Genomic DNA, 57,671 nt, shown 5'->3' with positions numbered 1-57,671 from the left:
GCCGCCGATGAGATCTACTTCATCCCGGAAGGCACGCCGCTCAGCACGCAGCTGGTAAAATTTCAGCGTAATAAAAAGAAAGTCGGGCTGGTGGTCAACGAATACGGGGATATTCAGGGGCTGGTGACGGTCGAAGATATTCTGGAAGAGATTGTCGGCGACTTCACTACCTCTATGTCGCCGACGCTGGCGGAAGAGGTCACGCCGCAGAATGACGGTTCAGTGATTATCGACGGCAGCGCCAACGTGCGGGAAATCAACAAAGCCTTTAACTGGCACCTGCCGGAAGACGATGCGCGGACGGTAAACGGCGTGATTCTGGAAGCGCTGGAAGAGATCCCCATCGCCGGAACGCGCGTGCGCATTGGCCAGTACGATATCGATATTCTCGACGTCCAGGACAATATGATTAAGCAGGTTAAAGTCTTGCCGGTGAAACCGTTGCGGGAGAGTATCTCAGAGTAATGCTGTAGGCCGGGTACGGCGAATGCCGCCACCCGGCACTACGGATGGCAAATTACGCTTTCGCCTTCGCCACAGTTACCATCGCCGCGCGAATAGTACGACCGTTCAGCGTATAGCCTTTCTGCATAATGCCCAGCACGTTACCCGGGGTAACATCCTCAGACTCCACCATCGCAATCGCCTGATGCACGTTCGGATCCAGCGGTACGTTGGTGTCAGCAATCACCTCTACGCCGAACTTACGCACGACATCCAGCATGGATTTCAGCGTCAGCTCAATGCCTTCGACCATTGACGCCATATCTGGATTCGCTTTATCCGCCACTTCCAGCGCACGATCCAGGCTATCGATAACCGGCAACAGCTCATTGACGAATTTTTCCAGCGCGAACTTATGCGCCTTTTCTACGTCCAGCTCGGTACGACGGCGCAGGTTTTCCATTTCCGCTTTGATACGTAACACGCTGTCACGTTCGCGATTCTGGGCTTCAGCAAGCTGCGCTTCCAGATTCGCAATTTTTTCATCGCGCGGATCCACCTGCTCAGCAGAAGCGTCTGATTCAACCGCCTCAACTTCTTCGTGCTGATCCATGATAATTTCTTCCGGGGCTTGCCCCTCAGGCGTTTTCTGTTCTTTACTACTCATGAATTTCTCCGCGTTTTTTTTCGCATTCATCTCGCTAACTTCGCTTATTATGGGGATCAGATTCAGGGTTTCAAGGGAAGCACTCACATTGTCATCAATCTTCGCTACAAGGACCTCGAGAAAATGAACAATCATTTCAAGTGTATTGGCATTGTGGGACATCCACGTCACCCCACTGCACTGACGACACATGAAATGCTCTACCGCTGGCTATGCACAAAAGGTTACGAGGTCATCGTGGAGCAGCAGATCGCCCACGAATTACAGCTGAAAAATGTAAAAACCGGCACGCTGGCGGAAATTGGTCAACTGGCGGATCTCGCCGTCGTTGTCGGCGGGGATGGCAATATGCTCGGCGCGGCGCGCACGCTGGCGCGCTATGACATCAAAGTGATCGGCATTAACCGTGGCAATCTCGGCTTCCTGACCGACCTTGACCCGGACAACGCCCTGCAACAACTCGCGGACGTACTGGAAGGCCATTATATCGCCGAGAAACGCTTTTTACTGGAAGCTCAGGTCTGCCAGCAAAACTGCCAGAAACGCATCAGTACCGCCATCAATGAAGTCGTGCTGCACCCGGGAAAAGTGGCGCACATGATTGAATTTGAAGTGTATATCGACGAAACCTTCGCCTTTTCTCAGCGTTCCGATGGTCTGATCATCTCCACGCCGACCGGTTCCACCGCCTATTCACTCTCGGCGGGCGGCCCCATTCTGACGCCGTCGCTGGACGCCATCACGCTGGTGCCGATGTTCCCGCACACCCTATCCGCACGCCCGTTGGTCATTAACGGCAGCAGCACGATTCGTTTGCGTTTCTCACACCGCCGTAGCGACCTCGAAATCAGTTGCGACAGCCAGATTGCCCTGCCCATACAGGAAGGCGAAGATGTATTGATCCGCCGTTGTGACTACCATCTGAACCTGATACACCCTAAAGATTACAGTTATTTCAACACATTAAGCACAAAACTAGGCTGGTCAAAAAAATTATTCTAATTTAACGCCGCCCTCTTTACTGTATAAAAAACCAGTTTATACTGTATGTAATAACAGTTATGGTTTTTCATACAGGAAAACAGCTATGTTGGCACAACTGACCATCAGCAATTTTGCTATCGTTCGTGAACTTGAGATCGATTTCCAGAGCGGAATGACCGTCATTACCGGTGAAACCGGCGCGGGTAAGTCTATTGCGATTGATGCGCTCGGCTTGTGTCTGGGTGGCCGTGCAGACGCCGACATGGTGCGGGTGGGAGCAACCCGCGCAGACCTGTGCGCCCGCTTCTCACTGAAAGATACGCCAGCAGCGCTGCGCTGGCTGGAAGAAAACCAACTGGAAGAAGGGCGTGAGTGCTTACTTCGCCGCGTCATTAGCAGCGACGGTCGCTCCCGCGGCTTCATCAACGGCACCGCCGTGCCTCTCTCCCAGTTACGGGAACTGGGCCAGTTGCTCATTCAAATTCACGGCCAGCATGCGCATCAGCTACTGACCAAGTCTGAACATCAAAAATCCCTGCTCGACGGCTACGCCAACGAAGCACTTCTGATTCAGGAAATGTCCTCACGCTATCAACTGTGGCATCAAAGCTGCCGCGATCTGGCGCATCATCAACAGCAAAGCCAGGAACGCGCCGCACGTATGGAGCTGCTGCAATATCAGTTGAAAGAACTGAACGAATTTAACCCGCAGCCCGGTGAGTTTGAGCAAATTGATGAAGAATATAAACGACTGGCAAACAGCGGCCAGTTGCTGACGACCAGCCAGAATGCGCTGACGTTGCTTGCTGATGGCGAAGACGTCAATCTGCAAAGCCAGCTGTACACGGCAAAACAGTTAGTCACCGAACTGACGGGCATGGACAGCAAACTGTCTGGCATTCTGGATATGCTGGAGGAGGCCACAATCCAGATAACTGAGGCCAGCGACGAACTGCGTCACTATTGCGACCGTCTGGATTTAGACCCCAATCGCCTGTTCGAACTTGAGCAGCGCATTTCTAAGCAGATTTCACTGGCGCGTAAACATCACGTCAGCCCGGAAGCGCTGCCGCAGTTTTATCAGTCACTGCTCGAAGAACAGCAGCAGCTTGACGATCAGGCCGACTCACTGGAAACCCTGACGCTGGCGGTGAACAAACATCGCCAGCAGGCGCTGGAGACGGCAAAAGCGCTGCATACTCAGCGTCAGCATGACGCGCAGGAACTGGGGCAGTTGATCACCGAAAGCATGCATGCGCTGTCGATGCCGCATGGCCAGTTCACTATTGATGTGAAATTTGATGAGCATCATCTGAGCAGCGACGGTGCCGACCGCGTAGAGTTTAAAGTCACCACAAACCCGGGTCAGCCATTGCAGCCAATCGCAAAGGTCGCTTCCGGGGGCGAACTGTCCCGTATCGCGCTGGCAATCCAGGTCATTACCGCCCGTAAAATGGAAACCCCGGCGCTCATTTTCGATGAAGTCGATGTCGGTATCAGCGGCCCTACTGCGGCCGTTGTCGGTAAACTGCTGCGCCAGTTAGGTGAGTCGACTCAGGTAATGTGCGTCACCCACCTTCCGCAAGTTGCCGGTTGTGGTCATCAGCACTTCTTTGTCAGCAAAGAAACGGACGGCGCCATGACCGAAACACATATGCAACCGCTGGATAAACGCTCGCGATTACAGGAGCTGGCTCGTTTACTTGGCGGCAGCGAAGTGACGCGTAATACCCTCGCAAATGCGAAAGAACTGTTGGCTGCGTAAACTTTTTTGACCCTTTAAGGTCTGAGTACAAAACAAAATCGCCGTAAGACCCGACACCAAAAGGTTTTAAAGTGGTGAAAGGTCTATTATCATCGGCATATTACATATGAGCCGCGTACTGCTCGGGCCCGAAAAGGAATCAAATCACTATGCGCTGTAAAACGCTGACTGCTGCCGCAGCAGTACTACTGATGTTGACCGCAGGCTGTTCCACTCTGGAGCGAGTGGTTTACCGCCCTGACATCAACCAGGGGAACTATCTGACCGCTAACGATGTCGCCAAAGTGCGCGTCGGTATGACGCAACAGCAGGTTGCTTATGCTTTGGGTACACCGATGATGTCCGATCCTTTTGGCACTAACACATGGTTCTATGTGTTCCGTCAGCAACCGGGTCATGAAGGCGTAACGCAACAAACCTTAACGCTGACCTTTAACAGCAACGGCGTGTTGACCAACATCGACAATAAGCCAGCGTTGACCGACAACAAGTAAGATTGTTTTCTGGTGTTAAAAAAGGTGCCATTGGCACCTTTTTTAATTATTGACGAACCTGAACCCGCTTTGCCGAAAGAATGCAGGCCTGATAAGCGTTCAGGCATCCATGATTATTTATTTGCCGATTTCTCCGCTCGCTGTCTGCGCAACTCTTTCGGATCGGCAATCAGCGGTCGATAGATCTCTACCCGATCGCCGTCATGAACCACGTCGGCAAGTTTTGTCGGGCGGCTATAGATACCGACTTTGTTTTTAGCGAGATCGATATCGGTGCGCAGTTCCAGCAAACCGGAAGCACGAATCGCTTCTTCAACCGTCGCGCCTTCCTGCAACGTCACACGCTGTAAATACTGTTTCTCGGGCAGCGCATACGCCACTTCGACGACAATTTTAGCCGACACTGTAAACCTCTTTGGCCCGAACGGTAAACGCCTGCACCATATTAGAAGCCAGCTCTTTAAAGACGCGGCCAAACGCCAGTTCAATTAACTTGTTGGTGAACTCAAAATCGAGGTGGAACTCGATGCGGCACGCTTCCTGGCTGAGCGGCGTAAATTTCCACCCGCCAATCAACTTTTTGAAAGGGCCATCGACCAGATGCATCAGGATGCTCTGGTTATTCGTCAACTGGTTACGTGTCGTGAATGTTTTGCTGATCCCTGCCTTAGACACATCCACGGCCGCCGTCATCTGACCCGGCGTCGATTCCAGCACACGGCTGCCGACGCATCCCGGCAAAAACTGAGGGTAGGACTGAACATCATTCACTAACTTATACATCTGTTCCGCGCTATAAGGGACTAAAGCGGTCCGGCTAATCTGAGGCATAGCAATTTCCATCAACATAAATCGAACAAATAATACCATTTATCCCCAGGTAAAAAAAACGCTATACCTCAACAGGGCCTACGCAGGTTCATGCTAAGATAACGCCTTATCCCCCGCAGGATGAAATGGGGTGTTTTTCGATTTCAGATTACCTATACTGAGCGGCATTATGACGAAGAAAAAAGCACACAAACCTGGCTCAGCCACTATTGCGTTGAATAAGCGCGCCCGACACGAATACTTTATTGAAGAAGAGTTCGAAGCTGGACTCGCCCTGCAAGGTTGGGAAGTTAAATCCCTGCGCGCGGGCAAAGCAAATATTAGCGATAGCTATGTCCTTCTCAGGGATGGCGAAGCGTACCTGTTTGGCGCAAACTTTACGCCAATGGCCGTCGCCTCAACGCACGTCGTGTGCGACCCCACTCGCACCCGTAAACTGCTACTGAACCAACGCGAACTCGACTCCCTGTACGGACGCGTCAATCGTGAAGGTTATACCGTCGTCGCACTTTCACTGTACTGGAAGAACGCCTGGTGCAAAGTGAAAATCGGCGTCGCAAAAGGTAAGAAACAGCATGATAAACGCTCAGACCTGAAAGAACGTGAGTGGCAACTGGATAAAGCCCGTATCATGAAGAATGCAGGCCGCTAAACGTTCCCTGATAACACCGCTTTCGTTGCTGGCTATTTAAGCAAATCGTTCCATCACGCGAAATGAGCGGTAAATCCTTGAAGATAAGGAAAATCGGGGGCTGGTCACGCGTGTCACAACTCTGTTATACTTAACGTAACACATTGGGGCTGATTCTGGATTCGACGGGATTTGCGAAACCCAAGGTGCATGCCGAGGGGCGGTTGGCCTCGTAAAAAGCCGCAAAAAATAGTCGCAAACGACGAAAACTACGCTTTAGCAGCTTAATAACCTGCTCTGAGCCCTCTCTCCCTAGCTTCCGCTCTTAAGACGGGGATCAAAGAGAGGTCAAACCCAAAAGAGATCGCGTGGATGCCCTGCCTGGGGTTGAAGCGTTAAAACTAATCAGGCTAGTTTGGTAGTGGCGTGTCCGTCCGCAGGTGCCAGGCGAATGTAAAGACTGACTAAGCATGTAGTACCGAGGATGTAGGAATTTCGGACGCGGGTTCAACTCCCGCCAGCTCCACCAAAATTCTCCATCGGTGATTACCAGAGTCATCCGATGAAGTCCTAAGAGCCCGCACGGCGCAAGCCCTGCGGGCTTTTTTGTGCCCTCAATTTGTCCCGCGAAGTCTGATGCCAACTAATTAAATCCGAACCTTTTAGGCACCTTGTTAGGCACCTCATAAAGCTTTATTGTTTTTGAGGTGCCTAAAACTATGGAAACCCGGCAATGGCAAGACAAACCAAACCTCTATCCGTTAAGGAAATCGAATCCGCCAAACCTAAGGAAGCGGATTATGTTCTTTACGATGGCGATGGCCTTGAGCTACTCATCAAATCCACCGGAAGCAAAATATGGCAGTTTCGCTATATTCGCCCTGTTACCAAGAAACGTGCGAAAAAGAGCATAGGCCCCTACCCGTCAGTTACCCTTGCCGATGCCAGAAACTACCGGGCGGAGTCACGCTCTCTCCTGGCGAAACAAATCGATCCACAGGAACATCAGCAAGAACAACTTCGCAGTTCGCTGGAGGCCAAAACCAATACTTTCCAGCTCGTAGCTGAACGTTGGTGGAATGCGAAGAAAGCTAGTGTGACAGAAGACTATGCGGAAGATATCTGGCGCTCTCTTGAAAGAGATGTCTTTCCTGCGATTGGCGACGTTAGCGTTACAGATATTAAAGCTCACACACTGGTTCAGGCCGTCCAACCGGTTCAGGCCAGAGGAGCGCTGGAAACCGTCCGTCGCCTGTGCCAGCGCATAAATGAGGTCATGATCTATGCCCAAAATACGGGGCTGATTGATGCGGTACCTAGTGTCAATATTGGCAAGGCATTCGAGAAGCCGCAGAAAAAAAACATGCCCAGCATTCGTCCCGACCAGTTGCCTCAGCTAATGCAGACGATGCGAACGGCTAGCATTAGTCTTTCAACACGATGCCTGTTCATGTGGCAACTTCTTACCATCACCCGCCCTGCCGAAGCGGCTGAAGCTCGCTGGGAAGAGGTAGACATAGAAGCGCGAGAGTGGAAAATTCCTGCAGCACGCATGAAAATGAACCGCGACCATACTGTTCCATTGTCAGATGAAGCAATTGCGATACTGGAGATGATGAAGCCGTTAAGTGGAAATCGAGAATTTATCTTTCCCAGCCGCATCAAGCCAAACCAGCCGATGAACAGTCAGACCGTAAACGCATCGCTAAAACGTGCAGGTTTTGGTGGGGTGCTCGTTTCACACGGTCTGCGATCTATCGCCAGTACAGCCCTTAATGAACAAGGCTTTCCGCCTGATGTGATTGAGGCTGCATTAGCCCACGTGGATAAGAATGAGGTTCGCCGTGCTTATAACCGCAGCGATTACCTTGAACAGCGTCGCCCGATGATGCAATGGTGGGCTGACTTCGTTATGGCTGCTGAGCACGGAAGTATAATTGGAGATGGCATTCGAGGTATAAGGCTTGTCGGCTAAAAATGGTGTAAGCGCTCAGCACGGGCGCTTACACCTTTGTCGGTTATCTGGATTTTCATTTAATCATCTTAGTTTTGTTATTTTTTGATACTTTAGCATTAAAGGCATGTTTCACATCATCAATCTGTAATGACCATCTTTTTAAGATTATCTCGCGCAGTGATTCTTCACTGCTTACATGTGATCCTTGAAAGTTATTTTTTTCGATGAAATTCCACAATGGTTTTATGACATCATCAATCACAGCGCTCTTGTTTTTCCAACCATCCTCAGGAGAATTTTTATAAATCAACCTCACAAGCTCCCCCTGTATAATTTTATATACATCGGCCTTCTTAGTACCTCCTTTTTTTCCTGCGTTAAACCTGATCTTAGAAAGATTCTTTATTTTATCATCTTCGATTTTAAACCAAACCATTCCGAGACATTTATCTAATAGCTCAGAAGCCATAAGTAGTGCATCAAACGCAACTTGTTCATCATCTTGTATAATGGATACTCCCCACTGATACGACATTGAGGCGTGCACCAAATGTGAAATGAATACATCTTCTATCGAACTATCTAAGACAAATGGTCTCATTGTCTCCCTAAAAATCCGATTTTCTAAATCTCTCCAACATTCTTTTATAGGATTATATATTGCGTTGTACTCGTCCTTTCTTTGCAGAACTCCGTTGACCTGATGGTATCTGGATACTCCTTGTGGTGGCTCAACATACGACGATACTTCTGTACCCATCCTTGCAGGATCAAAATACACCAATTTCATTCTTGCAAGCTCCTCCTGCATCGCTGGGCATTTTTCATCCAATGCGTGAGCGTGTTCCTTCCATTCGCAACCTGCCATAGCCTTCGAGAGCTCTTCAAATTTACGTCTGTTTTTTTCATGCAACCTAGCAATGCATGTCATTTTTATCATCATTATCAATAAGTTAAAAGCTGTAAAAAATGTTTTTTTGGTAGCTGCATTTTTTACACTTCAGATTCCGGCTAATCTCTCAAAACCAAAGCGAACCAATGAGAGACAAACAAGTATGATCACTTCAACTGCAGTCAGAATACTCCGCTTACCAGCTGTTATCCATAAAACAGGTATCTCGCGAGCCACAATCTATGACTGGTTGAATCCGAGGTCGCCACGTTACGATCCAACCTTTCCTAAGAAAAGAAAACTTGGGAAACAATCTGTTGGTTGGCTTGAATCAGAAATCGATGAATGGTTATCACATCGTAGTCTTATTAATTAATCTAAAAGAGGAGATGGATAGGGTCTATGTCTAAAAAAAACAGTTCATCGCAAAATAAAGAACTCGGTCTTAAATTCCAGACGCTTCCGACTTTTGCACAACAGTTAATAAGTTACATACATTATAAAACAGGAGCTGCTGCCGAGCTTATTTTAATAGTATTACTTGGGGTAATGGCATTTTCCTGCCAGGATAAATTTGATGTTCAGCTTAAAAATGGGAGAACATTTACATCACTTTATCTCTTGTTATTAGCACGGTCAGGTAGCAGGAAGTCAACGGTATTCAAAGCACTGATGGAAACAATCCATCAAATGGAAAAGGAACTGAAGAATAGTTTTCTGGAAAAGGAAAAACTTTATGAACTGAAAAAAGTATCTTGGGATACGGAATTAAAAGAACTTAAAAAGCAGTTTAGCAAAGCTGTTCGCCAGAAGGTTGATGTAGCTGAAACACGCGAAGCACTGGAGGAATGTCAGAAAAGTGGACCGGTAGCGCCAGTTAGAAAGTATCTTACTAAAAATGATTCAACAAGCGAGGGACTTAAAAAGACATTAGCGCTGGGATCTCCGTCATTGATGCTCGGTTCTGATGAAGCCGGAGGAGTGTTTGACAGTAGCCTTTTTCGTGATATATCAGTTCTCAACTCTCTTTGGGGAGAAGGGAGAATTTCAGACAGCAGAGCATCTCGTGACAGCTACGATGTTGATGATGTCCGGCTGACCATATTGCTGTTACTGCAACCTGCAATATTTAATGATTTTCTAGGCAAGCAAGGGAAAAAATTAAAAAACTCAGGGTTCTTAGCCCGTTTATTACTAATTGATCTGGAGCAAATACCTGAACTATGTGATATCCCTGATATATGTTCATGGTCTGATGAGCCAGGGCTTGATGGCTTTTTCTCTATTCTTGTTAAACATTTGCAAGACGGCATACAGCGTAGAGAAAACAATGAAGAACGTATCTGTATTACTTTATCTGAAGAGGCGAAAGCGCTATGGGAAACACAAAATAAGCGAATCAGGGAACTTATGCAACTAGGAGGTGACTTACATCACTATGATGATTTTGGTTCCAGAATTATGGAGCAAGCTACTCGAATCGCAGCAGTAATGCAAATATTTATCACACCCGACTCACCAATAATTACTAGGGATACTTTTCTGTCAGCAGCTAAAATAAGTGAATGGTGTATTACCCATTTAATTTTAAAAGTTGATTCTACCAGAAGACCTAGCGAGAAAGAAAAGTTGTTATTTTGGCTTGAGGAACATGTTATCAGTAATAAATCTTACGATTTTAGGAGGCACACCATTCGTAGAGATGGTCCAAACTCTCTTAGAAGCATAGAGCGCTTGATGTCCGTTTTAAAGGAACTTGAAAAGGATGGAAAGGTACAGTTATTTAAAGAGGATGGCGTTGACTATGTGAAATATATTGGTTCAGAAGTGCATCCTTTTGATATAGCTAAAGCATCAAAAATACCTTTAATTTCATCTGGATCTATTGCTTTTAATAAACTACTAAAGAATGAATAGCTTCAGAGTAGCTAAGTGTTTTTGGATAATGTTTTTTTGTTCTAAAACTCAATAACCCTGCGGCCTCAACTTAAATGACTAGGGAGGGCAATTCATGATTTTAAGGTGGTATATGTAATATACCTTAGTTAAGGTTCTATACCTAATCAGTGCTTATCCGTAGTAACTTCCCTATAGGAGTTACATCCAACATCACATGGGTAGCGTGAGGGCTACCCATTATCCAAAGATTATTATTTACATACTTAAGGATTATTATGGAATCACAATATTCACTTACCAATGAAGAAATCGAGGAATTGGTAAGTACAGCAGCCCAAAAGTATAAATCTCCTATTGACCTCAATATTCTCAACCGACTACTTAACATGGTCTACGGCACACTGGTGCAGAATAACCGAATACTCGGTATTCGTACTGACTCGAGATTCGCCCAGTCCCATGTACTAGGAGAGCCTGATCTACCAATATGCTTCCAGCGGGATGATGAGAAGGCAATCACTCGCTTCTACGAGTCACTGAAAAGCCAGTTACGAGCGGATCATAACCGGTCAAGAAGACCGGGAGATCCGACATTACCATCTTATGGATGGTGCAGGGAACGTGATACAAGCGAACATCCCCATTATCACCTGATGTTATTGTTCAACGGAGATGTCTACAGGTATCTTGGCAATTACAAAGACCGCAATGGTGATAACATGGCTACCCGTATACAGAAAGCCTGGTGCAGTGCTGTAGGGCTTGCTCACGAAGATTACGCAACATTAACTGAGTTTCCACCAAATGCTGTTTACAGGTTTAGCAGATTTGATGCACTGGATCGTAACCCTGTCTACTGGAATTTCCTAATTCGACTGGCGTATCTGGCGAAAACCAGAACAAAGGATGCCCGCAGCGGTTACCGGAACTTTGGTACAAGCCAATACTCGGGCTAATTATTCGTAAGGCATAGTGCTCAACCCAATAACCGTTGCGCCGGGAAAGGTGTGATCTTACCCGCATAAAAAGCACTCTCCCTAGTGAAGAAATTTTAAATCGTAAATCCAAACCCTGCTACAACCCGCTACATGTAGCAGCTGTAGCAGGCTTCCAGAAAACAAGACGCGCATTTTCAGCTTAAGCGATACGGCTTACAACAACCGGCTTGAACGTTCAAATATCACCTATCAGCGTAAACAGGCAATGTACATGCGGATGGCAGCCTTCCCGGCGGTGAAGACGTTCGAGGAGTACTACTTCACCTTCACCACCGGTGCCCCTCAAAAGCAAATCCAGTCGTTGCGATCCCTGAGCTTCATCGAGTGTAACGAAAACATCATGTTGCTGGGGCAATCAGGCGTGGGGAAAACGCATCTGGCGATAGCCATGGGTTACGAAGCAGTGTGGGCGGATATCAAGGTTTGTTTCACAACAGCAGCAGACCTACAACTACAGCTGTCGACTTGACAGCGCCAGGGTCCCTACAAAATTACACTCAATCACAGTGTCATGGCCCCAAAGCTGCTTATCATCGATGAAATAGGCTATTTGCCGTTCAACCAGGAGGAAGTCAAGATGTTCTTCTAGGTAGAAGAGCGCGATGATCCTGACCTCCAACCTGCCGTTCGGGCAGTGGGACCAGACGTTCGTAAGTGATGCATCCCTGCTCATTCCAAAAAGTAATCCTCTGGCTGAGAATTACCCTGAATAGCTTAAAGCAGAACAGATTATAATATTTGCCCTCATAGGCTATCGCCCAAAGTTACTGGAAAGGATAAGTAAGGGATGCAATTCATCACTAATGGCCAATAACCGTGCCGTGTCTTTCCACTGATTTTTTTATTACTGCGACATAGTCTGTCGCATGCATCTAGCATACTCAGGTCGTTATCTGGTGGAGAATAAACCGGTTAAGTATTGACGGCTATTGCCGATAAATCTGATATATATAAGTGTGTTACACATTCAGCGTGCTGCTACAGGAACCGTAATGGCAAAGCGAACAAATAGCGTCGATACCACGTTTTTTTCTCTTGAGCTGTTGCGTCGTATTCCGCGCAGTCAGCGCATTACCGCCCAAGAGTTGCATCAGCAACTTACAGATGCGGGAATTGAGCGCAATGTGCGTACCATTCAGCGCCAGCTTGAACGCCTTAGCCAGCACTTCGATCTAGAGTGTGATGATCGCTGCCGCCCCTATGGCTGGCGATGGCGGGCAGGTTCGCGAGGCCTGAGCATGGCGCAGCTATCGCCAGCAGAATCGCTGCTGATGCAAATGGCGCAGGCGCATTTAAAGCATCTGCTACCCGCGCATCTGATGGCTTCATTTTCGCCGTTTTTTAGTCAAGCGGGACACACTCTTAACCACAGCGAACAGGCGCAGCGAGAGCGGGAATGGTCGCAGAAGGTGCGGGTGGTCGCTGCCAGCCAGTCGCTCCTACCACCAGTGATTCAGGAAGGCGTGTTTGACGCGGTCAGTGAAGCGCTTTATCACAACCGTTGGCTGAATATTGATTACAGCAATGCTCACGGTACTCGCCGTCAGGCGGAGGTGATGCCCCTCGGGCTAGCGCAACAGGGCTCGCGGCTGTATCTGGTTTGCCGCTTTAAAGGCTACGATAACGAACGCAGTCTGGCCCTGAACCGCATTATCTCGGCGGTCTGCAGTACCTTTCACTTTGCACGCCCCGCAGATTTTAACCTCAAACGTTACGACGATGATGGGCGCTTCGGATTCGGCGAGGGGAGAAGTATCCGCATTCATTTCACCCTCGAAACTGCGCGGGCGCAATTGTTGCTGGAGTCGCCACTGTCAGCGGATCAACATGTCAGCGAGCTTGAAGACGGGCGGCTGCATTTTAGCGCCACGGTCATCGACAGCCCGATGCTTGATGGCTTTCTTGCCACCTTTGGCAACACCATTAGCAACATTAAACGCGAAACAAACAATGTCGGTACAGAACAGGAAAACAATGATGAGTAATGGTGATCGTCAACTGCTGCCAGTATTACGCGATGCATCGGATAGCGAATTGGCCCCGCTGGTGGAATACATTACGAAGGCGTTCAGCAACGGTATTGAGAGTAAAGCACGTTATAAAACCCATTACCCCGTACACAGTCAGTATGCCGATCTGATTGCCCATGAGCTGTGCGAGTTTGGTGGCAATACTGTCGTCAATCTGTTTCGCGGCGGCGGCCCGGAGTGGAAAACCGTGGTGATCGATGTGGCGGACAAGCTTGACACGACCTACGAGAAGGACTGGAGCGTTGATCGTATCGAACTAGCTGTGCTGGCGGCAATTACTCGCAAGGCTTGGTCGGATATGGACCAAGCTCAACGCAAAAATCTGCTTGAAAAAATGGATCTTACTCAGGGTAGTACGATGCTTTTCCCAGAAGCAAAATTAATGACGCAGTTGCAGTCTAGCCGCTTCTCAAGTTTGCTCTTGGCATCGTTAATTGCCAACGTCTTTGCCAGCCAACTGCTCGGACGGACGGTGGTGATGTCCGCAGCCTCGTTTGTGGCTGCGCGAGGGGCAGCTTCTTTCCTGGGGCCGATTGGCTGGGTGATTACTGGGCTTTGGACCGCCCTAGATCTGGCGGGACCAGCGTTTCGCGTTACGATCCCTGCAGTCGTTCAGGTAGCACTACTTCGCCAACGGATTCATGCTACGGCGGAAGCCGATAAAGTTTGGTGGGAGTATCATCGCTGGCAGGATGAGAAAGATGCTGACAGCTGGGTGGCGAACATGTTTCGTATGGTAGGACTCTCTACTGCAGCCAGTGTAAGGCGTGAGCGCAATATGGCGTTTGAGCAGGGAGTGGTGGCCGGGCAACAGCAGACGAGGGAAGAATATGCAGATAAGCTCCTCAAAAAAATGGATGAAGTTAAGCGTTTCGAAAAACGTTGTGAGGCAATGCTGGCTGTTGCCTTTGCTTGTGCTAAAGAGGAAGGCATCGCGCCGTCTGACGTGCGCAGCGATATCGAAACCTGCTGCTTGGGGATGATGAGCGGGCATCTTTCCTCGATATTACAAGCCACAATTAATCGTCTTATTGCCAATCCGCCTGATATCCATACTGCGCTTGAACAAGCGTTAGAGTTAGGTATTCAGGAAACTGAGGCTGCTGAGCTGATGACGGTGCTTCGTGAGGCATTTAGTCAGCGTGCAGGTGCGTATTAAGGGGATATTATGGACAGAAAAACACTTTTATTGCGTCTGAACCAGCAGCGTCAGCGACAGACAAGCGAGCTCATACCATCACCAACAAAAGAGGTCGTTACCTTATCCGATGCCAGTGCTTGGCAGGCACATCAGCAAGTTCGGCAGTATCAACAGAAATGGCGCACGGAACAAACCACATTGATGCTGGCTGAGTGCCGACAGCGTCTTCTGCATAGCATTATTGGTCCGTTTGGGCTGGGGAGCATTGTCTCTGCGTGGGACAAAGTGGGGGGGAATGTTGATACCATTCATAATGTTCGCTCCGGGGTGTATGCCACGGAAGAGGAGCAAGTGCGTTATGAAAGCCGCGGTAAGTACAACAGTGATCCATACCATAAGCACGACAACTACAAGAAGACCAACGCCGAAAACAGTAAAAAACAGGATGCAGGCGAAGCAGTGGATGCCTATACCGGACAGGCACTGAGCAGGAATACCGATGCGGAGCAGGATCACCTTATTTCTGCCTCCTCTATCCATAACGACCCTGCGGTTTGGCTGGCGGAAGCCAATGGTGCGGATCTGGCGAACCACAAAACCAATCTGCATCAGACGCACCACTCGATCAATGAATCGAAGTTGCAAAAGAGTGCAGAGGAGTACATCGCCTGGTTGAACAAAAACCGCGCCGATCGCGATTCCAAAATTGCACGGTTGGAAGAGAAAGCCAAAAATGAGCCTCTGAGCAAAAAAGATCAGAACGCACTGGAGAAGTACAAACAGCAGAACGCCGTCGATCAGGAAAAGTTGCGCGAGTTGGATGAAGCGGCACGCAAGCAGTATGAAAGCAGTCTTCGTTGGGGCTACTACGGTAGTGCGAAATTCGGTGCATATTTACTGAAAACCAGTGCTGTCGAAGCGGGGAAAATGGGCCTACAGCAGGCGATTGGCCTGGTGTTGACGGATTTTGTCGACAGCCTGTTGTTGGAAGTTCATGACAGTTGGCATAACGGGTTTTGTGATGGGGTTGACCAGGAGCATGTCTGGGGGGCATTAAAAATCCGTGCTGGGCGGGTGGCAAAGAGCTGTCTCGATAACTGGCGCAACGTGCTAACGGCGTTCCGTGACGGGGCCATCAGCGGGATCATTAGTAACTTGATGACAACGCTGATAAATACTTTCTTCACCACCGCACGCAGCCTGGTACGAATGATCCGTGAAGGGGTTTTTTCGCTGTTCCGCGCAGCCAAAACCGTACTGATGCGACCAGAGGGTACAAGCCGTGCTGAAGCACTAGATGCAGGGCTGAAGATTGCTGTCAGCGGCGCATTCGTCATTGGTGGCGTACTGCTTGAAGAGTACCTCAGCAAAACTCTCGGTGCGCTGCTTACCGTTCTGCCCGGTGGGCTAATCACTACTCTAGTGGCTGTGTTGACGGGGTGCGTCACCGGCCTTGGTACCGTATTAACGGTCTATATGCTCGATCGATTAGATCTGTTTGGTGCGCAGCACCAGCAGGAAGACAATGCAGTACTAACGATGTTACAGGACGGCAGGGCGCAGGCCGATGCGCGTTTGCAGGCTCTGTTGGGATCGGACCCGAAACCTGTCTAAATACATCAAAGGCACCGAGGAGATATACGCAGAGAATTGGTGTTTGAAACATACACTGCTAAAGAGTTTGATTTGTACCAAATTGAATTTTTTTTCAAAAATATGGCGGAATATTATATATGGACTTACATGGTCATTTGCTTTATGTGGATATCACCCAGATCTGCGGCATCGGCTGTGCGTTCTGCATGTATGCGGATAAGCACGTAACGGGTAAGAGTATGGTGCTGTCAACGCAGGCACGTGACAACCTGTCGGCGCTCATTAATGATCCATCTGTAAAGCGTATTTCCGTAAGTGGCGAAGGTGAACCGCTCAATAACATTTATACCTTTTATGACTTACTGGCGTTGTCCCGAGGGGGCAACAGCTTTGAGTTTATTACCAGCGGTTTTTTTCGCCATGAGAAGATGGAAAAGATCTTTGATGAGATCAATCGTCTTGTCTCCGCCAATGGTGATACCTGTAATATTCGCCTGAGTTCAGATAGCCACCATATTGAAAAAGTAAAATGGCGTGCACATGGGTTTAGCCTGGATTATGTTCAGCGCAAAAAACCGTCATCGCTCAGTTTTTCATTTCGCTCAATTGATATCGACCGGGCCTTCACTCGCGAATATCTGGTGAGTGAACTGGCCTCATGGGGAATTAACGCCAGCATAAAGCCAGTCAGCGTACTGGAAGACAAATTATTAATAGGTACGGACACGTTTAACATCGACTACAAAAATCTGGTTCATCCGGCAAGAGATACGCCGGAGGGTTATCTAGACTTACAGGGATATATTGCCGCGATTGAGTCCAAAGTGGATAAACCTTTTACCTTTGGCAGCCTGAACCGTGCACCCCAGTCCAATGGCATGGACGTGACAATTAAACCCAACGGCGATGTGTTTCTGTACGGTATTGAGACCGAGCGTGTTGCAAATATCCATTCTGATGCGATCGACTGGCATCATCTGGCGAGCCATGTGCGGAATAATCCCTTGTCGCGCGCGTTATATACCCAGCCGTTAACCGAACTGCTGGCGCAGCTGGAAGACACCCCGCAGCTTCGCGCGATCATCGCGACCGCCAATAATCCTTACTGGCTGGTCAAAGAGATGGGGAAGCATTCCGGGTTGCTTGAACAATGGAAGGCAGCATGATTGATTCGCACTGCCACACGTTCTACTCGAAACATGCTGTAGGTACCATCGACGAACTTGTTTGTGCCTCGATTGCTGCGGGGGTGACGGTACTCACCATCACTGATCATGCTCCGTTCCCAGTGGATGCGCAGAACCGTTTGCTGGAATCGGAACTGGAGAGCTATTTCACCGATATTGATAAGGCGCAGCAGGCCTATAAAGGCGAGATCACGCTGCTACGCGGACTGGAACTCGATTATATGCCGGGTACTGAGCGTTATAACCGGCAATTACTTGCCCGCTATCCAATGGATTTTGTCATCGGTTCAATTCATTACGTCACTGTTGCCGATGAGCCGATGGTGAAGGTCTGGGAACTGCCCCGGTTAGCGGCAGACTCCTTTCTGGACAAGTACTTTGCTCAGCTTGAAGCGTTGCTGGAAAGCCGGTTGTTTGATGCGGTTGGGCACGCTGACACGCTACTGCGCGCAATCCCAGAGGATGTGTTTTTGCGTCGCTTTGAACCGTTGATTGCGCCGCTCGTACGCAGCGGTATTGCATATGAACTGAATGCTTCGGGCCTGCGAAAATCCAGCCTTGATCCTACGACGGGTAAAGAAATTGCAGGAAGATGGTCCTATCCTTCCCGCGCTTTGCTGGAGAAATTACTGAGGAACAATGTTCCATTGACTATCGGATCCGATGCGCATGATCCTCGTGATGCCGGAACGGGGATCGCCGAGTTGATGGAGGCACTTAGGCCTTTAGGGCTTCAATCCATCAGCTATTATCAGCAGCGTCAACGTATTGATGTTCTGTTGGATAACCTTCAATTTCACACTGTGCCAGTGTCTCGCTAAGGATCTTCACCATGAATGGACTAAAAACTCCGCATTCACTTGCGTGGAACACGTTGCACAACGAACCGCTCGCAACCCAGTTGGCAATGTTTCGCCAGGCCAGTGCACAGATCAATGCGCAGGATGTTAAATCCGGTTTTCGCGCATTCGCGACCGATTTGCTGGCGCGCGGTTTGATCGACATGTCCGATTACGTCGCTATTTTTGGTGGTAAGGCGCTACATTATCTGACGCCGAATGCGACTGGATCATTTTGCGATATGCGCACCGGTGCTGACGCTACAACATTGGCGGGCATTTATAGCCGTGCGAAATATGGCGGAGTGAGCGAGATACGCTATCTGGCACGGTGTGTTATCGACTATCTTGCCGCAGAACTGGATGATACCTCCTCTTCATGGTCAGGGTTGTTTTGCCAGGCCAAAGAGGAGGGAGAGAATGTTGTGATGATGACCACGGGCTGGCGTAATGTGCCTTCCACGGCCAATGTGCTCTACGATATCGTGGTTGAGGAAATTAATCTCACGTTGGCGCATAAAGGATTGCCCACCATTATCAACGTTAAACTGCCCAGGATTGCGCCGCCGTGTGAAAATTACGCCAGCCTTAGCCAGGCCGAGCGCGATCGGGTCAATCTTGTGCAGGATCATGTGATTCCAGCGGAGAATTTTTACCGCTGGAGCGGCGTGCATGTCATTTTCGGAGATGACGTGCTGGTGACTGGGGCTACGGCGGATAAAGTGTTGTATGAATCGCTGTATAACGGCGCCCGGTCATTTCGTGCCATTTACCCAGTGGCACTAGATCCCCGGGTGGCATTAACTGATGCGTCGGTGGAGGATCGGCTAAACAGCGTGAGCGTGAAGCAGCATTTGGATGAAAACGTCGCGCAACTGCTCTCTGCTCCGGGCTATCAGCCCATTCTGCGTGCGTTGCGTCTGTTATTTGGCGAAGACAACCGGGATAGTTTACCGGCTTTCCTGCCAAATGTGCCGGTGCTGACCTGGCTTAATCTGTATAAATCAGCGTTAAATAATGAGTTTTTGGCTCAGCCTGCATGCACGCCATCACTGGTGATGCTCAGAACATATCTGATGCAAAATGGTCTGTTGTGTGCGAAAGGTAAGGTGCTGGTGAAATGACGTCCGATACTACCCATTACGTCAGTTACTGGGAAAACGCACCGGGTCAGACCATGCCGGCTTATGTTGCCCTGGCACTGGTTTCTATGCGCAGAGCTCTAGGCGATCGTTTTCTTCTGCTTACGCCGCGAACGGTAAGCGAACACATCGATGCAGACATCATGAATAAAGCTTGGGCTTTTGAACCGCTGAGCTTTACGCTGGCGAACGGCATTGAAGCTATTGTGGCGAAGAGCGATTTCATTCGCATGGCGTTTGTACATCGCTGGGGCGGGGCATGGTTGGATGCGGATACGTTGCTGTTTAGAGATCCGAGTGTTGAGTTATTTCCGACAGGGCTGAGCCATAAATTGCACTGGCATAGCGAGTGTATTTTCGCATCCCTGCCGGGAAACCCCATACTTGCGCAAGCCTTAGCTATAGGGCTTGAGAGCGAGAATCACGCTTGGGGTAATCCTGGGAGAATCAAAAATAACATTGCCCTGGCTGCCGATGCTGCCATCCCGATTGGCGGGGAGGTCATCGATCCCGGATACCGTCCGCTTTACAACTTTGCTGGTTGCGAGGTGATGCGTCGCACCGATATTGCCGTCGGGGCATTTTTGATTAACGACGTGGCCATTCTCAAACTTTACAACACCTATTTCCGGCGTACCGAAGCCCGGAGAGAAACCGTGGCTGAATTTCTGGCGGGTGGCTCGCTGCTGGCAAAACTGTTTTTGCATATTGAGGCGAATACGGATTACTGGGTTGATGAAAGTGACAAATTGATAGCTTCCGTTGCCTGAGTACCGCGTTCGCCCAGTACGATAGCTTCAGCGGGTAAGTGGAGTCGACAGTGCGTGGCGCCATTGAGGTTAATACGCGGCGCGATTGCTTCGTGAATGGTCGGCGTCCGGCGGTGTGGCGAGCTGTGGGCAATATACAGCCATGCGGGGATGCGTTCAGTTAAATGGCTGAATTCAAGTTCAATGCGCAGTAGATCGAATATCTCGGTGGTGCGTCCACTGGGAGTCCAAGCCAGCGGTGCGGTACGGTGATCGGGCCGCACGACTGCGACAGGAACGCTGAATTCAAGATTGATCGTCCCGGCATAACAGCCTGCAACTTCAGGAAATTTTTCACAGATTAAGGGCAGTTGTCGCGCCAGCGTGCCCGTCGCTACCCCTAGCCCAGGGATGATTCTGGCGTTAAGCGACATGCTGTTTTTCGCTTCTGCTGGCAGTGTTAAGAGAGTCTGCAATGCGTTCATTAATGACGTTAGCGAAAAAGTATCCATATTTTTTTTGCCCGTACGACGGAGTGTGTCTGGCTGTTGCTCGCTGTAGATCACTTGTGTAAAAGGTGAGCGAGGCGGCAACCATGGGTTGTGTTGACCTGCAATCAACGGGTAGATCGCCACCAGCTTCGCTTTCAGGCCAACAGCCATATGCACAATGGCTGTATCCACACTAACAACTGCCAGCGCGCGGCGAATATAGCCTGCAACCTTTTCGGGGGTTAGCCCGTCGTGCAAGACTGCCACATTATCGCGTGAAACTGCGTTTTCCAGATGCTGTGCGCTGTACAGCGTTGAAGGGCTGCAAAGAATTCCCACGGAATGGCCGGGAAACTCGTCGGTGATAGCTTGTAGAGCTGCGGTTGCCCGGGAAGGGGATAGCCCCTTGTCTCTTCGGCTGGCATAAGGATTAAAAAGTATTTGGGGGGAAAGTGCCTCAGGCGGGAGCTCGGCAGGCAACGGAACAATGTACTGGGTGTCGATCACTTTCGCGCCCAGATCCTGCAGAATATATTTGTACTGCTCCACGATATTGAGCGAGTTTGCAGCAAATCCCATTTTACGATTCACACAGCGCAGTGAATCATCAAGGGAATAGATACTCGCCGGGCGGAGTAACCGCATAAAAACTATTTCGGCAGGTTGCAGTCGTCCAACCAGATGAACAACGACATCGACATTACTTAGTTGGTTCACCAATCTGCGTAGTTCACCAAGCCCTGGATGCGGATTCGTAACGATGACGTCATCTACACCGAAGGTGTTGGTATGCATTTCAGCTAACTCGTTAACCGTAAGTACAGTCAATCGGGCATTGAGCTTACGTGATTCGCGAAAAAAGAAAGAAGATACGATGGAGTCGCCCAATTTTGCGTCCCAGCGAAGCAGAAGAATATGGAGTTTTTCGCCGGGGGTTTTCGTGGGCAGAGGTTTGTCCGCCAGGAGGCGAAATATCAACCTGGAAACCGCTTTGCGTAAAATCTGAAAACTTATCAATATGCTCACCAGTCTTTTGCTCAGGGGGCCGATCCCGGCCACACGGTTTTTTCAGGGTGATGCGGCGTATTCTAATTAGCCTCAAACTCCATCTTGCTGCCAATTAGGAAGCACAATAGCAAGCGAGGTGAGCTGAGATTCGGTCAAAGCCATTATTAACAAGACGGTAAGCAACTAACGGTTTATACCGACCAAGGAACACAAACGCACCTAAATCAATGTTGTTCAATACCGAGCGCGCGCCTTATGAACGTCTGATCCACGAACCCAATCGTTCGACTCCAAACGTCCTGAGTATCCCGAAGATACTGGCACAACCCATCCACATCAGCTTGGTCGGAAAATTCCAGCAAATCTACCAGCCGGTGTAACGTCTGAATGGGAATGCCAATCTCCTCCAAGGCACTTACACCTGGCGGAAGATGAAAATTCTCGAACGTCATTTTGACATGCGTGTAATCGACTTTGCTGCGAATACCTCTCTTCAACGCGTGATATTTTACAACATCCTCCATCAAGCTGAGCACTTTAGGTAACGTGTAACCGAAAGTATTGGTTATGAGTTTCAGATCATTGTTAAGTGCGTCGGAAAGAGTGCGCCTTTCCCCTTCAGAGACCCGTTGTCGTGCGTAAACGATTTGATTCTTCAGATATTCCGAATAACTTTCAGCGCTTAAATAGCCGGCAAGTTTGGCGATCATCACATCCGTGGGCTTAACAGGGATCCCATTGCGACTGAACGTATGGGGAACCAGTCTGGCAATGATCTTTGCAAAGGTCTTGAGGAAGTTTGTCGCGGGGGTCCAGTGAAAAACCAACGAGGAAAATTCGCTGTCGTCCATCATCTCGAACATGCTTTGCAGCATTTCGAACTGCTCGACACGGAAGTACGAATGCTTCTTCACAAGTTCGATGGAAACATGGTCGTTTATGAAAACCTCATCAAAGCGATCCTGTGAAAACTCGGACAAGTGGTCTGGTTGAACGCTGGCCAAGAGGTTGATTGGGGTATCAATGTCCTGAATACCGAGCGGAATATCCACCTCTTGATTGAGGTTGTCTTCCGGGATTTCCTCCAGGCAAAAGATTTTGCCGACGAAGTGAACGCCCATGCGCCCGGCGCGCCCTTTGATGTTGCCATGGGTGAATTTGTCAATGCTGCGAGTTCCATCGCGGTTGTCGTAGATCACGACGTTCTTAGCGATAGTATTGACTCCTTCAATGATCGTGGAGGTGCAAAGTAAAAAGCGCAGTTTTCCAGCATTGAATTGGTCGGCGGTGTATTGCTGCAATGCCCTCGGTAGCGCGCCAAAATGCAAGCCAATACCGTTTCTAAGTGCGACTGTGTAATCCCAGTCGGCATCGAACTCTTCGCTGACCCAGTCGACATGAGGACTCTCAGTCGGAGTGCCTTGCCCCAGCCTGATCAGCTCGCGCGCCACCTGGCCCGCAACAGTTGGTGACTTGCAATAAATGATCGTTGCGTCGACGCATGCGTGCGCGATTTCTCCTAGCGCGTTGAGCTTGGCTTTGTCGTCGTTCGCTTTGATGCCGAACGTCTTAACATCTAGCGCGACTGTATTGAAGTCGGTAGAAACGAAAGTATGCGGATATCCAAGTCTTTCGAGACCGCGAATGCTGTTAACGAACGGTCCAGTCAGGTAAAACTGCCTGGAGACCTTGAGCAGTTTGCTCAAAGCAATGTTGAGCTCGATGACTCGTTCGTCTTGATGATCAATGTCCCCACTTTTCAGTTGCCGGAACGCCAACTTGTAAAACTCGTCAATGACGAAGAGGTCAATATCGACGATGTCGTCACGCTCGTTCACTCGCTCCTGCGTTAACACGTAGACAGCCTGATCGGAATGGCACACTTGGGAACTGTGGTGGATGATCTGATATCGGTCACCGAATCGCTCTTGTAGTCGGCGACGAGTTTCGTCGGCAAGAGCCACAGTCGGAACAACCAGAACGAGCCGCTTCAACGTTCCCATGCCGAGCAACGAATCGACGATTGCGCTTTTGCCCATGCTTGTAGGTGCGCTCAGAACCACGTTTTGACCGGACTTAAGCAGATCAAATATGTGGAACTGCATTGAGTGGAAAACAAAACCATCCGAGAATGGCGTCCGGTATAGCTCAAGCACCCTCAGGTCATCCGGTGTCAGGCTGGTGAACTCCTTTTTGAGATACGGGAACAAACCTGATTTTCTCACCATATTTTTCAATATCGTGGTGTGCTCGGAAAACCGCTCGCGCGAATCGAGAGCTCGCACGATCAAGTCCCGTCCTAAGTCATACGAAACAGGATTAGACAACAGCTTGTTAACCGCAAACAGATAATTGAAAGATGAGAAGTCCTCACCCTGCAGGCTATGTTTCGCCTGTTCATAGACCTCTGTCATACGACCTCTCTCACCTTCTCATCAACTAATTGGGTTAACCGCTCAAGACTCGGGGCTGGATAAATGAATACGTGGATGCAAAGATTCGCAAACGGCGAATCCTCGATCAGGTCAGCCGCGAATTTTTCGAATAGCGCCGTCGTTTCCTTCTCCAAGTCACCCTCGAATCCCGGCGTTTCAGGCTCAGTTAGCAGCTTGGAGTCGTAGCCCACGAACAGAACAAACGTGAAACGATCAAGGTGAGCATCGAAAGGTCTGCTGCCATCAAGAATTTCGTCAATGTCGTGGCGAAGCAGGTAGTTATCATCTTTAATGTCGAGGATCTTTCTGCGTGCTGTATCGATGCAATCCGATATGTCCTCGTATAACTGATCCCGTATCTCCGGCAATCTGACGGCAATGTCAATATTAGTCACCAACTCACTGAAGCCAATCCAGAGCTGATCACCTTCTGGATCGCGGCGAACGATGTGCACATTTTCAAGAATTTTTTCGGCCCCTGCTTTTTCCACGTATAACATGCAAGGGATAGGCTGGCTTTCGTGGTGCTGCCGGATCGTTGCATGCAACAGAACTCGCCCCAAAAATTCGCTGACATCATGGAGCGATTTGAAGACTGAATTCTTTAATCGTTCTCGCTTTTCAATGAGTGTCAGTTTATGAATATCAGACAATTCTTTTGGTCGGAGAAAGACCTCATCCAACCATTGGCAGACGTTATCCGCGATGTGCTTGTAGCGATATTTCTTAAGCGAGTACTGCTGATGTAGAACCAGGCCTTTACGCTTAGCACAGACCGAAGTCATAGGCGCTCTAAATGGCGTAAGGATGTGGGGTAAGTCCCGTTTGACGTAGATTTTGCGGCCTGACCGAGATTGGTCATCTTCGACACGCTGCCTGAACCACTCAAGTAGGTCTGGTCGTAAACAGGACTTGTCATTCACGCAGTGAATGCGTCGAGAATGCTCGCCCTTGCGCGTTACGGTATCAAGGATTCGGCACCAAATGTCTTCGGCGACGGTTTCGGAACTGAGAATGACCCCATGTAGATCGTGGGATGCCAGCCGTATGTTTTTGATCCCTAGAAGTTCCAGTTCTCGCAGAGATGAAAACACTTCCCATGTAGCCGCATCGATCCAATCTGAAACGCTTATACCTGACTCTGTTAAATAATTGTTTGTACGTTTGTTGAGATCATCGATGAGTTCCTGTCGGCCTGGCTTATCTAGTCGAGCGGTTGGGCTGATCGTCAAGTACTCCAAGGTTTTGTTGACCTTTTCCTCTGTGACGATGGAGTACCTACGTCCAAGGAACAGGTCAGACTCACATTGCATTGATTTGTGCAAAATTGAACTGCAGGGGATCGGCTTTTTATCAGCACCTTTTGAATTCTGAACGATGTCCGAAATGTTCCAACGTGTTTTGCCGGTGCTTTTTACCTGAACGAAGTCGATGTATCCATCAGATACAATATCGATATCGTCTGTGACCTCGCAGCGAACACTGCGGATAGACTTGTCACGAAGCATTCGGGTGACATGGTAAGCGGCTACGCAGTCCTGAAATAAGAAACCGTGCTTGGCGGCTACTCCGCCTGAATCATTCGACTCCATTTAGACATCCGTGACAATTTTGCGAAAATTAAGATGATGTTATGACACAGACAATAGGATCACTGCATCATCACCAGTGTTCTAAATACTTCACAGCCATTCTCGGTCGCAGTTATCAAGCTTTCAGTATTCCAATATTTTTGGAATACTGACGTCTAATCTGTTTATACAACATACTGTTCCAACTCACGTAAGGTATGCACAGCCCTCATCAAGGTTTTAGTTTTCAAATCGTTCAGAACTGAGACCGCCAAAGGCACTATGGCACCGCCAGCGATTGTAATCACAGTTGATATTATAAAACACAGTTGCGCACACTATTTCCAAGTTGGTAGGGGCTTATCTTAATACCCTTTGAGCAATGTCAACATCGCGTGTTCATGGCTTTCTATGTTGTTAATGCCTTGCCCCTCCGGCCCCCACTCCTCATAGCTCATCATGATGGCTTGCTTTAGGCTCTCTGCTCGCTCTGTTTCGGCGTAGAATTTTTTCTTGTCTGCCGGTGAATAATTACTGAGTCTCGAATTGCTGCTTGGCGAGATCAGGCAGAGGTTGCCAAAACGATGGACATCACCCCCCATTTTGTTTGCGCCAGAAGGATCTGTTTGAGGAAAGTAGTGCTCAACCGACGTTCGACTCTGTGAAAACTGAAAGCCATCAAAGTGTTTCTTAATATCTGGATTATTAAGCCCTTTACCATCGAATGATTGGCCCGTAGTAAGATCACGCCACAAACGATAGTCGAGCAGATTAAACACAAAGTTCTGTACGCTGGTACCGCGGTGCAGAGCCTCTGCATCGAATTGCTCCTTTTCACCACAAATCTCAGCCAAAAACTCATGGCTGAGTTGCTCAAGCTCTCTGAGGTAAGCCGCTCCGTCAACGTTCAGTTGACCCAAAGCCAGAGTATTCAAAATGGCCAGTGAGCGATTGAGCCATCGCTTATAAACATAGGCAGGGTGGGAGACATGGAACATCGACAAGATCATCGCTAGTTGTTTATTTACACCAGACAGTTCATCTTGATCGAAAGAGTTGTTATAGCTAAAGCTCGAATTCCTGTCTCTGGCATAGTACTCAAGCGTCAGCAGGCTCCACTTCTCAGCCTGATCGCGCTTAATGATATAGCGATCAAATAAGACTCTAAACTTCAGCAAGTTAAAAGCAAACTGGGCGATTTTCTTTTGGTCATTTTTTATGATTTCAAATGCCTGAAGTAGCTTTTTATCGTCCAATGACACGTCATTATCCACTGTCACTTTTAGCACATGCAGTAGGAAGTTGGAGAAATCGATAATCGAATCAAAACGCTGCTCTTTTGCTTTTTCATCGTTGTCATCGGTGTGATGAAAGCGTCGTCTTTCGATAATATCCCGTATAGTCAGCTTTTCGTCTGTATCACGATTAGTTTCTATCGCGCATTTTATCTCTTCAAAACTCGCCGGGAATCCTAACCACTGCTCACCAAATAATGCTTTGCGAGCCTCTGAGCTAAAGCCCAATTGCACATAGCGACTCATATCAGCGCAGGCATCCCATATGGCAGAAAAGCCGTTTCTTGCGGCAGTTTCACCGTTGTAAACTGACATCAAATTCGCTTTCAACACTTCGTGTTTTTCTAGCTGTTCACCTCGGTTATTCATGATCTCAAAGTAGTGGTTGAGATCAGTCTCTGTTGGCACAGGAACCCGTAAAATAGTGACGTGTTTGAGTAGATATCGGCAAAAGTTGTTGGTGTCTATGTCCTCTTTCTCAAAGTAGCGTTCAATAATAGTAAACGCTGCTCGGATTGAGGGTTCTTCAGGATCATTGCTCTGATCCTGTTGAAACAGCTTATGTAGCGTTCGGGCTGATTTAGGACGGCTGTCAAAGTCGAGATTAAGGTGAAGCGGGGATAAATCTTGTTCGCTGCAACAAGCAACTTTTTTTAAGTATGCGAGCAAAATTGACAGCGTTGTGTACCTTTGCTGTCCATCAATAGTTTCATAGACTATTACGCCTTGGTGTGCGCTATCAGCGCCATCTCTGACATATACCACCAAGCTGCCCAGATAGTATTTCGGGTCTTCCTGTTGCTCTGCATTTTTAAGGGCTTTAGCAGCATCTGCAATGTCCCGAATAAGCTGTTCAATCTCCTGCGCGCCCCAGGCGTAGTTACGCTGATAAATAGGGATAACATAATGGCTATTAGCGCTGAATAACTGTTCGATGGTCAGCAAGGCTAAATCATTACTCGTCGGCATCTACATCTCCCAGCATCTGAGCGATTGAATCTTCTACGGGTTTGGCATTTTGAAAACGAATGTTTATACAACGCTTTGGCTGAAAGCGTAGGACTTGTTGTGGGTGGATCGCTTTATCGAGCACTCTCAATAGTCCTCGGGGCTCACGCGCATAACCATCAACACTGTCCATACCGATTTTTTGATATTGCAAGCGCAAGTAGTAACTCCAACAAAAACAGATTGTTGCGGCTTGAATTAATTCTTTGTCGCCAAACTTATCGTAATAGGCCATTACTGCACACATAAAGAGATTTTTAATATACATATCCCCTTTTCGTGAACTGCCAGCATAACGGGTATGTTTTTTTAAGAAATTGCCAAGCAGCGCGTTGTCACCTTCAAATAGGGTGTGATGCAGGGATTTGTAGTGCTGGATATACTCAAAAAAGCGCTTTCCGTTAATTATTAACTGATTAACCTGAAACGGATAAGGTTTATTCTGCTTGTCCCACTTCCTGATAGGGTCATTATTGTAGTGCTCAACCGCAAAATCCAGGGCGAGCAGAGACTGCAGATAGTGGTAATCAGAAGTGGAGAGGTTGACGCCTTTGAACACCTCAAGATTGTGGCGGCTGAACTGCACGCCATAATCGCCATCCAGCCATCGCCGCAGGCGGAACAAATACTCGCCCATAATGAGGTGAAGGTTAGCGGATTCATCATCCGGACTGACTCCTTGCTCCCACAGGCTTACGTGGTGTAGTCGTTCCGCTTGCTCTGTAGCATCCATCATTTCGCGCAAATGGTATGCCTTTAGTAAGTCATGGGGCGCGAGGGCCTTACCCCTGGCGTTTTGCGAGTCGAAAAACTGAAAGGCTTCGCTCAAATCATCGAGCGTCACTTCGATCAGTTCACACTTGTTACACACGAAGTGAAGTAGTGATTTGCGCTCGTTATCATTTAGTCCCACGAGGCGGTTCTCAATGACTTTGGCATTGTGCTCAAGGTTATTGATGCTAACCCTTGAAGCAAAAGATTGTTCCAACAGGGGCGTTGAAAACTCATCACTCTGATCGAGCACTGAGCAAAGCAAGGTTAAGGTCAGAAGGCGCTGCTGACCATCAACGATATCGAGCTCACCTTCATAAGCAGGTTTTAACTTATCCCGGTGCAACACCACAGTCCCAAGGCGGTAGCTCTGTTTATTTTGGTGGGTTAACACATCATCAATTAGTTGATTTACGTGTTTTTGTTGCCATTTGTAGGGGCGCTGGTATGACGGAATAGCGAGGCGTTGCTCTAGCAGCATCCCGGTTTTTTTTACCTGATAGGATACAGTTCCCATGACTACAATGCCTGCTCAACAATCATAACTGTCAGTTGAGGTTGGTTTTGCTGGCTGTTTTCCAGATGTATTTTTAGTTTATCGCAGAAGGTCATTAACTCATTTCCTTATTGTGATAGGTGGATCCATGTCCGAAATGCTGCGCTCACAGACTGGTTATCAGTGCCAATATCCTTCAAACACCCACGCTTAAATCTGCCCCCCCACTCCTTTAAATTTCTCAATGAATGCGACGATTTTCTGGAAAACGGACTGCTTTTTCGTTTTATATTGAGGATTTAATGGGCTGAGTTTTGGTAACGTCTCGTTTAGCTCAGTGCCATTTTCGGTGGCATACTCGCGTTTCAGTGACGTACGGATATAGCGTTTGGCAGCCTCTTCATTCAGGTTTTCTTCTTTTATCAATGCGTCTGCCTCACGCTGCTGCTCGCGCTGAGCAAAAGCGAAGAACGCATCAATAATCCCGGCCTTATCTGGCAGTTCATCCAGGTTCGTCTGCTGAATAAAATCAATGACTAGCCCTTCTTTTGCTCGGTTGCCCAGGCTTGAGCGGATAAGACGTCTGACTTCTTCAGTCAGCCCGTCTTTGCTCTTGTTCTGTTTGTTGTGCTCGAATATCAGACCGAGGATATAATCCAGGTTAATCTCTTGAGACTTCAGCAAATCTACCTCAAACACCACATCATCCCAGTCGGTGGTTGAGTCATCTTTATCATTCGCTGCCTTTTCGCGCCGCTGCCAGTCGCGGATGTCATTGTAGGCTGAACGGTAGTCCTGAAGCTTGCGTTCGGCAGGAAGGCGAATGGTCTGTAAATCAGCGAGCTTCTGATCATCGAGATAATGCTCGGCCTTAAAGGCTTCGAGTGCCTCCGGGTTGCTGGTATCGACCTTCTGGAGCGCTTTTAGCGTGGCAAATTCGTCATAGTTTTGCAGAATATTTTCGGCTCTCAGATACTCACCAAACAGCTTCACGAAGGATTTTCTCTCTTTCTCGCTGTCAATATTCGCCGGGTCTGGGAACCGGTGCTCAAGTTCTGAGACCACCGCCATAAAACCACGTTTCGCTTCACCGGTGACGATATCGTTAAAGCCTTCCATGTACTCTGCGTAGCTCTTTTCCAGCACCACGTTTTTGGTATTTTTATCACCAAACAGCGTGATAGCGTCAATCGTCGCGTGTTCCAGATTACGGAAGGTCACGATATTGCCGAAGGTTTTGGTGGCATCATAAATGCGGTTGGTACGTGAGAATGCCTGCATCAGGCCGTGATAGCGCAGATTCTTATCCACAAACAGGGTATTCAGAGTTGGGGCATCGAAGCCGGTTAAGAACATGCCCACGACAATTAACAGGTCAATATCCTGATTCTTCACTCGCTGCGCTAAATCACGATAATAGTTCTGGAAGCCATTGCTGTCGGTACTGAAATTGGTTTTGAAATGACGGTTATAGTCGTCAATCGCCGCATCAAGAAATTCTTTGGCGCTGCTGTTCATGGCACTGACATCGAAACTTTCATCGGTAATGTCGCCGACCGCATTCTGTTCTTCGTTCGCTGCGAATGAATAGATAGTCGCTACCCTAAGTGGCTTACGGGCGTCAGTATGATTGTCTGGCCCCTGCTGTAACTGCTTAAAGGTTTCATAATAGGCTTTAGCCGCATCCACACTGCTGACCGCAAACATGGCATTGAACCCTCTCGCCCCAGGGAAAGTACGATGGGTTTTCTGACGGTAATTGGCAAGAATATAGCGGGTAATTTCCTCAATACGGCGCGGATGTAAAAACGCCTGATTGTTTTCAGCTGCCGTGAGTTTCTTGTCGTCAGTTTCATTTTCAAGCGCCTTAAACTGCGGGCGGACATCGTTATAATCCACCTTGAACTTCAGCACCTTCTCATCACGAATTGCATCCGTAATTACGTAAGAATGCAGTTCGCGGCCAAACACGCTGGCGGTGGTTTCTGCGCCTAATGCGTTTTGTGGGAAAATGGGGGTACCGGTGAAGCCAAACTGATAGAAGCGTTTGAATTTCTTCTTCAGATTCTTCTGGGCCTCACCGAACTGGCTGCGGTGGCACTCATCGAAAATGAAGACGACCTGCTGCTGATAGACCGGTAAGTCAGCTTCCGCTTTCATCAGGTTATTCAGCTTCTGAATGGTGGTGACGATAATTTTGTTATCGTCTTTATCCAGATTCCTTTTGAGGCCTGCAGTATTGTCAGAACCATTAACACTGTCCGGGGAGAAGCGCTGATACTCCTTCATGGTCTGGAAATCGAGGTCTTTACGGTCGACCACAAAGAAGACTTTATCAATGAAGTCCAGTTCGGTCGCCAGACGTGCGGCTTTAAAGCTGGTCAGGGTTTTACCTGAGCCGGTGGTGTGCCAGATAAAACCGCCACTTTCTGGGGTTGACCAGTTTTTGGCTTTATAGGAGCTGTTAATTTTCCATAAAATCCGTTCGGTGGCGGCAATCTGATATGGGCGCATCACCAGCAGCGTCTGGCTGCTGTCAAACACGCTGTAGTCAAACAATACATTGAGCAAAGTGTGCTTCTGGAAAAAAGTGGCAGTAAAGTCCTTTAGATCTTTAATCAGCGTGTTATCGGACTTCGCCCAGTTCATGGTGAAGTCGAAACTGTTCTTATCCCGCTTTGTTGTATTGGCAAAGTAGCGGGTATCGGTGCCGTTGGAAATGACAAACAGTTGCAGGTATTTAAACAGGGAGTTGTCACCGTTAAAGCTTTCCTTGCTGTAACGGTGTATCTGATTAAAGGCTTCACGAATTGCCACACCGCGTTTTTTCAGTTCGATTTGTACTAGTGGCAGGCCATTGACTAGGATGGTGACATCGTAGCGATTGGCATGCGTGCCGATTTGCTCGAACTGTTTGATCACCTGCACTTTATTGCGCATGAGATTCTTTTTATCGATCAGGTAGATATTTTCCAGCCGCCCATCATCAAACGTGAAGTCGCAGATATAGTCGATATGAATTTTGCGGGTCTTATCGAGGGAGCTGTCGATAGGACTGTCCAGATACAGCTCACTGAAGCGTCGCCACTCGCTTTCGTTAAATAACACACCATTGAGGCTCTGAAGCTGTTCCCGCACATTGGTCAGCATCGCGGTCTGTGATTTAACGGAAATAAACTCATAGCCCTGATTGCGAAGATCCTGAATTACCTCACGTTCCAGGTCTGCCTCACTCTGATAACTGTTTCCCGTTTCCTGAGCTTTGGAGTATTTATCGAGGACTATAAAGTTGTTGGATTCAGCAATGGTATTATATTCAGTCATTTATTGCCTCCTGCTTTCTGAAACCATAAGTTTGAGTCAAAAAGTTAACTAGCGCCTCCAATTTCTCCTTGTCTATATCCTCAATAGCCGCAATTTCTTCACCCGCATGAGCCGAGTGACTTGATAAGTTAAGGATTCTGTTGGCAAAGGAGTCCGGCTTGCCATCAGCTGTTTTAGGTAATAACGCAGGCCAATGATTATAACCCAGAAAAGTTGCCATCTTTTCCAGTACATTCCGGATAAAACTAAAATGATACTTTCTAATTTGGTCGTTTTTTATTGCATCTTGAATTTCAGATAAAAGATATAGGTGGTAAGAAAACGGTGAGTCGGTTCCTTGCTCTAATATCTGATACAGACCATCTGCCTGCTTTTCTAGGCGGTATTTCTTAAATGCTTTGTTTGCGTTATAAGTGAGAATGTACGTCCCATCAGCTTGTTTTTCGTAAGCTTTGTTACCTAATTCATTATACAGGACATTATAAAACAATGGGTTATGTGTTGTGATAACAAATTTAAGATCGGACTTGCTCGACTTTATTAAATCTGCCAAGTTGACGGCTAGCTCAATTAGGTGACTGTCATCCAAAGAGCTCACAGGGTCATCAATAAATACATACTCCAACTTATCAAATTCATTTGTTATACGGTTAGTGGCATCAGTTTCGTTTAGAGTAGATACTACTTGTTCCAATAAAGTATATATGATACTCCAAACAAAATTGCTCTCTTCACCTTTAGATATTTTTATTTTTTCGTATTGCCCCTGAACTGAGGTAAGATCATCTTCCGTTATTTTACCTGAAACTTCAGGTGCTGTAGGATTGCTTTTAGTTACTTGGAAAGTAACCTCAGAATAAGCTGGGATAGTAACAATTATATCATTATTATTATGATCCTTGCTGTTGCTTTCATATTCCTGATTAAATGTCGGCGTGGCTTTACTACTCGTATAACGCTGAAAATTGGTAATGATATTACTATCCTCTCCCAATTCTTGTAGTAATGTAATTAACCACCCAGTAAATGTATTAGGTTGGATTTTTAGTTTGGGATCAGCATCAGCATCTAAATCGTTATCCCAATAAAATAAATCTTCGGTAAAAGCACTGTAATAAAGAATTTTACTTCGAGGAGATTCAACCTCAGCACCATCCTGATCATCAATGTTTTTAGGGGCAACAAGCTGTTTGAACTCACGTGATAGACGAGTTTTTCCTGTACCATTAAAAGCATATATTAGTTGCACTTTTTTATTAAAATTAATTAGCTCTTGGGCTATCTGTGCCAGCGTTTTACTCATTTCAAGCACCCCCCTTAGCATTTGATTTCGAGAAACTAAACAGTAAATCACGATAGTATTCGTACTGCTTCTGGCGTAACTCTATCTCTCGGGGCAAGCCTTCGCTGATTGAGTTTGTCAATGCATCGAATTTATCGAGGATTGAAACGATCCTCTCTTTTTCTTCAAGTGACGGATTTGGGATACGGATACTCTCTAAGTTTTTCTTATTCAGCTTAGGTTGGGCGGCACCTGAAATATAGGGTGTTAAGTCAATATTATTCAGATAATACTCAATGTATTTTCTCTCTGCATAAGTATCGAATTTAAGCACGTGAGCATGATTGTTTACCCAAGTCTTACCACTGATGCTGAATGCTATCGGCGTATTACGAGCCAACAAGTTTGCACCATCTTCCGAAATGAGCAGAAAGTCACCATCGAAAATGTAGTCTTTAACGTAATCGACAATACCTGAGGCTCCGTAATATGGAATGTTTCCTGCTTCCCGCAGGCCACTAGTGACTGGCTTCCTTTTGGAGTCGATATTCTCTGCCAATTCTCCCAACGTCTGCCATTTAATTTTATCCTCATCAAAACTCAGCAACTGATCGCGATAGTGACCGTACAGTTTTTTACGTACAGTAAGCTCAGTTGTAAGCTCAGTTGTAAGTGCAGTAAATTTATCCAGAATAGTGACGATCCGCTTTTGCTCGTTGACGGGAGGAAGTGGAATTTCCAATTTAGCTAAATCTGACTTATTAACAGCAGGTACTCCACCTTCTTTTTTTAACCCCAATAAAAGTTCGCTTTTTGACTGAAGAAAATAGAAAAGGAATTTGTTGATTAAAACTTTGTCATCTATAGTTCTCATTTTGTAGCACAAGGGCCCTAACCAAAATGGTGTCTTTTGGTATCCAACAAAACCAATCCCACCTTGACCTCGCGAAGGTGTCGTCACAGTATCACCATCGCAATTGCTTAAGGCTGTGTATCCGGACCTTGTAGTTCCAGCATTGATATAATCAAACTCTGCTTCACAACTAAGTATTTCTGGCGGTTTTTGTCCTGTATTAATCTCTGCTATATTCCCAAGAGCCTTCCATTTAACCTCAGCCCCATCCAGAAACTGTTCCATATAGTTCAACTCGCTCATGCCTGTGCCTCACGGTCTTCAATTTCGGCCACAATCGCATCGATGTCTTTACGTAACTGGTCGATTTTGCTGACAGTGGTTTTTAGTTCAGCATTCAGTTCAGTTATATCAACGATTTCACGGGTATCTTTAGCCTCGATATAGATACTGACTGAGAGGTTATAGTCATTGGCGGCAACAGTCTCAAACGATACAGACTTCGCCATATGGTCTATATCATCCTTACTGTCAAAGGCATGTATGATTTGTTTGATATGGGTATCGGTCAGGATATTGTTGTTAGTTTCTTTTTTGAACATACCGCTGGCATCAATAAATTGCACACTGGTATCGGTCTTGTGCTTTGATAGCACCAGTATGTTAACGGCAATAGTGGTGCCGAAGAACAGATTTGGAGCGAGTGAAATCACCGTCTCAACATAGTTGTTATCGATCAGATACTGGCGGATTTTCTGCTCTGCGCCGCCACGGTAGAAAATGCCTGGGAAGCAGACGATCGCCGCACGGCCTTTGGCGGACAGGTAGTTCAGCGCATGCAGCACAAACGCAAAGTCGGCTTTAGATTTCGGTGCCAGCACGCCTGCCGGAGCAAAACGCTCATCGTTAATCAGCGTTGGGTCATCACTGCCAATCCACTTCACCGAATACGGTGGGTTAGAGACAATTGCATCAAAGGGTTTTTCATCACCGAAATACGGCTCAGTCAGCGTATTCCCCAGCTTAATATCAAATTTGTCGTAGTTAATGTTGTGCAGAAACATGTTCATACGAGCAAGGTTAAACGTCGTATGGTTTATCTCCTGACCAAAGAAACCTTCTTCAATGATATGATTATCGAAATGTTTTTTCGCCTGTAACAGCAGTGAGCCGGAACCTGCCGCCGGGTCGTAGATTTTATTGACGTGGGTCTGACCGTGCATTGCCAGTTGGGCAATTAGCTTAGATACATGCTGTGGCGTGAAGAATTCACCGCCTGACTTACCGGCATTTGCCGCATAGTTAGAAATCAGAAACTCATACGCATCACCGAAAAGATCTATCTGATGGTCGTTAAAGTCACCGAGCTTTAGCCCTTCAACGCCTTTTAGCACGGCGGCAAGACGGGTGTTTTTATCTTTGACGGTGTTCCCCAAACGGTTGCTGGTGGTATCAAAATCGGCAAACAGACCTTTGATGTCAGCTTCAGACGGATAACCGTAGGCTGAGCTTTCAATAGCGACGAAGATACTGTTTAAATCGGCGTTCAGCCTATCGTTGGTATTCGCTTTAGCGGCAACATTGCAGAACAGCTGGCTCGGGTAAATGAAATAGCCTTTGGTTTTGATAGCATCATCTTTGATGTCATCGGTAATGATGCTGTCATCCAGAGCAGCATAGTGGACGCTATCATCACCGGCCTCAATGTAGCTGGAAAAGTTTTCGCTGATAAAGCGATAGAAGAGCGCACCAAGGACGTATTGTTTGAAATCCCAACCATCAACCGACCCCCGGACATCGTTGGCAATTGCCCAGATTTGACGGTGTAGTTCTGCACGTTGTTGAAGACTAGTCATTTTTATCCTGTTATCGATTCTTGGTTACGGCTATTGATGCGATTTTATCGCAATTTGTTCTTATCGACTGTATCTATAATCAAGTTAGATAATGCCTTTTTCCGGTATGCGGCTTCGCAGGCTCTGAAAGGTTCTACCAATTCCCACACCTGTGTGCATTAAAAAAATCTTCGGATATATATCATTTTTCTGAACATACTCGATTAACGGTAGAACCTCACGGTTCTGCCGTTTTTGTTTTATTTTTCATAGGAGTAGTGATGAACAATTCTGAAGGTCTGCAGCCGCTGCAGAACTCACTTTCTGGCTTGCCTCAATGGATGTCTGAACGCATTCTGTACCAGATAAGTCAATTAGCCAGCTACGAGCCAATGATCGGTATTATGGGCAAAACCGGAGCGGGAAAATCGTCATTATGTAATGCCCTGTTTGCCGGTGAGGTATCGCCGGTCAGCGATGTGGTGGCATGTACCCGTGAACCCCTGCGCTTTCGTTTTCAGGTTGGAGGGAGGTTTATGACACTGGTAGATTTGCCTGGAGTCGGGGAAAGTGGCGCACGTGATACCGAATATGCTGCTCTTTACCGTGAACAGCTTCCTCGCCTCGACTTGGTACTGTGGTTGATCAAGGCTGATGACCGGGCGCTGGCAGTGGATGAGCACTTTTATTACGAGGTGATTGGCGAGGCATACCGGCATAAGGTGCTGTTTGTTATCAGCCAGTCGGACAAGGCTGAGCCCACCAGCAGAGGAGAACGATTATCCACAGAACAGAAACAAAACATCAGCCGTAAAATCTGCCTGTTGCATGAGTTGTTCCAGCCCGTGCATCCGGTGTGTGCCGTGTCGGTCCGTCTGCTGTGGGGGCTGCGGGTGATGGCAGAGCGGATGATTCGCAGCCTTCCCCGTGAGGCCAGTAGCCCCGTGGCGGTACAACTCAGTGCGCCGCTTCGTACCGATGCTGTTAATAAAAAAGCCTGTGACGATTTCGGTGAAACGGTTGGTTCGGTGCTCGACACAGTAAGTTCCATGCCGCTGATACCAGCCCCGATCCGGGCAATCATTCAGGCTACACGTGACACAGTGGTATCGGTAGCTCGTGCTGTCTGGAGTTTCTTCTTCTGAATTTTCTTCAACTCTTTGCTATTCCCTGAACTCTGTCGCCTGTGCGACAGAGCTTTCCTTTATTTAATTTCTGTAAGGAGTCTGCTTATGACCCGTCTGGCTTCGCGCTTTGGCGCAGCTAATGTCATCCGTCGTGATCGCCCTTTAACTCGTGAAGAGTTGTTTCGCGCGGTACCGAGTGTTTTTAGCGAGAATAAACACGAATCCCGCAGCGAGCGATACACCTACATTCCGACCATTACTCTTCTCGACAGCCTGCAACGTGAAGGCTTTCAGCCGTTCTTTGCCTGTCAGACTCGGGTTCGTGACCCGGAACGTCGCGAGCATACCAAGCACATGTTGCGCCTGCGCCGTGAAGGACAAATCACCGGCAAGCAGGTGCCGGAAATCATTCTGCTGAATTCCCACGATGGCTCCAGTTCTTACCAGATGCTGCCAGGGTTGTTTCGCCAGGTTTGCCAGAATGGGCTGATTTGTGGAGAGACGTTTGGCGAGGTGCGTGTGCCGCACAAAGGAGATGTCGTGAGACAGGTGATTGAGGGAGCGTATGAAGTACTGGGGATCTTTGATCGTGTGGAAGAAAAACGTGATGCCATGCAGTCGCTGATACTGCCCCCGCCTGCACAACAGGCTCTGGCACAGGCTGCACTGACGTACCGTTTCGGTGAGGACCACCAGCCGGTAACAGCACCTCAGATACTCTCCCCACGCCGCTGGCAGGATGAGAGCAATGATCTGTGGACCACATACCAGCGTATTCAGGAGAACCTGATTAAGGGCGGGCTCAGTGGACGGAGTGCGAAAGGCGAACGAACGCATACCCGTGCAGTGCGCGGTATTGACGGTGATGTGAAGCTTAACCGTGCACTGTGGGTGATGACGGAAGCGATGCTCTCCGGATTTGAGGCAAACGGATGTTAACTCCGGCAGTATGTGGACACCTCCTGTCCGTTCGCTGATTGATTTCCAAGCAGTTTTTCCTCAAAAAGACTATGCAGCCGCATTCTGATTGCATTCATCCTGCAGAAAAAATACCGCTTCCGATGTCCGTATCCTGTCCTGCCCTCTCGTTACACTAATCACTTAATTTTCAGTCCATTAACAGGGTGGAGAACGCCTCTCATGTCTCAGTCTGAGCGCCGCCATGAGCGCCTTGCGGTCCGCCTGTCGCTGATTATCAGCCGTCTTGTGGCGGGTGAAACGCTGGCCATACAGACACTGGCCGCCGAATTTGGTGTGTCAGTGCGCACATTGCGTCGGGATTTTCGCGAGCGTCTGGCGTATCTCGACCTGGAGTTCCGTAACGGGCAATGTCGTCTGCTGTCCGGCAGCCGCCAGAGGGAGTTGACGGTGCAGACCTTCGTCCGTCAGTCCGGTGTGGAGGCGCTTTTTCCGGAGATAGACAACCAGCTGGTCAACTCACTATTGAGTGCCAGCGAATCTCCCTGCCTTATCTGGCACAGCACCAACGCCAGAACACAGGCACGGAGTGAGGTTTTTACGCGACTGATTCGCGCCATCACTGAACACCGCCGGGTTACGTTACTGGCAGAAGGTCATCGTTGCACAGGTCTGGCCCCCTATCGACTGGTGTGCAGCGATGGCTGCTGGTACCTGACCGGTGAACATGAAGGACATATATCGGTTTTCACGCTGGGTGATATTCATACGGTCACATTCAATCCGGCGCTTTTTGTCCCAGATACACAGCTACGTAATCTGTTGTCACACCCCGATTTTCTTCGGGTTTTACCTCACTTTCAGACTTTCCATTCACTTCTCGTTGTCGGTGACAACGGTTTTTCACCCTTTAAGGAGCAAAGATGAAATTACTCACTGCAACCACGCTGGCGCTCAGCCTGTGCGTCGGAACAGTTTTGCCAGTAGCCGCTGAAAATGTCGTGGGTACGGTTAAGGCCTGGCAGTACATGCAGGCAGATGGCTGGAAATCAGCTGATGGTCTGGACAACCATACCCTTAGCAACGCGCTGTATGGTGCCAGAGTGATCGATAATTATCCCTAGACTCAGAAATTCCTGCTACGTCAGGGATACAATGGAGGCTATTTTCTGGCCGATAAAAATACTAAAACGGTACGCAAACTGGCGCTCAAAACAGCCAGTGGCTCTTCCTCCGATTTGACATCTGTCTACAAGGGCGAGGGAAAGGCATGTGGTTTCGTTCTGATTGATACACAGGCTGCATTGCTTGACGAGGCACAGCAGCGAGCAAGTGGAACTGATGACCCGGCAGAGACAGTGCGAGTAGCCCGGATAAAATTTAAACCAAACACTCTGATGATCGTGCCTGATAACTGCGTCAATCCCAAACAACAGGCCGCGCTGGAGGCTAAGCGTTCTCAAAAAGACAGGGAGCTGCAGCAATGGGTGGCAAAGCAGAGTATGGCTGAACTCTGCCGCCGAACCGGTAACTGTTGAGGATCTGATTACAGATGTTTTAAACCACGCCAGATGGTTTACATGCATATCTGGCGCAATCCGGTTCCCATTTATTCAGGAAGAAGATCATGCTAAAAATAATAATCGCTGTTATCCCTGCTTTCATTCTCTCACTTACTGCCTTCAGTGCCAGTGCCGCTCAGCTTCCGGAAAGTCTGATGGACAAAGACAACCCCGGCCAGGAATACTGGTGCCAGGGGAACGACATCAACACTACCATCTGCTCGTTGACCGATGTCAGCGATGACCGTAAGTTTGCCCTGATTCAGGACCTGCCTGGTCCAGCCTGTGAAGATTTAAGCTTCGGGGTTATTGACCTGGTATTTAACACTGGACTTAACATCTCTTATGACGGTGGTGACTGCAAGGGAGATGTAAAGGCCGGATTTGTGCGTGGCACAAAAGATAATGCCCTGTATGTGAAGATTGTCCGGGGCAGCAAAACTTTGCGCCTATATAAGGTACAGACGGGGTTCTGACTGAATCTGCGTAACAACACTCTCTCAAAACCCCTGACGCATCTGCGTCAGGGGTTTTTGCTTTTAAGGTACATCGAATGTCTGAATCTCACATGCTGCCACCGGGACCTTTCACCCGACAGCAGGCTGAAGCGGTTACCCGCCGGTGTCACAACATCAGCATTGAAGACGACCAAGGTAGCCACTTCCGCCTGGTGGTTCGTGACTCTGAAGGTCGAATGATCTGGCGGGCGTGGAGCTTTGAAACCGATGCCGGTGAAGGACTTAACCACTATATCCGTCAGTATGGCATCCTCAGAGCATCCTCCTGCTGATCACGCCCATTCATTATTAATGCATATCCCCCATACGCCAGCCATCGCCGCTGGCGTTTTTTATTAATGGAGACATACCCATGACAACAGCGACACAAAACAATCTCGTATCTGCTAACGAGTCCGAATTTGAACTGACCGTAACGCAGGTACCTGACGAACAGCGTATCTGCTTCTGGCCGCAGTACTTTGGCACTATCCCGCAGTGGATAACGCTGGAACCCCGTATTTTCTCCTGGATGGACCGCTTCTGTGAGGCCTACAGCGGTGGTATCTGGTCCTTTTACACCCTCAGCAATGGTGGTGCGTTTATAGCTCCTGATGCTGACAATGACGATAAATGGCGTCTGTTCAACAGCATGAACGGCAATGGTGCGCAAATGAGCGCGGAAGCCGCAGGTATCGCTGTCTGCCTGATTGAATACAGCCATCATGCCTGCCGTACAGAGTGTGACGCAATGACCACGCACTATTACCGCCTGCGGGACTATGCCCTGCAGCATCCAGAAGCCCACGCCATTTTGCGCATCATCGACTGAACAGAGGAGCAGCGAATGAAACAGCTTTCCTTTTTACCTGGCGAGATAACGCCACAGGACCGGCGTCTCATCCAGCGGGCACTCAGGGTTCTGGACCGGCATCTGCATGAGCCCGGCGTGGCCTTCACCTCCACCCACGCCGTCCGTGAATGGCTGCGACTGCATATGGCCGCGCTTGAGCGGGAAGAGTTCAGAGTGTTGTATCTGGACAACCAGAATCAGCTTATTGCCCATGAGACGCTCTTTAGTGGCACGATTAACCGCACCGAGGTTCATCCCCGGGAAGTGGTCAAACGTGCACTGCACTTCAATGCGGCGGCGGTGATACTGGCGCATAACCATCCTTCCGGCGAGACGACGCCTAGCCAGGCTGACAAAGCCCTCACGCAGCGACTAGTTCAGGTACTTCATCTGGTGGATATCCGTGTCCCTGACCATCTGATTGTTGGTGGCAGGCAAATCTATTCGTTCGCAGAACACGGTCTGCTTTGAGGTATTACATGAAAATTATCAGTAAACGCAGGGCAATGACGATATACCGCCAGCATCCTGAGTCCCGAATCTTTCGCTACTGCACCGGAAAATATCAGTGGCACGGTAGCGTCTGTCATTACACCGGCAGGGATGTTCCGGATATCACAGGAGTCCTGGCTGTGTACGCCGAACGCCGCCAGGACCGCAACGGGCCTTATGCCTGCCTGATGAGTATTACCCTGAACTGACAATAAAGGAGGTTATCAATGAGTAACATCACATGGGGCCTGCAGCGGGATATCACACCGCGCCTGGGAGCCCGCCTTGTGCAGGAGGGTAACCGGCTGCATTATCTGGCTGACCGGGCCAGCATCACCGGTAAATTCAGTGACGTCGAATGCCGGAAGCTAGATGAAACATTCCCGCACTTTATCAGCCAGATGGAGTCGATGCTGACCACCGATGAACTGAATCCCCGCCATACCCACTGCGTCATCCTGTACCACAACGGTTTTACCTGCGAAGCCGATACCCTTGGCAGTTGCGGCTACGTATACATCACCGTTTATCCCACTCAACGATAACTAAATTCACGAGAACAAACATGAAAACTCTACCTGCAACGACTTTGCGGGCGGCTAAACCATGCCCGTCACCAGTGATCGTATGGCAAACACTTCTTTCATGCCTGCTGGATCAGCACTATGGCCTGACACTGAATGACACGCCATTCAGTGATGAAACTGTGATTAAGGAACATATCGATGCCGGTATCTCTTTAGCCGATGCTGTTAATTTTCTGGTGGAAAAATACGAACTGGTTCGCATCGATCGTAAGGGGTTTAGCTGGCAAGAACAGTCGCCTTTTATTACTGCTGTAGACATTCTAAAAGCCAGACGGGCTATGAGGGAAATGAGAACATAAGTAGTGTCAGTTTCCTTTCCGCAACCCACCTCTTTACTGAGCAAAAAGGGGTGAAAAAATTTTTAGGCACCTATATAGGCACCAAAGAAAAGTTGAATTAGAAGTTAGCTAATTTATTTCAATGAATTACAACACCAATTCAGACTCCGCCAGCCCGATGAAGTCCTAAGAGCCCGCACGGCGCAAGCCCTGCGGGCTTTTTTGTGTCTGTCGTTGTCCGAGCTCATCCGGCTAAATCCAGAGAAAATTGGTACATTTAGGTACACGCTATACTGTGGTCCATTAAACGTGTACCAATTATGGAAGGAATCCAGGCATGGCGCGTATCACACGCCCCCTCACTAATAACGAGATCCTTAAAGCTAAGCCCCGAGAAAAAGACTTCACTCTGCATGATGGTGACGGCCTGTTCTTACTCGTCAAAACATCTGGTAAAAAACTCTGGCGCTTCCGATACCAACGTCCTGTAAGTAATAGCCGCACTAATCTGAGTCTCGGTTCATACCCTGCCCTTACGCTCGCAGCAGCTCGCCAGATACGCGACCAACATTTAGCTACGCTCGCGCAGGGGAAGGATCCACAACAGCAGCAAGAACAAGCGTCAGAACAACGCCAGATTGAATTAGACAGCATTTTCTCAACTGTGGCCGCTAACTGGTTCCAGATGAAAAGCAGAAGTGTCACAGAAGATTATGCAAAAGACATCTGGCGTTCTTTGGATAAAGACGTGTTCCCTGCTATTGGTGAGATACCTGTTCAGGAGATAAAGGCCAGAACGATTGTTGAAGCACTTAATCCAATCAAAGCACGAGGGGCACTGGAGACAGTTCGCCGCCTAGTACAGCACATTAACGAAATAATGATTTATGCAGTCAACACCGGCCTGATTGATGCTAACCCGGCATCAGGTGTTGGAATGGCATTTGAGAAACCCAAAAAGCAGAACATGCCCACGCTACGACCAGAAGAATTGCCGAAACTGATGCGTTCCTTGGTCATGTCGAATCTGTCTGTTCCGACTCGCTGTCTTATTGAATGGCAGCTCCTGACTCTCGTGCGTCCATCTGAAGCATCTGGTACTCGATGGGAAGAGATCGACCTTGAGACCAGACTCTGGACTATTCCAGCCGAACGGATGAAGGCGAAGCGTGAGCACATTGTACCTCTATCTCCTCAGGCATTAGATATTCTGGAAGTGATGAAGCCAATCAGCGCTCATCGTGAACATGTTTTTCCCAGTAGAAATGATCCAAAGTTGCCGATGAATAGCCAGACAGCTAATGCGGCTCTTAAGCGAATTGGTTATGGCGGAAAGTTGGTTGCCCACGGTCTACGTTCAATAGCCAGTACTGCAATGAATGAAGCGGGGCTTAACCCAGATGTAATTGAATCAGCCTTAGCTCATACCGATAGAAATGAAGTCAAGAAAGCTTATAATCGGTCAACATATATTACTCAATGCATTGAGTTGATGTCATGGTGGGGATACTATGTTAACGGCTCAAATAAAAAATGAAAAGGAGTTTTACATGTCTAAAAAAACAAATGATCAAATAATACTAGAGCAGATCCTTAAAGATAAAAAAAATGAGTTGGGAACTGACATCAAAGATACAGAATTCTTTGAGTTATACTCAGCATCAGAGATTCTTAAAGACTACGATGTTACATATGATGACATTGAATATGGCATTGTTGGTAATGGTGGTGATGGTGGTATTGACTCTATATTTACTTTTGTTAATGGTGAACTACAAAAGGAAGACACACAACTTAATACTCAAGTAAGAAAAAATCACATTGAGCTAGTAATAATTCAATCTAAAACATCTCCAACCTTTAAAGAAGATGCAATAATTAAGTTCCGAGAAACCATTCAAGATTTATTTGATTTAGGTAATGATCTCGAAAAATTTAAGAAGCGTTATAACTCTTTATTACTTGAGAAAATCAATTTATTTAGAGGTGCCTATTCAAAATTAGCAAAAACATTCCCTACTATTTTAATTAAATTTTTCTATGCTACCCAAGGTGTTGATGCTGATATACACCCCAATGTAATTGATAAAGCAAATAAGTTACGTGATGATATCCATAGATTATTTAGCGGTTCAGTTTGCGAATTCTCTTTTATTGGTGCTACAACACTGTTAGAAATGAGCAGAAATATCCCTGCAAGCTCCCGAACGCTAGAAATATCAGAACAGCCGATTAGTACTTCAGCAGGTAGCTATATTTGCCTAGCTTCACTTACAAAATATTATGAATTTGTAAGCGATAATGGCGCACTAGCAAGAAGTATTTTTGAATCAAATGTGCGAGACTATCAGGGAAGTGTAACTGTAAACACAGGCATCCGATTAACGCTTCAAAATATGAACTCTGATGATTTTTGGTACTTAAATAATGGTGTCACCATTATCACACCTAAAGCAGTTAGTGCAGGAAAACAATTAACAATAGAAGATCCTCAAATTGTAAATGGACTACAAACCTCACATGAGATATATCGTCACTTTTCTAATGCTGATAATTCTGTAGATGATAAACGTTCTATTCTCATCAGGATTATTTGTGAGGAAAACGAAGAAGCACGCGATAGAATAATTCGTGCAACGAACAGTCAAACAGCTATTCTGCCAGCTTCCCTCAGAAGCTCAGATGAGATTCACAGAAATATTGAAGATTATTTAAAGGCTAACGACTTCTATTATGACAGGAAGAAGAATTTCTACAAAAATCTTGGTAAACCAGCATCAAAAATAATAAGCATTGCATATCTTGCACAAGCAATGATGACAATTGTTTTATTTAGACCAGACAGCGCAAGAGCACGACCATCAACACTTATAAACTCAGATATTGAATATAAAAAAATATTTAGCTTGGATATAGCAATAGACACATACTTAAAAGTAATATTAATTATAAAAGCTACTGAAGCTTTTTTAAAGGTTGAAACTGATAAATATACGCCAGACCCAAAAACAACAACAAATATAAAATATTATGTTGCTATGGTTGCGGCCATTAAATACTTAAAGACTAAAGAAAATATTTTTCAGGCACTTTCAAGCGTCAACCAAATAAATATCAATGAAGAGATCTTTGATGAAAGTCTTGATATTGTATTAAACCACTATCATCAGTTAGGAGGAGATGATCAGGTTGCTAAAGGTGCAGCTCTGACCCCTGCAATTCTGGCTTCACTCTAAATTGACTGGAGGGGATTACCCTCCGTCTTTGTAGTAATTAATAACATTTGCAGCGCGCAATGCTCTCCCCGCCACGCCTGCCCGCTTAAGGGGACGTTTTTAATGCAGGTGCATGAAGGGGCTCAGGCCGCGCCAGTGCTGGTGCGGCGGGGTGTGGAAAATTCAGAGTTTTGCATGCAAAGCCATGCAGCTTAAGCATGCATGGCTATTTTTATTAAAAAGACGGGTATTTTCGGGACGTTTTATATGGTTTTTTTGCGGGTCTGCGCGGCCTGTCGGCGCATGAAAATCTGGCTCTGTTCAGGCGTATATTTTGCCCGGTTGTCGTCTCTCGAGGCTCTGTCAGGCCGGAAACCGATGGTTGTCAGAATGTCGCGATCTTCCTCTGCGTAATCAATATTTCCTCCGCTGGTTACATGAATGGACAGCGCTTCGCGAACACTGGCGGCCGCCCGGTCGAGAGCCCGTTCTCTGACGATTTCAGGTTGTTCGCTGTGATGCAGTAATTCCGGTGCCAGCGCGTCGCCGCTTACCTGCATAAAGGCGTGGAGCTGACGACGGATACTGATACGCTGCACGGCCTCATGTGACCGGATGTAATGCCCGGCCGACTGATTTACCGCCCATTTTTTCAGGTCAATATCATACGCAGCGCCTGTGCTGCCTCCGGTTCATAACGGGTGCAGGTCAGCTCCAGCTCTTTCAGCGCCATTTCAGCCCGCGCCAGTGCTGACTTGCTGCTCATCCAGTCCGATTTATTCTTCTGACAGGCTTCAAAGGCCTGTTTCAGTAGTGCTCGTGCCATTGTCTTTTCTCCTGAATCAGTGGCGCAGCAATGAGCGGGCGCAGTCCAGAATTCGGGGCGGTGTTTCTGGGGCTGTCTGTGGCGGTTCGGGCTTTTCTTCTGCCGGTGGCCGTATCTCCTCGTCGATAGACTCGATAGTACGAAAGGTTGCGGAGCAAAAGAGGCTGGCCAGAGAAGGTCGCAGGAAATCCCCTCTCTCTGTTTGTTTTTTTACTTATAACTATTCACCACTGTTCACCTTAAATAAAGATATAGGTAATACAGTAAGTTAAAGGGTGAACAGTTGAAGGTCTGACTGTTCACCGTCTGTTCACCCTCCTGTTTTTTCAGCCAGTCATTCACTTAGACTTTTTGGTGATTAAAAAATAAAAACATATAAATAAAAGCAATAGAAGGATTACCAATGTATGCCACCGTTTGCCTCTATTTGCCATTCACCTGTTAACGGTTTGTTGTATGGGATTTCACTGCAAAATGACTTGTTGCCCTGCGTAAAAATATTCACAAAATAGAGAGCTACCGGACGCAAGAAACATCATTCTTAACGAGCTGACAAAGCGCGTACACCGGATCTTCCCCGATGCCGACGTGAGAGTTAAGCCAATGCAGGCTAACGCATTAAACAGCGACAGCACAAAGACCGAAAAAGAACGACTTAACCGTATGCTGGAAGAGATGTTTGAAGAAGCAGATATGTGGCTGGTGAACGAATGATGAGCATGGGCAACATGATTATTGCCGGGGTAAGAATATATTTCCCGCCTGGCACCGAACTCCCTGTTCCAACGCCTGAACTCAGGACATTTGCCATCGTCAGCAAAGACCTGTCTGGACATCTGGTGCTTGAGTACAAAAACAGGCAGTAGGTTCCTGTACTGGCCCGGCTTTTTGATGATTCAGCACATGCTATTTCAGCTATAACAAGCCTGAGCAAAAAGACGTGGCATTAATACTTAAAACACATTGATCCGTCATGCCGGGAAGATACAATCCACGGCGGCTGGCAACCAGTCTATATTCGCACGCCAGCTGTCCGCACCATGCTCTTCCATGCGACGTGATTGCTGCTCTATTAATTCTACTGATGAGAATCTTGCTGTAGATTGCATACGACCTTGCCGTTCTCACCACTTTCACAGCCTTCCTGTTACGCCATATAAAGCAACTCGATTGGGAATTTCCAGTTACTGACGCAAATACGGAACATACAATCACATACACATCTTTACATTTGGTGGTTTTCATGAATACTACTAAATGATTATGTTAACACGATGAAATTCAACGGATGAAATATGAATATATTTGAACAAACTCCACCAAACCGCAGGCGTTATGGCCTGGCTGCATTTATTGGGTTAATCGCTGGTATCGTATCAGCATTTGTTAAATGGGGCGCTGAAGTACCTTTGCCACCCCGCAGTCCGACTGATATGTTCACTGCTGCATGCGGGCCGGAATCATTAATCAGGGCTGCCGGGCAAATTGACTGTTCCCGCAATTTCCTGAATCCCCCTTATATTTTCCTTCGTGACTGGATGGGGCTTGCTGATCCTAACGCTGCCGTCTACACCTTTGCCGGGCATGTGTTTAACTGGGTTGGTGTAACACACATCATCTTTTCGATTGTCTTCGCAGTAGGTTACTGTGTTGTTGCTGAAGTTTTCCCCAAAATTAAGCTCTGGCAGGGTTTGCTGGCTGGTGCGCTGGCACAGCTTTTCGTCCATATGATTTCCTTCCCTCTCATGGGGCTGACTCCACCTTTGGTTGACCTTCCATGGTATGAGAATGTATCCGAAATTTTTGGACATTTAATCTGGTTCTGGTCCATCGAAATTATCCGTCGGGATCTGCGTAACAGGATTACTCATCAACCAGACCCGGAGATCCCTTTGGGAACAAGCCGGTGACAAATTCTTAATGTGGTAAAATGGCGCAAACACAGCGCCATTTTTTAGTATCCATTTACTGAACTCCTGAGTTGCCTGTTTTAATCTCTCGCTAATCCCCTCTTCCCGGCCCTGACATTCCTGTTCTGTGAAAAAGAGAATAAACCACTTTCCATCCGTGCACCCGAATGTTCTTAATATCAAGGAGGAGATTTATGTCTGGTATCTGGGTCTGTTAAATAACATGATGAAAACCCGCGCACTTCTTGCATTGCTTTCCCTGAACATTTAAGCAGCCCACCGGCACCTTGCCGATTAATACCTGTAGTGGTTTAGGGATGCCCCCTCCGGGCACAAAGCGGCCTGAACGAAGGGCTATCAGGTCTGCTATGGGCGACAAACCTACAGCTTCCATTGAAAGCATCAATCAATACGCAAAACTCCCGCCCCTGACAAACTCAACCACCTCCCCCATCAAGTCACACTGCCACCAGGACAACGTTGTTGCTCCTGCCCGGAAGAGTTGTGTTGCTGCTGCCGTAACACGATGTTAGCATTTGGCAATCAAGACACTTAGATGTCTAAAAACTCCATTCCTGACCCCGAGAGAGGCTAAAAGGAAGATGACAGATAACCTGCAACTCACACAACTGGTCGAGACCTGCCGCTGGATAGGGGCAAAAGGCTGGGCTCCCGCTACTGGCGGCAATATGTCTGTCCGCCAGGACGACGCATTTTGCTGGCTCAGCGAGTCGGGAAAAGATAAAGGCAACCTGACTACCGACGATTTTTTGCAGGTGGAAATCGCCACCAGTCACGCACCGTCCGGTCGCAAACCATCGGCGGAGACCGGGCTGCATACCCTGATTTATCGCCTCTTTCCCCAGGCAAACGCGGTGTTGCACGTCCACACCGTCAACGCCACGGTGCTCTCGCGCATCGTTAAAACGCCGGAGCTATATATCAGCGGTTTTGAAATGCAAAAATCGCTTAGCGGGCAGACTACCCATCTTGATACCGTCTGCGTGCCGGTGTTCGACAACGACCAGGATATCGACGCGCTGGCATCACGTATTGCGCATTACGCGCAAGAGCGTTCTCTGAATTACGGTTTTCTTCTGCGCGGTCATGGCTTAACCTGCTGGGGACGCTCAGTGGAGGAGGCCCGCCGTCATCTGGAGGGGCTGGAATTTTTATTTGAATGCGAAATGCGTTTGCGACAACTGGAGAGATTATGATTCGCGCGATTGTGACGGATATTGAAGGCACCACCAGCGATATCCGTTTTGTTCACAATGTTCTGTTCCCCTATGCGCGCGAGCGGCTGGCGGCGTTTGTCACCGCCCGGCAGTATGCCGAACCGGTAAAATCAATTCTTGATAATCTGCGCAACGAGATTGCCCGGCCGGACGCCAGTACCGCAGAACTTATCGAAACGCTTTTCACCTTTATGGATGAAGATCGCAAATCAACGGCGCTAAAAGCCCTGCAAGGCATTATCTGGCACGACGGTTACGTCAATGGCGACTTTACTGGTCACCTCTACCCGGACGTTCTGCCAGCGCTGGAGAAATGGAAAGCACAAGGCATTGATCTCTATGTTTATTCCTCCGGCTCCGTTGCGGCGCAGAAACTGTTATTTGGCTACAGCGACGAAGGTGATATTACTCATCTGTTCAGCGGCTATTTTGATACCCATATCGGCGCAAAGCGAGAAACGCAGTCATACCGCAATATCGCGTCGTATATCGGCGTCGCGCCGTCGCAAATCCTGTTCCTCTCCGATGTATATCAGGAGCTGGACGCTGCTGAAGAGGCGGGTCTTCGCACCCTGCAACTGATTCGTGGCGAGGGTGATGGCGCCAGCCGCCACCACCAGGTACATCAATTCGACGACATTAACCCGGAGCAGATCCTTTCATGAGCGCATTGACTATTTATTCCGATAAAGACGCCAGCCAGCCCCAGTGGCACAGTACCGACGCCGCAGAGATAGCCCAACAGCTCAACGCGAAAGGCGTCCGCTTCGAACGCTGGGTTGCAGACCGCGACTTAGGCCAGGCCCCCGCGCCAGAAACGGTGATCACCGCCTATCAACATGCGATTGATAAGCTGGTTGCCGAGAAAGGCTATCAGAGCTGGGATGTGATCAGCCTGCGCGCCGACAATCCACAAAAAGAGGCGCTGCGTGCAAAGTTTCTCAATGAACACACCCACGGCGAAGATGAAGTGCGATTCTTCGTTGAAGGCGCAGGACTGTTTTGCCTGCACATTGGCGACCAGGTTTACCAGGTGCTGTGTGAGAAAAACGATCTGATTTCAGTGCCCGCCGGTACGCCGCACTGGTTTGATATGGGCTCAGAGCCAAACTTTACCGCGATCCGTATTTTCGATAACCCGGAAGGCTGGGTGGCGCAGTTTACCGGCGACGCCATTGCGGATGCCTATCCGCGCCTGCTTTAACGATCTGGCCGGGCGACGCTATCGTACGCCAGGCCTGCTCTGCATCAGGCCGCCTCCGTCCTGAAAACCCCCTTCGCCACGTCTTCTGGCGTCACCACACCGCTATCCAGCACCCAGCCGCTAATCAGCGCTGCTGGCGTCACGTCAAACGCCGGGTTATAGACCTGCGCATTTTCCGGCGCCCACTGTACCGCGCCAAAACTGCCCGCCACGCCGGTGACTTCTCCTGCTGCGCGCTGCTCAATCGGGATTGCGTCGCCATTCGGGCAGTGGGGGTCCAGCGTGGTTTGCGGCGCGGCAACGTAAAACGGAATACCGTGGAATTTCGCCAGCACCGCCAGCGAATAGGTGCCGATTTTATTCGCCACATCGCCATTTGCGGCGATACGGTCGGCCCCGACCCACACCGCGTCCACCAGCCCTTTCGCCATCAGGCTGGCAGCCATTGAGTCGGTAATCAGTTGATAGGGAACCCCCAGTTCGCCCAGTTCCCAGGCGGTGAGTCTGCCGCCCTGCAATAACGGGCGCGTTTCATCCACCCAGACGTTTTGCACGTTGCCCTGTGCATACGCGCGGGCAATCACCCCCAGCGCCGTCCCCGTGCCCGCTGTCGCCAGCCCGCCGGTGTTGCAGTGGGTCAGCAGACGGCTGCCCGGCTTCACCAGCGCACTTCCCGCACGCGCGATATCGTCACAGAGTTGTTTGTCTTCATCGATCAGACGTAGCGCTTCCGCCGCCAGCGCCGGAACAAAGTCTTCTTGCCTCAGCGCCTGCTTCATACGATCGAGATTGTTCATCAGATTGACCGCCGTCGGGCGCGCAGCGCGCAGCGTTTCCAGCGCTATCGCCAGTTCATCCCGGCGATGGCCTGACTCCGCCAGCAGCGCCAGTAGCAGACTGGCGGAAAGACCAATCAGCGGCGCACCGCGCACGCGCAGCGCGTGAATATGCCCCACCAGCGCTTCTACCGTTGAGGCATCCAGCCAGCGTTTCTCCTGCGGAAGCGCCTGCTGATCGAGAATAAATAATTGGTTATCCGCCACTCGCAGGCTGGTCGTCTGTAATGTCTGCATGTCGTTAATTCTCTGTTGCGTTGTTGTATCACATTGTGTCAGGATGAATTACAGATGTATAGACGTCTACATGTCTTTATTAGTGAAATGAGTGAGGAACAGGCAATGTCGCAATACCGTACCTTTACCGCCCAGGATGCCGTGGAATACGCCCGAACGTTTGGCGGCATCGATGATCCATCCACACTGGTAGAGGCGCAGGAGGTGGGCGACGGCAACCTTAATCTGGTGTTTAAGATTTTCGATACCACAGGCGTAAGCCGCATCGTCGTCAAACAGGCGCTGCCTTACGTGCGCTGCGTCGGCGAATCCTGGCCGCTGACGCTGGATCGCGCTCGTCTTGAAGCGCAAACGCTGGTGGCGCATTACCAGCACTGCCCGCAGCATACGGTGAAAATCCACCATTTCGACCATGAACTGGCGGTGATGGTGATGGAAGATCTCTCCGACCATAACATCTGGCGCGGCGAACTGATTAAAGGCGCCTGGTATCCACAGGCGGCACGCCAGCTCGGCGAATATCTGGCGCAAACTCTGTTTCATACCAGCGATTTTTATCTCCACCCGCATGACAAAAAAGCGCAGGTGGCGACATTTATTAACCCGGAGATGTGTGAGATCACCGAAGATCTGTTCTTCAACGATCCCTACCAGATCCACGAACGCAACAGCTATCCTGCGGAGATCGAAGGCGACGTCGCCGCGCTGCGCAGTGACGCTCAGCTTAAGCTGGCGGTGGCGGCGCTCAAACATCGTTTCTTCTCCCATGCCGAAGCGCTACTGCACGGCGATATCCACAGCGGCTCGATCTTTGTCGCCGACGGTCGCCTGAAAGCCATCGACGCCGAGTTCGGCTACTTTGGGCCGATAGGCTTTGATGTGGGCACCGCCATCGGCAACCTGCTGCTGAACTTCTGCGGCCTGCCGGGCCATCTGGGCATTCGCGACGCCGCCGCCGCGCGCGAGCAGCGGCTGACGGATATTCAGGAGCTGTGGAACACCTTTGCTGAACGTTTTCAGGCGCTGGCGACGGAAAAAACCCGCGACGCGGCGCTACGCGCGCCGGGCTACGCGTCGGAATTTCTGAAAAAAGTCTGGGCGGACGCCATCGGCTTTTGCGGCACCGAGCTGATTCGCCGCAGCGTCGGGCTGTCGCACGTAGCGGATATCGATACCATTCAGGATGCGGAAATGCGCCATGAATGCCTGCGCCATGCCATTACCCTCGGAAAAGCGCTGATTGTGATTGCCGACCGGATTGAGAGCGTGGAAGCGCTGATCGCGCGGGTGCGGCAGTACAGCTAAGTGCAGGCCGTTTGCCCGGTGGCGCTACGCTTACCGGGCCTACGATCCGAATGCAGGCCGGGTAAGGCGAAGCCGCCACCCGGCAAATACTTACCCCAGATACTCAATCACCGATAACCCACCGTTGTAATCCGTGCTGTAGATAATCCCCCGCGTATCGACAAACACATCGCAGGACTGGATCACCTGCGGGCGATTTGGCCGCGTATCCATCATCTTCTCAGGTGCCGCAGGCACCAGCGCGCCGGTCTCTACCGGACGATAAGGATTGGAAATATCATAAGCGCGCACCCCTGCATTCTGGTAAGTGGCGAAAATCAGCGTCGAGCTAATAAAGCTGCCAGGACGGTTTTCGTGCAGGTTATGCGGCCCGAAGTGCGCCCCTTTCGCCACGTAATCAGCTTCATCCGGCTGCGGGAAGGTGGCGATGCTCACCGGATTCGACGGCTCGCGGATATCAAACAGCCAGATCAGCTTTTCGCCGTCTTCCTGATTGTCGAGCACCGCTTCGTCCAGTACCACCAGCAGATCGCGGTCCGGCAGCGGTAGCGCAGTATGTGTGCCGCCGCCAAACGGCGGGCTCCAGTTGCGATGGCTAATCAGTTTCGGCTGCGTGCGATCTTTCACGTCCAGCAGCGTCAGACCACCGTCACGCCAGCTACCGTAGGCGGTATCGCCAGCGATAATCGCGTGATGCAGCGCATAGCGTTTGCCCTCCGGCCAGTCTGGCGTCTCTCCCGCCGCCTGATTCATCCCTGGCAACCACCAGCGCCCGGCCACCTCTGGCTTACGCGGATCGGCCAGATCGATGGTCAGGAAGATGTAGTCGGTGAAACCGTCGATCAGCGCCGAGACGTAGGCCCAGCGTCCGCCGACGTACCAGATGCGGTGAATGCCGATCCCATTCAGGGAGAGAAAACCGATTTCACGCGGTTTATCCGGCGTGGAAATATCAAACACGCGCAGCCCTGCGCTCCAGCCCCGGTCCTGCACATCGCTGATCGTCTCACCGACCTGCCGCGTGTAGTAGACCTTTTCATCGGCAAAGCGGGCATCGGCGAACAAATCGCGGGCGTTAATCACCAGCAGCAGATCGTCATGCGCCTGCAAATGCACGTTCCAGGAGCCTGGCGGTGCAGGCACATAGCCCGCCGCCCGTGGATTTTTCGGGTCACGCACGTCAACAATCGAAAACCCCTGCGACACCATATGGCCAATATAGGCAAAACCGCGATGTACCATTAGCTGTACGCCGTCCGGGCGACCGCCCTGGTCGCTATGGCCAATCAGCCGCATATTGCGGCTATAGTCGGGGCGCGGTAATTCAGTCACCTTAATCTCCTTTTGCCAAACGGCGTAACCGCCTTATCCGGCCTACAGGGAGCACATTGTAGGCCCGGTAATTGCAGTGCCACCGGGCATTACGCCGGATGGCGGCGTAACCGCCTTATCCGGCCTACAGAGAGCACATTGTAGGCCCGGTAAGCGCAGCGCCACCGGGCATTATTTATTCTTCGCTTCAAGCGTCGCAAACCACGGCGCGATAAAGTCTTCCGTCTGGCCCCAGCCCGGAATGATTTTGCCTAATGAGGCGACGTTAACCGCCCCCGGCTGCGCTGCCAGCAGCGCCTGCGGAATGGCTGCGGCTTTAAAATCGTAAGTGGCAGGCGTAGGTTCACCGGCAATCTTATTGGCAATCAGCCGCACGTTAGTGGCGCCAATCAGTTTCGGGTCAACGGCCACGCTCACCTTCCACGGGCTGCCCGCCTCGCGCATCAGTTGCAAATCCTGGTTGGAGATGTCGATGCTGTAGAGCTTAATCTCAGTGCGGCCATTCTCTTTCAGCGCTTTGTACGCCCCCTGGCTAAAGGCGTCCCAGGTCCCCCAGATAGCGTCGATTTTCCCTTTCGGGTATTTCGCCAGCACCGCGCCCACTTTGTTGGCGGTATCGCCCTGCACGTCGGAAGAGACCGCACCGATAGACTCCAGCTCTTTAATCCCCGGATTGTCCTTCAGCATTTGCTGATAAGCCGCCTGGCGACGCTCCATCGGCGGGAAACCGGCGACCCACAGCTTGATAATATTGGCTTTACCGTTGAAATCTTTTACCAGTTGCCCGAAGGAGAGATGGGTCAGCGAGGCGTCATCCTGCTGAGTTACCGTCACGCCCGGGATCTCACCGTTGACGGCGGTATCAAACACCGCCACTTTGATCCCGGCATCTACCGCTTTCTTCACCAGCGCGGTGGAGTACGGATCGCGCCCCTGAGAGAGAATAATACCGTCATACTTCTGGCTGATCGCCTGGTTAACGAAATCCTGGAATTTCGCGTCGTCGCCGTTGCTTAAAAAGGTGCTGACCTTAAAGCCGAGCTTTTTCCCCTCCTGAATCGCGCCCGCAACGAACTGGGTCGTGTTGTCATCAGAGCCAAGGTTGCGGATCACCGCAATGCGAACCGGGCCATTATGCCCGGCAATGGCCGCTGGCACCGGCGCAGGCGTTGCCGCATAGCCCGGCAACGAACTCAGTAATCCCAGCGCCAACAAAGAAAGTGCAGTTTTTTTCATTATCGTTTCCCGTTGTGTTGTTAACGTTTTTGTATGTAGGTGATCGCCAGCGCCGCCGCCAGCACCAGCCCTTTTATAATGTCCATTGCGTAATAGGGCACCGAGAGCATCACCAGCCCGTTGGAGAGCACGCCAAGGATCACCGCCCCCACCAGCGTGCCGAGCGCATTCGGTTTGCCGGAACCGGCCAGCGAAAAGCCGATCCACGCCGCCGCGACGGCATCCATCAAATAGCCTCCCCCGGCGTTAACCTGTGAAGAGCCAATACGTGAAGCCAGCAGGATGCCCCCTAACCCCGCCAGCAACGAGGCAATGACGTAGGCCGCCACTTTATAGCGGGTGGTGCGAATACCGGAGAGACGCGCCGCTTCCGGGTTGCCGCCAATGGCGTACATCCGTCGCCCGTGGGTGGTCAGCGACAGCGCGAGCTGCGCCGCCAGCGTCACGACCAGCATCACGACAACAATAGTCGGCACCTGCCCCAGCGCGCCGAATGCCGCCGGAATAAGCCCCTCAGCCATTTCACCGCTCGGCAGCACCATGTTTTCAGTAATAGAGCCGCCGTAGCTGTAGGTCATCGCCACCCCCTGAATCACAAACAGGCTGGCAAGCGTGGCGAGCATGTCGGGAATACGCAGCACCACAATCAGAAAAGCGTTGAACAGCCCCACCAGCGTACAGAGCGCCAGGGTAATGACAATCGCCCCGGTGGTGCCAAAGCCGTGCCAGACGAACAGCGAAATCACCAGTGCGTTCGCCAGCGACGCGGTTGAGCCAACGGAAAGATCAAAGCCGCCGACGGTAAGCGAGATGGAAACGCCAATCGCAATCACCGTGACGATCGCAATAGAGCGCAGGATGTTGATGATATTGAAGGGATCGAGGAAGTTATCCGACGCGACGCCAAAAATGGCGATCAGCGCGACAACCGTCAGCAGCATGCCCCACTTATAGAGAAAATCGAAAATCTGCTGGCGGCCAGACGCCGCTGCATTGACTGAAAGGGCCTTACTCACAACGCCGTTCCTCCGGTTGAATAATAAAGTAGTGTCTCTTCGCGGGCCTGCGCGCCTTCCACTTCCGCCACGATGCGCCCGTCCCACAACACGCAGATGCGGTCGCAGAGCCCCACCAGTTCGGCGAACTCACCGGAGGCGTAAATCACCCCTTTGCCTTCCCGCGCCAGGCCGTCGATCAGCGCAAACAGATCGGTTTTGGCTTTCACGTCCACACCTTTAGTCGGCTCGTCGAAAATCAGCACGCGGGCGTCGCCGCGCAGCCATTTGCCGATCGCCACTTTCTGCTGGTTGCCGCCGGAAAGCCGACGCAACACTTGCCCCGGCCCGCGAGCGCGCACGCCGACGCGGGCAATTACCGCTTCCGCCCAGCGCCATGCCTGACGA

Annotated in this window: 52 protein-coding genes, 1 other RNA gene and 4 pseudogenes (2 of these 57 only partly in view); 38 read left to right on the top strand and 19 right to left on the bottom strand. The window is 49.2% G+C overall.

Annotation, left to right across the window (positions count from 1 at the left end):
* On the top strand, window positions 1–465 hold the final stretch of the coding sequence (locus OGX93_RS17430) for an HlyC/CorC family transporter (RefSeq protein WP_047461874.1). The gene continues 822 nt to the left of window position 1, outside the view; only the last 465 of its 1,287 coding nucleotides appear in the window; its start codon lies off the left edge, out of view; it ends in the stop codon at window positions 463–465.
* A gap of 52 nt (window positions 466–517) precedes the next feature.
* On the opposite strand, the gene grpE is transcribed toward OGX93_RS17430, so the two are convergent.
* Window positions 518–1,111: a nucleotide exchange factor GrpE gene (gene grpE / locus OGX93_RS17425; RefSeq protein WP_024130852.1), complete on the bottom strand. Its 594-nt coding sequence runs from the start codon at window positions 1,109–1,111 to the stop codon at window positions 518–520.
* 123 nt (window positions 1,112–1,234) lie between these two features.
* On the opposite strand from grpE, the gene nadK reads away from it, so the two are divergent.
* The 3 genes from nadK to bamE all read left to right on the top strand — a co-directional run bounded on the left by nadK (window position 1,235) and on the right by bamE (window position 4,354).
* Window positions 1,235–2,113, top strand: coding sequence for an NAD(+) kinase (gene nadK / locus OGX93_RS17420; RefSeq protein ID WP_024130853.1), 879 nt, complete (start codon window positions 1,235–1,237; stop codon window positions 2,111–2,113).
* An 85-nt stretch (window positions 2,114–2,198) separates the two neighbouring features.
* Complete coding sequence (gene recN, locus OGX93_RS17415; protein ID WP_134769153.1) at window positions 2,199–3,860, top strand: DNA repair protein RecN; 1,662 nt, start codon at window positions 2,199–2,201, stop codon at window positions 3,858–3,860.
* Between the two features lie 149 nt (window positions 3,861–4,009).
* Window positions 4,010–4,354: an outer membrane protein assembly factor BamE gene (bamE, locus tag OGX93_RS17410; protein WP_012134705.1), complete on the top strand. Its 345-nt coding sequence runs from the start codon at window positions 4,010–4,012 to the stop codon at window positions 4,352–4,354.
* A 113-nt stretch (window positions 4,355–4,467) separates the two neighbouring features.
* Here bamE and OGX93_RS17405 read toward each other — a convergent pair whose 3' ends face one another.
* Window positions 4,468–4,758, bottom strand: coding sequence for an RnfH family protein (locus OGX93_RS17405; protein WP_012134706.1), 291 nt, complete (start codon window positions 4,756–4,758; stop codon window positions 4,468–4,470).
* Window positions 4,748–5,185 carry a type II toxin-antitoxin system toxin RatA gene (gene ratA / locus OGX93_RS17400; protein WP_024130854.1) on the bottom strand — a complete coding sequence of 146 codons (438 nt, stop codon included), beginning with the start codon at window positions 5,183–5,185 and terminating at the stop codon, window positions 4,748–4,750. Before ratA ends, OGX93_RS17405 begins: the two co-directional genes overlap by 11 nt.
* A gap of 169 nt (window positions 5,186–5,354) precedes the next feature.
* Between ratA and smpB the strand changes: the two genes are divergently transcribed.
* The 3 genes from smpB (at window position 5,355) to OGX93_RS17385 (ending at window position 7,791) form a co-directional block, all read left to right on the top strand.
* The gene (smpB, locus tag OGX93_RS17395) at window positions 5,355–5,837 is read left to right on the top strand and encodes an SsrA-binding protein SmpB (RefSeq protein ID WP_012134708.1); all 483 of its coding nucleotides are present in this window, start codon (window positions 5,355–5,357) and stop codon (window positions 5,835–5,837) included.
* Between the two features lie 145 nt (window positions 5,838–5,982).
* Window positions 5,983–6,345: a transfer-messenger RNA gene (gene ssrA, locus OGX93_RS17390) on the top strand.
* Between the two features lie 204 nt (window positions 6,346–6,549).
* Window positions 6,550–7,791 carry an integrase gene (locus OGX93_RS17385; RefSeq protein WP_286448881.1) on the top strand — a complete coding sequence of 414 codons (1,242 nt, stop codon included), beginning with the start codon at window positions 6,550–6,552 and terminating at the stop codon, window positions 7,789–7,791.
* A 55-nt stretch (window positions 7,792–7,846) separates the two neighbouring features.
* On the opposite strand, the gene OGX93_RS17380 is transcribed toward OGX93_RS17385, so the two are convergent.
* Window positions 7,847–8,704, bottom strand: coding sequence for a hypothetical protein (locus OGX93_RS17380; protein WP_286448879.1), 858 nt, complete (start codon window positions 8,702–8,704; stop codon window positions 7,847–7,849).
* A gap of 124 nt (window positions 8,705–8,828) precedes the next feature.
* Between OGX93_RS17380 and OGX93_RS17375 the strand changes: the two genes are divergently transcribed.
* From OGX93_RS17375 to OGX93_RS17325, 11 genes and pseudogenes are all read left to right on the top strand, one after another.
* On the top strand, window positions 8,829–9,041 hold the full coding sequence (locus OGX93_RS17375) for an AlpA family transcriptional regulator (RefSeq protein WP_071883343.1): 213 nt from the start codon (window positions 8,829–8,831) through the stop codon (window positions 9,039–9,041).
* Window positions 9,042–9,067: 26 nt separating this feature from the next.
* Complete coding sequence (locus tag OGX93_RS17370; protein ID WP_286448877.1) at window positions 9,068–10,582, top strand: YfjI family protein; 1,515 nt, start codon at window positions 9,068–9,070, stop codon at window positions 10,580–10,582.
* A 257-nt stretch (window positions 10,583–10,839) separates the two neighbouring features.
* Entirely contained in the window at window positions 10,840–11,520 is a 681-nt protein-coding gene (locus tag OGX93_RS17365) for an inovirus Gp2 family protein (protein ID WP_286448875.1), read from the top strand.
* 229 nt (window positions 11,521–11,749) lie between these two features.
* A pseudogene (locus tag OGX93_RS17360) lies at window positions 11,750–12,230 on the top strand (ATP-binding protein); the annotation flags it as partial.
* 324 nt (window positions 12,231–12,554) lie between these two features.
* Window positions 12,555–13,547 carry a helix-turn-helix transcriptional regulator gene (locus OGX93_RS17355; RefSeq protein WP_286448873.1) on the top strand — a complete coding sequence of 331 codons (993 nt, stop codon included), beginning with the start codon at window positions 12,555–12,557 and terminating at the stop codon, window positions 13,545–13,547.
* On the top strand, window positions 13,537–14,751 hold the full coding sequence (locus OGX93_RS17350) for a YaaW family protein (protein WP_286448872.1): 1,215 nt from the start codon (window positions 13,537–13,539) through the stop codon (window positions 14,749–14,751). Before OGX93_RS17355 ends, OGX93_RS17350 begins: the two co-directional genes overlap by 11 nt.
* Window positions 14,752–14,760: 9 nt before the next feature.
* Window positions 14,761–16,347, top strand: coding sequence for a hypothetical protein (locus OGX93_RS17345; protein ID WP_286448871.1), 1,587 nt, complete (start codon window positions 14,761–14,763; stop codon window positions 16,345–16,347).
* 119 nt (window positions 16,348–16,466) lie between these two features.
* A complete protein-coding gene (locus tag OGX93_RS17340) occupies window positions 16,467–17,495 on the top strand; it encodes a radical SAM family protein (RefSeq protein WP_286448870.1) in 1,029 nt (342 codons plus the stop codon).
* On the top strand, window positions 17,492–18,337 hold the full coding sequence (locus OGX93_RS17335; RefSeq protein WP_286448868.1) for a histidinol-phosphatase: 846 nt from the start codon (window positions 17,492–17,494) through the stop codon (window positions 18,335–18,337). Before OGX93_RS17340 ends, OGX93_RS17335 begins: the two co-directional genes overlap by 4 nt.
* 11 nt (window positions 18,338–18,348) lie before the next feature.
* The gene (locus OGX93_RS17330) at window positions 18,349–19,479 is read left to right on the top strand and encodes a hypothetical protein (protein ID WP_286448866.1); all 1,131 of its coding nucleotides are present in this window, start codon (window positions 18,349–18,351) and stop codon (window positions 19,477–19,479) included.
* Window positions 19,476–20,267, top strand: coding sequence for a hypothetical protein (locus OGX93_RS17325; RefSeq protein WP_286448864.1), 792 nt, complete (start codon window positions 19,476–19,478; stop codon window positions 20,265–20,267). Before OGX93_RS17330 ends, OGX93_RS17325 begins: the two co-directional genes overlap by 4 nt.
* Here the strand turns inward: OGX93_RS17325 and OGX93_RS17320 are convergent.
* The 9 genes from OGX93_RS17320 to OGX93_RS17280 all read right to left on the bottom strand — a co-directional run bounded on the left by OGX93_RS17320 (window position 20,222) and on the right by OGX93_RS17280 (window position 36,636).
* Window positions 20,222–21,763, bottom strand: a complete 1,542-nt coding sequence (locus OGX93_RS17320) for a glycosyltransferase family 9 protein (RefSeq protein WP_286448862.1) — start codon at window positions 21,761–21,763, stop codon at window positions 20,222–20,224. The two genes, OGX93_RS17325 and OGX93_RS17320, sit on opposite strands and share 46 nt — an antisense overlap.
* 206 nt (window positions 21,764–21,969) lie before the next feature.
* On the bottom strand, window positions 21,970–24,159 hold the full coding sequence (locus OGX93_RS17315; protein WP_286448861.1) for a DEAD/DEAH box helicase: 2,190 nt from the start codon (window positions 24,157–24,159) through the stop codon (window positions 21,970–21,972).
* On the bottom strand, window positions 24,156–25,772 hold the full coding sequence (abpA, locus tag OGX93_RS17310; RefSeq protein WP_286448859.1) for an anti-bacteriophage protein AbpA: 1,617 nt from the start codon (window positions 25,770–25,772) through the stop codon (window positions 24,156–24,158). Before abpA ends, OGX93_RS17315 begins: the two co-directional genes overlap by 4 nt.
* Before the next feature lie 344 nt (window positions 25,773–26,116).
* Complete coding sequence (locus tag OGX93_RS17305) at window positions 26,117–28,015, bottom strand: GmrSD restriction endonuclease domain-containing protein (RefSeq protein ID WP_286448857.1); 1,899 nt, start codon at window positions 28,013–28,015, stop codon at window positions 26,117–26,119.
* Window positions 28,002–29,342: a DUF262 domain-containing protein gene (locus tag OGX93_RS17300; protein ID WP_286448855.1), complete on the bottom strand. Its 1,341-nt coding sequence runs from the start codon at window positions 29,340–29,342 to the stop codon at window positions 28,002–28,004. Before OGX93_RS17300 ends, OGX93_RS17305 begins: the two co-directional genes overlap by 14 nt.
* A 189-nt stretch (window positions 29,343–29,531) precedes the next feature.
* Entirely contained in the window at window positions 29,532–32,645 is a 3,114-nt protein-coding gene (locus OGX93_RS17295) for an HsdR family type I site-specific deoxyribonuclease (RefSeq protein WP_286448853.1), read from the bottom strand.
* Window positions 32,638–33,948 carry an AAA family ATPase gene (locus tag OGX93_RS17290; protein ID WP_286448852.1) on the bottom strand — a complete coding sequence of 437 codons (1,311 nt, stop codon included), beginning with the start codon at window positions 33,946–33,948 and terminating at the stop codon, window positions 32,638–32,640. Before OGX93_RS17290 ends, OGX93_RS17295 begins: the two co-directional genes overlap by 8 nt.
* A gap of 1 nt (window position 33,949) precedes the next feature.
* Window positions 33,950–35,083, bottom strand: a complete 1,134-nt coding sequence (locus OGX93_RS17285; RefSeq protein ID WP_286448850.1) for a restriction endonuclease subunit S — start codon at window positions 35,081–35,083, stop codon at window positions 33,950–33,952.
* Window positions 35,080–36,636 carry a type I restriction-modification system subunit M gene (locus tag OGX93_RS17280; protein WP_286487819.1) on the bottom strand — a complete coding sequence of 519 codons (1,557 nt, stop codon included), beginning with the start codon at window positions 36,634–36,636 and terminating at the stop codon, window positions 35,080–35,082. Before OGX93_RS17280 ends, OGX93_RS17285 begins: the two co-directional genes overlap by 4 nt.
* Before the next feature lie 260 nt (window positions 36,637–36,896).
* Here OGX93_RS17280 and OGX93_RS17275 point away from each other — a divergent pair, with 260 nt between their 5' ends.
* The 13 genes and pseudogenes from OGX93_RS17275 (at window position 36,897) to OGX93_RS17215 (ending at window position 46,165) form a co-directional block, all read left to right on the top strand.
* Window positions 36,897–37,760: a GTPase family protein gene (locus OGX93_RS17275; protein ID WP_286448847.1), complete on the top strand. Its 864-nt coding sequence runs from the start codon at window positions 36,897–36,899 to the stop codon at window positions 37,758–37,760.
* 87 nt (window positions 37,761–37,847) lie between these two features.
* A complete protein-coding gene (locus OGX93_RS17270; RefSeq protein WP_286448845.1) occupies window positions 37,848–38,681 on the top strand; it encodes a DUF932 domain-containing protein in 834 nt (277 codons plus the stop codon).
* Window positions 38,682–38,882: 201 nt separating this feature from the next.
* The gene (locus OGX93_RS17265; RefSeq protein WP_286448843.1) at window positions 38,883–39,587 is read left to right on the top strand and encodes a WYL domain-containing protein; all 705 of its coding nucleotides are present in this window, start codon (window positions 38,883–38,885) and stop codon (window positions 39,585–39,587) included.
* Window positions 39,584–40,198: pseudogene (locus OGX93_RS17260) on the top strand (hypothetical protein). The gene OGX93_RS17265 and the pseudogene OGX93_RS17260 overlap by 4 nt, the downstream one beginning before the upstream one ends.
* Window positions 40,199–40,287: 89 nt before the next feature.
* Window positions 40,288–40,698: a hypothetical protein gene (locus OGX93_RS17255; RefSeq protein ID WP_043082399.1), complete on the top strand. Its 411-nt coding sequence runs from the start codon at window positions 40,288–40,290 to the stop codon at window positions 40,696–40,698.
* Window positions 40,699–40,775: 77 nt separating this feature from the next.
* Window positions 40,776–41,012 carry a DUF905 domain-containing protein gene (locus OGX93_RS17250; RefSeq protein WP_286448842.1) on the top strand — a complete coding sequence of 79 codons (237 nt, stop codon included), beginning with the start codon at window positions 40,776–40,778 and terminating at the stop codon, window positions 41,010–41,012.
* Window positions 41,013–41,092: 80 nt separating this feature from the next.
* Entirely contained in the window at window positions 41,093–41,551 is a 459-nt protein-coding gene (locus OGX93_RS17245) for an antirestriction protein (protein WP_043082398.1), read from the top strand.
* A gap of 15 nt (window positions 41,552–41,566) precedes the next feature.
* Window positions 41,567–42,043 carry a JAB domain-containing protein gene (locus OGX93_RS17240; protein ID WP_286448841.1) on the top strand — a complete coding sequence of 159 codons (477 nt, stop codon included), beginning with the start codon at window positions 41,567–41,569 and terminating at the stop codon, window positions 42,041–42,043.
* Window positions 42,044–42,051: 8 nt separating this feature from the next.
* Window positions 42,052–42,273, top strand: a complete 222-nt coding sequence (locus tag OGX93_RS17235; RefSeq protein ID WP_000691995.1) for a DUF987 domain-containing protein — start codon at window positions 42,052–42,054, stop codon at window positions 42,271–42,273.
* Between the two features lie 18 nt (window positions 42,274–42,291).
* Complete coding sequence (locus tag OGX93_RS17230; RefSeq protein ID WP_043082396.1) at window positions 42,292–42,609, top strand: type IV toxin-antitoxin system YeeU family antitoxin; 318 nt, start codon at window positions 42,292–42,294, stop codon at window positions 42,607–42,609.
* 20 nt (window positions 42,610–42,629) lie between these two features.
* Window positions 42,630–42,950 (top strand): TA system toxin CbtA family protein, encoded by a 321-nt coding sequence (locus OGX93_RS17225; RefSeq protein WP_071883340.1) that lies wholly within the window; start codon window positions 42,630–42,632, stop codon window positions 42,948–42,950.
* Between the two features lie 316 nt (window positions 42,951–43,266).
* Complete coding sequence (locus OGX93_RS17220; RefSeq protein WP_286448839.1) at window positions 43,267–44,466, top strand: integrase domain-containing protein; 1,200 nt, start codon at window positions 43,267–43,269, stop codon at window positions 44,464–44,466.
* A 13-nt stretch (window positions 44,467–44,479) separates the two neighbouring features.
* Window positions 44,480–46,165, top strand: coding sequence for an AIPR family protein (locus OGX93_RS17215; RefSeq protein WP_286448837.1), 1,686 nt, complete (start codon window positions 44,480–44,482; stop codon window positions 46,163–46,165).
* A 242-nt stretch (window positions 46,166–46,407) separates the two neighbouring features.
* Here the strand turns inward: OGX93_RS17215 and OGX93_RS17210 are convergent.
* Window positions 46,408–46,970, bottom strand: a pseudogene (locus OGX93_RS17210) (phage polarity suppression protein).
* A 516-nt stretch (window positions 46,971–47,486) separates the two neighbouring features.
* Between OGX93_RS17210 and OGX93_RS17205 the strand changes: the two are divergent.
* The 6 genes and pseudogenes from OGX93_RS17205 to OGX93_RS17180 all read left to right on the top strand — a co-directional run.
* A pseudogene (locus OGX93_RS17205) lies at window positions 47,487–47,684 on the top strand (DinI family protein); the annotation flags it as partial.
* Entirely contained in the window at window positions 47,666–47,836 is a 171-nt protein-coding gene (locus tag OGX93_RS17200) for a hypothetical protein (RefSeq protein WP_248622631.1), read from the top strand. The pseudogene OGX93_RS17205 and the gene OGX93_RS17200, both read left to right, overlap by 19 nt.
* Window positions 47,837–48,265: 429 nt before the next feature.
* Window positions 48,266–48,880, top strand: a complete 615-nt coding sequence (locus tag OGX93_RS17195; RefSeq protein ID WP_024130867.1) for a YagU family protein — start codon at window positions 48,266–48,268, stop codon at window positions 48,878–48,880.
* 602 nt (window positions 48,881–49,482) lie between these two features.
* Window positions 49,483–50,097 carry a methylthioribulose 1-phosphate dehydratase gene (locus OGX93_RS17190; RefSeq protein WP_047461809.1) on the top strand — a complete coding sequence of 205 codons (615 nt, stop codon included), beginning with the start codon at window positions 49,483–49,485 and terminating at the stop codon, window positions 50,095–50,097.
* Entirely contained in the window at window positions 50,094–50,783 is a 690-nt protein-coding gene (mtnC, locus tag OGX93_RS17185) for an acireductone synthase (protein WP_012134736.1), read from the top strand. The genes OGX93_RS17190 and mtnC overlap by 4 nt, the downstream gene beginning before the upstream one ends.
* Window positions 50,780–51,322 carry a 1,2-dihydroxy-3-keto-5-methylthiopentene dioxygenase gene (locus OGX93_RS17180; protein ID WP_012134737.1) on the top strand — a complete coding sequence of 181 codons (543 nt, stop codon included), beginning with the start codon at window positions 50,780–50,782 and terminating at the stop codon, window positions 51,320–51,322. Before mtnC ends, OGX93_RS17180 begins: the two co-directional genes overlap by 4 nt.
* Window positions 51,323–51,366: 44 nt before the next feature.
* Here the strand turns inward: OGX93_RS17180 and mtnA are convergent, their stop codons facing one another.
* Window positions 51,367–52,395 (bottom strand): S-methyl-5-thioribose-1-phosphate isomerase, encoded by a 1,029-nt coding sequence (gene mtnA / locus OGX93_RS17175; RefSeq protein WP_012134738.1) that lies wholly within the window; start codon window positions 52,393–52,395, stop codon window positions 51,367–51,369.
* 105 nt (window positions 52,396–52,500) lie between these two features.
* Between mtnA and mtnK the strand changes: the two genes are divergently transcribed.
* Window positions 52,501–53,700, top strand: coding sequence for an S-methyl-5-thioribose kinase (gene mtnK, locus OGX93_RS17170; protein ID WP_286448835.1), 1,200 nt, complete (start codon window positions 52,501–52,503; stop codon window positions 53,698–53,700).
* 90 nt (window positions 53,701–53,790) lie between these two features.
* Here mtnK and OGX93_RS17165 read toward each other — a convergent pair whose 3' ends face one another.
* The 4 genes from OGX93_RS17165 to OGX93_RS17150 form a co-directional block, all read right to left on the bottom strand.
* Window positions 53,791–55,032 carry an LVIVD repeat-containing protein gene (locus OGX93_RS17165; RefSeq protein WP_286448833.1) on the bottom strand — a complete coding sequence of 414 codons (1,242 nt, stop codon included), beginning with the start codon at window positions 55,030–55,032 and terminating at the stop codon, window positions 53,791–53,793.
* Window positions 55,033–55,203: 171 nt separating this feature from the next.
* Window positions 55,204–56,268, bottom strand: a complete 1,065-nt coding sequence (locus tag OGX93_RS17160) for a sugar ABC transporter substrate-binding protein (protein WP_060815943.1) — start codon at window positions 56,266–56,268, stop codon at window positions 55,204–55,206.
* Window positions 56,269–56,288: 20 nt separating this feature from the next.
* Window positions 56,289–57,284, bottom strand: coding sequence for an ABC transporter permease (locus OGX93_RS17155; protein ID WP_047461798.1), 996 nt, complete (start codon window positions 57,282–57,284; stop codon window positions 56,289–56,291).
* Window positions 57,281–57,671 carry the end of a sugar ABC transporter ATP-binding protein gene (locus tag OGX93_RS17150; RefSeq protein ID WP_286448886.1) on the bottom strand. Its footprint extends 1,112 nt past the window's final position, so only the last 391 of its 1,503 coding nucleotides appear in the window; its start codon lies off the right edge, out of view — the gene reads right to left on this strand; it ends in the stop codon at window positions 57,281–57,283. Before OGX93_RS17150 ends, OGX93_RS17155 begins: the two co-directional genes overlap by 4 nt.

Origin of the sequence: Citrobacter sp. CK195 (assembly GCF_030333365.1) — a bacterium.
GTDB lineage: Bacteria > Pseudomonadota > Gammaproteobacteria > Enterobacterales > Enterobacteriaceae > Citrobacter_B > Citrobacter_B koseri.
This window is presented reverse-complemented; position numbering and strand designations above follow the sequence as displayed.

What these genes read in the sequence shown, in the direction of transcription:
- grpE (WP_024130852.1), bottom strand. Translation starts at nt 1,111, where the DNA reads ATGAGTAGTAAAGAACAGAAAACGCCTGAGGGGCAAGCCCCGGAAGAA.
- nadK (WP_024130853.1), top strand. Translation starts at nt 1,235, where the DNA reads ATGAACAATCATTTCAAGTGTATTGGCATTGTGGGACATCCACGTCAC.
- recN (WP_134769153.1), top strand. Translation starts at nt 2,199, where the DNA reads ATGTTGGCACAACTGACCATCAGCAATTTTGCTATCGTTCGTGAACTT.
- bamE (WP_012134705.1), top strand. Translation starts at nt 4,010, where the DNA reads ATGCGCTGTAAAACGCTGACTGCTGCCGCAGCAGTACTACTGATGTTG.
- ratA (WP_024130854.1), bottom strand. Translation starts at nt 5,185, where the DNA reads ATGCCTCAGATTAGCCGGACCGCTTTAGTCCCTTATAGCGCGGAACAG.
- smpB (WP_012134708.1), top strand. Translation starts at nt 5,355, where the DNA reads ATGACGAAGAAAAAAGCACACAAACCTGGCTCAGCCACTATTGCGTTG.
- OGX93_RS17385 (WP_286448881.1), top strand. Translation starts at nt 6,550, where the DNA reads ATGGCAAGACAAACCAAACCTCTATCCGTTAAGGAAATCGAATCCGCC.
- OGX93_RS17380 (WP_286448879.1), bottom strand. Translation starts at nt 8,704, where the DNA reads ATGACATGCATTGCTAGGTTGCATGAAAAAAACAGACGTAAATTTGAA.
- OGX93_RS17375 (WP_071883343.1), top strand. Translation starts at nt 8,829, where the DNA reads ATGATCACTTCAACTGCAGTCAGAATACTCCGCTTACCAGCTGTTATC.
- OGX93_RS17370 (WP_286448877.1), top strand. Translation starts at nt 9,068, where the DNA reads ATGTCTAAAAAAAACAGTTCATCGCAAAATAAAGAACTCGGTCTTAAA.
- OGX93_RS17365 (WP_286448875.1), top strand. Translation starts at nt 10,840, where the DNA reads ATGGAATCACAATATTCACTTACCAATGAAGAAATCGAGGAATTGGTA.
- OGX93_RS17355 (WP_286448873.1), top strand. Translation starts at nt 12,555, where the DNA reads ATGGCAAAGCGAACAAATAGCGTCGATACCACGTTTTTTTCTCTTGAG.
- OGX93_RS17350 (WP_286448872.1), top strand. Translation starts at nt 13,537, where the DNA reads ATGATGAGTAATGGTGATCGTCAACTGCTGCCAGTATTACGCGATGCA.
- OGX93_RS17345 (WP_286448871.1), top strand. Translation starts at nt 14,761, where the DNA reads ATGGACAGAAAAACACTTTTATTGCGTCTGAACCAGCAGCGTCAGCGA.
- OGX93_RS17340 (WP_286448870.1), top strand. Translation starts at nt 16,467, where the DNA reads ATGGACTTACATGGTCATTTGCTTTATGTGGATATCACCCAGATCTGC.
- OGX93_RS17335 (WP_286448868.1), top strand. Translation starts at nt 17,492, where the DNA reads ATGATTGATTCGCACTGCCACACGTTCTACTCGAAACATGCTGTAGGT.
- OGX93_RS17330 (WP_286448866.1), top strand. Translation starts at nt 18,349, where the DNA reads ATGAATGGACTAAAAACTCCGCATTCACTTGCGTGGAACACGTTGCAC.
- OGX93_RS17325 (WP_286448864.1), top strand. Translation starts at nt 19,476, where the DNA reads ATGACGTCCGATACTACCCATTACGTCAGTTACTGGGAAAACGCACCG.
- OGX93_RS17315 (WP_286448861.1), bottom strand. Translation starts at nt 24,159, where the DNA reads ATGACAGAGGTCTATGAACAGGCGAAACATAGCCTGCAGGGTGAGGAC.
- abpA (WP_286448859.1), bottom strand. Translation starts at nt 25,772, where the DNA reads ATGGAGTCGAATGATTCAGGCGGAGTAGCCGCCAAGCACGGTTTCTTA.
- OGX93_RS17305 (WP_286448857.1), bottom strand. Translation starts at nt 28,015, where the DNA reads ATGCCGACGAGTAATGATTTAGCCTTGCTGACCATCGAACAGTTATTC.
- OGX93_RS17300 (WP_286448855.1), bottom strand. Translation starts at nt 29,342, where the DNA reads ATGGGAACTGTATCCTATCAGGTAAAAAAAACCGGGATGCTGCTAGAG.
- OGX93_RS17295 (WP_286448853.1), bottom strand. Translation starts at nt 32,645, where the DNA reads ATGACTGAATATAATACCATTGCTGAATCCAACAACTTTATAGTCCTC.
- OGX93_RS17290 (WP_286448852.1), bottom strand. Translation starts at nt 33,948, where the DNA reads ATGAGTAAAACGCTGGCACAGATAGCCCAAGAGCTAATTAATTTTAAT.
- OGX93_RS17285 (WP_286448850.1), bottom strand. Translation starts at nt 35,083, where the DNA reads ATGAGCGAGTTGAACTATATGGAACAGTTTCTGGATGGGGCTGAGGTT.
- OGX93_RS17280 (WP_286487819.1), bottom strand. Translation starts at nt 36,636, where the DNA reads ATGACTAGTCTTCAACAACGTGCAGAACTACACCGTCAAATCTGGGCA.
- OGX93_RS17275 (WP_286448847.1), top strand. Translation starts at nt 36,897, where the DNA reads ATGAACAATTCTGAAGGTCTGCAGCCGCTGCAGAACTCACTTTCTGGC.
- OGX93_RS17270 (WP_286448845.1), top strand. Translation starts at nt 37,848, where the DNA reads ATGACCCGTCTGGCTTCGCGCTTTGGCGCAGCTAATGTCATCCGTCGT.
- OGX93_RS17265 (WP_286448843.1), top strand. Translation starts at nt 38,883, where the DNA reads ATGTCTCAGTCTGAGCGCCGCCATGAGCGCCTTGCGGTCCGCCTGTCG.
- OGX93_RS17255 (WP_043082399.1), top strand. Translation starts at nt 40,288, where the DNA reads ATGCTAAAAATAATAATCGCTGTTATCCCTGCTTTCATTCTCTCACTT.
- OGX93_RS17250 (WP_286448842.1), top strand. Translation starts at nt 40,776, where the DNA reads ATGTCTGAATCTCACATGCTGCCACCGGGACCTTTCACCCGACAGCAG.
- OGX93_RS17245 (WP_043082398.1), top strand. Translation starts at nt 41,093, where the DNA reads ATGACAACAGCGACACAAAACAATCTCGTATCTGCTAACGAGTCCGAA.
- OGX93_RS17240 (WP_286448841.1), top strand. Translation starts at nt 41,567, where the DNA reads ATGAAACAGCTTTCCTTTTTACCTGGCGAGATAACGCCACAGGACCGG.
- OGX93_RS17235 (WP_000691995.1), top strand. Translation starts at nt 42,052, where the DNA reads ATGAAAATTATCAGTAAACGCAGGGCAATGACGATATACCGCCAGCAT.
- OGX93_RS17230 (WP_043082396.1), top strand. Translation starts at nt 42,292, where the DNA reads ATGAGTAACATCACATGGGGCCTGCAGCGGGATATCACACCGCGCCTG.
- OGX93_RS17225 (WP_071883340.1), top strand. Translation starts at nt 42,630, where the DNA reads ATGAAAACTCTACCTGCAACGACTTTGCGGGCGGCTAAACCATGCCCG.
- OGX93_RS17220 (WP_286448839.1), top strand. Translation starts at nt 43,267, where the DNA reads ATGGCGCGTATCACACGCCCCCTCACTAATAACGAGATCCTTAAAGCT.
- OGX93_RS17215 (WP_286448837.1), top strand. Translation starts at nt 44,480, where the DNA reads ATGTCTAAAAAAACAAATGATCAAATAATACTAGAGCAGATCCTTAAA.
- OGX93_RS17195 (WP_024130867.1), top strand. Translation starts at nt 48,266, where the DNA reads ATGAATATATTTGAACAAACTCCACCAAACCGCAGGCGTTATGGCCTG.
- OGX93_RS17190 (WP_047461809.1), top strand. Translation starts at nt 49,483, where the DNA reads ATGACAGATAACCTGCAACTCACACAACTGGTCGAGACCTGCCGCTGG.
- mtnC (WP_012134736.1), top strand. Translation starts at nt 50,094, where the DNA reads ATGATTCGCGCGATTGTGACGGATATTGAAGGCACCACCAGCGATATC.
- OGX93_RS17180 (WP_012134737.1), top strand. Translation starts at nt 50,780, where the DNA reads ATGAGCGCATTGACTATTTATTCCGATAAAGACGCCAGCCAGCCCCAG.
- mtnA (WP_012134738.1), bottom strand. Translation starts at nt 52,395, where the DNA reads ATGCAGACATTACAGACGACCAGCCTGCGAGTGGCGGATAACCAATTA.
- mtnK (WP_286448835.1), top strand. Translation starts at nt 52,501, where the DNA reads ATGTCGCAATACCGTACCTTTACCGCCCAGGATGCCGTGGAATACGCC.
- OGX93_RS17160 (WP_060815943.1), bottom strand. Translation starts at nt 56,268, where the DNA reads ATGAAAAAAACTGCACTTTCTTTGTTGGCGCTGGGATTACTGAGTTCG.